Origin of the sequence: Vibrio sp. 10N.286.49.B3 (assembly GCF_002873395.1) — a bacterium.
In the GTDB taxonomy this organism is placed as follows: domain Bacteria; phylum Pseudomonadota; class Gammaproteobacteria; order Enterobacterales; family Vibrionaceae; genus Vibrio.
On the sequence record NZ_MCUV01000024.1, the window covers coordinates 1 to 57,671 of the forward strand.

Annotated in this window: 43 protein-coding genes; 15 read left to right on the plus strand and 28 right to left on the minus strand. The window is 38.4% G+C overall.

Annotated features, from left to right (window positions below):
• The 8 genes from BCU68_RS08675 to BCU68_RS08710 all read right to left on the minus strand — a co-directional run.
• The coding region (locus BCU68_RS08675) for a VCBS domain-containing protein (RefSeq protein ID WP_198591709.1) at nucleotides 1-2,963 on the minus strand (2,963 nt) is incomplete at its 3' end.
• Nucleotides 2,964-3,209: 246 nt separating this feature from the next.
• Nucleotides 3,210-4,436, minus strand: a complete 1,227-nt coding sequence (gltS, locus tag BCU68_RS08680; RefSeq protein ID WP_102564381.1) for a sodium/glutamate symporter — start codon at nucleotides 4,434-4,436, stop codon at nucleotides 3,210-3,212.
• Between the two features lie 239 nt (nucleotides 4,437-4,675).
• Nucleotides 4,676-5,032, minus strand: coding sequence for a YibL family ribosome-associated protein (locus BCU68_RS08685; protein ID WP_102564382.1), 357 nt, complete (start codon nucleotides 5,030-5,032; stop codon nucleotides 4,676-4,678).
• Nucleotides 5,033-5,118: 86 nt separating this feature from the next.
• A complete protein-coding gene (locus BCU68_RS08690) occupies nucleotides 5,119-5,871 on the minus strand; it encodes an SDR family NAD(P)-dependent oxidoreductase (RefSeq protein WP_102564383.1) in 753 nt (250 codons plus the stop codon).
• A 96-nt stretch (nucleotides 5,872-5,967) separates the two neighbouring features.
• Nucleotides 5,968-6,684 carry a YebC/PmpR family DNA-binding transcriptional regulator gene (locus BCU68_RS08695; RefSeq protein WP_102564384.1) on the minus strand — a complete coding sequence of 239 codons (717 nt, stop codon included), beginning with the start codon at nucleotides 6,682-6,684 and terminating at the stop codon, nucleotides 5,968-5,970.
• A gap of 95 nt (nucleotides 6,685-6,779) precedes the next feature.
• Nucleotides 6,780-6,989 carry a DUF3283 family protein gene (locus BCU68_RS08700; protein WP_102564385.1) on the minus strand — a complete coding sequence of 70 codons (210 nt, stop codon included), beginning with the start codon at nucleotides 6,987-6,989 and terminating at the stop codon, nucleotides 6,780-6,782.
• Between the two features lie 107 nt (nucleotides 6,990-7,096).
• Nucleotides 7,097-7,291, minus strand: coding sequence for a hypothetical protein (locus BCU68_RS08705; protein WP_102564386.1), 195 nt, complete (start codon nucleotides 7,289-7,291; stop codon nucleotides 7,097-7,099).
• 379 nt (nucleotides 7,292-7,670) lie between these two features.
• On the minus strand, nucleotides 7,671-9,647 hold the full coding sequence (locus BCU68_RS08710) for a replication initiator protein RctB domain-containing protein (protein WP_102564387.1): 1,977 nt from the start codon (nucleotides 9,645-9,647) through the stop codon (nucleotides 7,671-7,673).
• Between the two features lie 569 nt (nucleotides 9,648-10,216).
• Between BCU68_RS08710 and BCU68_RS16950 the strand changes: the two genes are divergently transcribed.
• The 5 genes from BCU68_RS16950 to BCU68_RS08730 all read left to right on the plus strand — a co-directional run bounded on the left by BCU68_RS16950 (nucleotide 10,217) and on the right by BCU68_RS08730 (nucleotide 17,107).
• Nucleotides 10,217-10,369, plus strand: coding sequence for a hypothetical protein (locus BCU68_RS16950; RefSeq protein WP_157935188.1), 153 nt, complete (start codon nucleotides 10,217-10,219; stop codon nucleotides 10,367-10,369).
• 510 nt (nucleotides 10,370-10,879) lie between these two features.
• Complete coding sequence (locus tag BCU68_RS08715; protein ID WP_102564388.1) at nucleotides 10,880-12,100, plus strand: ParA family protein; 1,221 nt, start codon at nucleotides 10,880-10,882, stop codon at nucleotides 12,098-12,100.
• A 3-nt stretch (nucleotides 12,101-12,103) separates the two neighbouring features.
• Nucleotides 12,104-13,078, plus strand: a complete 975-nt coding sequence (locus BCU68_RS08720; protein ID WP_102564389.1) for a ParB/RepB/Spo0J family partition protein — start codon at nucleotides 12,104-12,106, stop codon at nucleotides 13,076-13,078.
• A gap of 85 nt (nucleotides 13,079-13,163) precedes the next feature.
• Complete coding sequence (locus tag BCU68_RS08725; RefSeq protein ID WP_102564390.1) at nucleotides 13,164-15,272, plus strand: GNAT family N-acetyltransferase; 2,109 nt, start codon at nucleotides 13,164-13,166, stop codon at nucleotides 15,270-15,272.
• A gap of 176 nt (nucleotides 15,273-15,448) precedes the next feature.
• Nucleotides 15,449-17,107, plus strand: a complete 1,659-nt coding sequence (locus BCU68_RS08730; protein ID WP_241901320.1) for a FapA family protein — start codon at nucleotides 15,449-15,451, stop codon at nucleotides 17,105-17,107.
• 56 nt (nucleotides 17,108-17,163) lie between these two features.
• On the opposite strand, the gene BCU68_RS08735 is transcribed toward BCU68_RS08730, so the two are convergent.
• The 6 genes from BCU68_RS08735 to BCU68_RS08760 form a co-directional block, all read right to left on the minus strand.
• Nucleotides 17,164-19,278, minus strand: coding sequence for a type I secretion system permease/ATPase (locus BCU68_RS08735; protein WP_102564392.1), 2,115 nt, complete (start codon nucleotides 19,276-19,278; stop codon nucleotides 17,164-17,166).
• Nucleotides 19,279-19,293: 15 nt separating this feature from the next.
• A complete protein-coding gene (locus BCU68_RS08740) occupies nucleotides 19,294-21,204 on the minus strand; it encodes an EAL domain-containing protein (protein WP_102564393.1) in 1,911 nt (636 codons plus the stop codon).
• Nucleotides 21,205-21,209: 5 nt separating this feature from the next.
• Nucleotides 21,210-21,878 carry a transglutaminase-like cysteine peptidase gene (locus BCU68_RS08745; RefSeq protein WP_198591710.1) on the minus strand — a complete coding sequence of 223 codons (669 nt, stop codon included), beginning with the start codon at nucleotides 21,876-21,878 and terminating at the stop codon, nucleotides 21,210-21,212.
• A 48-nt stretch (nucleotides 21,879-21,926) separates the two neighbouring features.
• Nucleotides 21,927-23,312 (minus strand): HlyD family type I secretion periplasmic adaptor subunit, encoded by a 1,386-nt coding sequence (locus BCU68_RS08750; RefSeq protein WP_102564395.1) that lies wholly within the window; start codon nucleotides 23,310-23,312, stop codon nucleotides 21,927-21,929.
• Between the two features lie 118 nt (nucleotides 23,313-23,430).
• Nucleotides 23,431-24,651: a response regulator gene (locus BCU68_RS08755; RefSeq protein ID WP_102564396.1), complete on the minus strand. Its 1,221-nt coding sequence runs from the start codon at nucleotides 24,649-24,651 to the stop codon at nucleotides 23,431-23,433.
• 16 nt (nucleotides 24,652-24,667) lie between these two features.
• On the minus strand, nucleotides 24,668-26,470 hold the full coding sequence (locus BCU68_RS08760; protein ID WP_133126138.1) for an ATP-binding protein: 1,803 nt from the start codon (nucleotides 26,468-26,470) through the stop codon (nucleotides 24,668-24,670).
• Between the two features lie 211 nt (nucleotides 26,471-26,681).
• On the opposite strand from BCU68_RS08760, the gene pdxH reads away from it, so the two are divergent.
• The 5 genes from pdxH to BCU68_RS08785 all read left to right on the plus strand — a co-directional run bounded on the left by pdxH (nucleotide 26,682) and on the right by BCU68_RS08785 (nucleotide 33,712).
• The gene (gene pdxH / locus BCU68_RS08765) at nucleotides 26,682-27,317 is read left to right on the plus strand and encodes a pyridoxamine 5'-phosphate oxidase (RefSeq protein ID WP_102564398.1); all 636 of its coding nucleotides are present in this window, start codon (nucleotides 26,682-26,684) and stop codon (nucleotides 27,315-27,317) included.
• A gap of 426 nt (nucleotides 27,318-27,743) precedes the next feature.
• Nucleotides 27,744-30,890, plus strand: a complete 3,147-nt coding sequence (gene putA / locus BCU68_RS08770; protein ID WP_102564399.1) for a bifunctional proline dehydrogenase/L-glutamate gamma-semialdehyde dehydrogenase PutA — start codon at nucleotides 27,744-27,746, stop codon at nucleotides 30,888-30,890.
• An 11-nt stretch (nucleotides 30,891-30,901) separates the two neighbouring features.
• A complete protein-coding gene (locus BCU68_RS08775) occupies nucleotides 30,902-31,639 on the plus strand; it encodes a 1-pyrroline-5-carboxylate dehydrogenase (RefSeq protein WP_102564400.1) in 738 nt (245 codons plus the stop codon).
• A 46-nt stretch (nucleotides 31,640-31,685) separates the two neighbouring features.
• Entirely contained in the window at nucleotides 31,686-33,176 is a 1,491-nt protein-coding gene (putP, locus tag BCU68_RS08780) for a sodium/proline symporter PutP (protein ID WP_102564570.1), read from the plus strand.
• 260 nt (nucleotides 33,177-33,436) lie between these two features.
• On the plus strand, nucleotides 33,437-33,712 hold the full coding sequence (locus tag BCU68_RS08785) for a hypothetical protein (RefSeq protein ID WP_198591711.1): 276 nt from the start codon (nucleotides 33,437-33,439) through the stop codon (nucleotides 33,710-33,712).
• A 97-nt stretch (nucleotides 33,713-33,809) separates the two neighbouring features.
• Here BCU68_RS08785 and BCU68_RS08790 read toward each other — a convergent pair whose 3' ends face one another.
• Entirely contained in the window at nucleotides 33,810-34,514 is a 705-nt protein-coding gene (locus BCU68_RS08790; RefSeq protein WP_102564401.1) for a DUF445 domain-containing protein, read from the minus strand.
• A 367-nt stretch (nucleotides 34,515-34,881) separates the two neighbouring features.
• Here BCU68_RS08790 and BCU68_RS08795 point away from each other — a divergent pair, with 367 nt between their 5' ends.
• Together BCU68_RS08795 and BCU68_RS08800 are read left to right on the plus strand one after the other, a co-directional pair.
• On the plus strand, nucleotides 34,882-35,673 hold the full coding sequence (locus BCU68_RS08795) for a hypothetical protein (RefSeq protein WP_102564402.1): 792 nt from the start codon (nucleotides 34,882-34,884) through the stop codon (nucleotides 35,671-35,673).
• Between the two features lie 165 nt (nucleotides 35,674-35,838).
• On the plus strand, nucleotides 35,839-37,536 hold the full coding sequence (locus BCU68_RS08800) for an autotransporter assembly complex family protein (RefSeq protein ID WP_241901322.1): 1,698 nt from the start codon (nucleotides 35,839-35,841) through the stop codon (nucleotides 37,534-37,536).
• A gap of 62 nt (nucleotides 37,537-37,598) precedes the next feature.
• Here BCU68_RS08800 and BCU68_RS08805 read toward each other — a convergent pair whose 3' ends face one another.
• From BCU68_RS08805 to glgX, 8 genes are all read right to left on the minus strand, one after another.
• Nucleotides 37,599-39,080 (minus strand): phospholipase D family protein, encoded by a 1,482-nt coding sequence (locus BCU68_RS08805; RefSeq protein WP_102564572.1) that lies wholly within the window; start codon nucleotides 39,078-39,080, stop codon nucleotides 37,599-37,601.
• A gap of 105 nt (nucleotides 39,081-39,185) precedes the next feature.
• A complete protein-coding gene (locus BCU68_RS08810) occupies nucleotides 39,186-41,291 on the minus strand; it encodes a carboxylesterase family protein (protein ID WP_102564403.1) in 2,106 nt (701 codons plus the stop codon).
• A gap of 231 nt (nucleotides 41,292-41,522) precedes the next feature.
• Complete coding sequence (locus BCU68_RS08815; RefSeq protein WP_241901332.1) at nucleotides 41,523-43,115, minus strand: hypothetical protein; 1,593 nt, start codon at nucleotides 43,113-43,115, stop codon at nucleotides 41,523-41,525.
• 360 nt (nucleotides 43,116-43,475) lie between these two features.
• Nucleotides 43,476-44,828 (minus strand): FUSC family protein, encoded by a 1,353-nt coding sequence (locus BCU68_RS08820; RefSeq protein ID WP_102564405.1) that lies wholly within the window; start codon nucleotides 44,826-44,828, stop codon nucleotides 43,476-43,478.
• A gap of 23 nt (nucleotides 44,829-44,851) precedes the next feature.
• Nucleotides 44,852-45,718 (minus strand): HlyD family secretion protein, encoded by an 867-nt coding sequence (locus tag BCU68_RS08825; protein ID WP_102564406.1) that lies wholly within the window; start codon nucleotides 45,716-45,718, stop codon nucleotides 44,852-44,854.
• Nucleotides 45,719-45,729: 11 nt separating this feature from the next.
• Entirely contained in the window at nucleotides 45,730-45,942 is a 213-nt protein-coding gene (locus BCU68_RS08830; protein WP_102564407.1) for a DUF1656 domain-containing protein, read from the minus strand.
• Nucleotides 45,943-46,226: 284 nt separating this feature from the next.
• Nucleotides 46,227-46,790 (minus strand): murein L,D-transpeptidase catalytic domain family protein, encoded by a 564-nt coding sequence (locus tag BCU68_RS08835; protein ID WP_241901333.1) that lies wholly within the window; start codon nucleotides 46,788-46,790, stop codon nucleotides 46,227-46,229.
• Nucleotides 46,791-47,417: 627 nt separating this feature from the next.
• On the minus strand, nucleotides 47,418-49,400 hold the full coding sequence (gene glgX, locus BCU68_RS08840) for a glycogen debranching protein GlgX (RefSeq protein WP_102564409.1): 1,983 nt from the start codon (nucleotides 49,398-49,400) through the stop codon (nucleotides 47,418-47,420).
• Nucleotides 49,401-49,846: 446 nt separating this feature from the next.
• On the opposite strand from glgX, the gene lamB reads away from it, so the two are divergent.
• From lamB to BCU68_RS08855, 3 genes are all read left to right on the plus strand, one after another.
• Entirely contained in the window at nucleotides 49,847-51,043 is a 1,197-nt protein-coding gene (gene lamB, locus BCU68_RS08845; protein ID WP_102564410.1) for a maltoporin LamB, read from the plus strand.
• A 90-nt stretch (nucleotides 51,044-51,133) separates the two neighbouring features.
• Nucleotides 51,134-52,024: a MalM family protein gene (locus BCU68_RS08850; RefSeq protein ID WP_241901323.1), complete on the plus strand. Its 891-nt coding sequence runs from the start codon at nucleotides 51,134-51,136 to the stop codon at nucleotides 52,022-52,024.
• A gap of 191 nt (nucleotides 52,025-52,215) precedes the next feature.
• A complete protein-coding gene (locus BCU68_RS08855) occupies nucleotides 52,216-53,448 on the plus strand; it encodes a tetratricopeptide repeat protein (protein ID WP_102564412.1) in 1,233 nt (410 codons plus the stop codon).
• Between the two features lie 66 nt (nucleotides 53,449-53,514).
• Here BCU68_RS08855 and sstT read toward each other — a convergent pair whose 3' ends face one another.
• The 5 genes from sstT to BCU68_RS08880 form a co-directional block, all read right to left on the minus strand.
• The gene (gene sstT / locus BCU68_RS08860) at nucleotides 53,515-54,720 is read right to left on the minus strand and encodes a serine/threonine transporter SstT (protein WP_102564413.1); all 1,206 of its coding nucleotides are present in this window, start codon (nucleotides 54,718-54,720) and stop codon (nucleotides 53,515-53,517) included.
• Nucleotides 54,721-55,071: 351 nt separating this feature from the next.
• The gene (locus tag BCU68_RS08865) at nucleotides 55,072-55,518 is read right to left on the minus strand and encodes a copper chaperone PCu(A)C (RefSeq protein WP_102564414.1); all 447 of its coding nucleotides are present in this window, start codon (nucleotides 55,516-55,518) and stop codon (nucleotides 55,072-55,074) included.
• Nucleotides 55,519-56,118 carry an SCO family protein gene (locus BCU68_RS08870; RefSeq protein ID WP_102564415.1) on the minus strand — a complete coding sequence of 200 codons (600 nt, stop codon included), beginning with the start codon at nucleotides 56,116-56,118 and terminating at the stop codon, nucleotides 55,519-55,521.
• Nucleotides 56,115-56,561 (minus strand): hypothetical protein, encoded by a 447-nt coding sequence (locus BCU68_RS08875; RefSeq protein ID WP_102564416.1) that lies wholly within the window; start codon nucleotides 56,559-56,561, stop codon nucleotides 56,115-56,117. The genes BCU68_RS08870 and BCU68_RS08875 overlap by 4 nt, the downstream gene beginning before the upstream one ends.
• A 186-nt stretch (nucleotides 56,562-56,747) precedes the next feature.
• Nucleotides 56,748-57,668, minus strand: a complete 921-nt coding sequence (locus tag BCU68_RS08880; protein WP_102564417.1) for a DUF368 domain-containing protein — start codon at nucleotides 57,666-57,668, stop codon at nucleotides 56,748-56,750.
• Between the last annotated feature and the right edge of the window lie 3 nt (nucleotides 57,669-57,671).

A 57,671-nucleotide genomic window follows, 5' to 3' on the forward strand; every position in this document is an offset into this window, starting at 1 on the left:
TCTTGCGAAGTGATAGTGAACAGTTCGTCTTTAGTTTCACCTTCATCTAGATACTGAACTTCCGCGTTATCAACGTTATACGTCCAAGCACCGTCTTCCGTTAATGTAAGACTGCCTAGCACGCCAGTGGCAGGAACGACACTGCTTGGAACGAACACTTCTTGCAGGACACCATCGGCGTCCGTAATGGTCAACTGACCATTGTCGGTTAAGGTCGGGGTCGATTCATCTTCAACGACTTCACCAACCGCATTACCGGAGATGATTGCGGCATCATTAACCCCAGTAATGGTCACGGTAATTATATGTTCAGTACCGTCTTGCGAAGTGATGGTGAACACTTCGTCTTTGGTCTCGCCTTCATCTAAATATTGAACATCGGCATTATCAACGTTATACGTCCAAGCGCCATCTTCAGTTAACGTGAGACTACCTAGTGCATCTGCGGCAGGTACTACGCTGCTTGGATCAAAGGATTCCTGTAGCGCGCCATCGGCATCCGTAATGGTTAACTGACCGTTGTCAGTTAAGACAGGAGAAGTCTCATCCTCGGTCACGGCACCCGTATCAATACCGCCGATTTCAGCAGCATCATTAACACCAGTAATGGTCACGGTAATTATATGTTCAGTACCATCTTGCGAAGTGATAGTGAACACTTCGTCTTTGGTCTCGCCTTCATCTAAATACTGCACATCTGAGTTAATGACACTGTAATCCCACGCCCCGTCTTCGGTTAACGTCAGAGATCCTAATACATCAGCGGCAGGTACTACGCTGCTTGAAACGAACACTTCTTGCTGGACACCATCGGCGTCTGTAATGGTCAACTGACCATTGTCCGTTAAGGTCGGAGTCGATTCATCTTCAACAACTTCACCAACCGCATCGCCGGAGATGATTGCGGCATCATTAACACCCGTGACCGTCACGGTAATGGTATGTTCCGTACCGTCTTGCGAAGTAATAGTGAATACTTCGTCTTTGGTTTCACCTTCATCTAAATACTGAACATCGGCATTATCAACGTTGTACGTCCAAGCGCCGTCTTCAGATAATGTAAGACTGCCTAGCACGCCAGTGGCAGGAACGACACTGCTTGGAACGAACACTTCTTGCAGCACACCATCCGCGTCGGTAATGGTTAACTGACCACTGTCGGTTAAGGTCGGAGATGTCTCATCTTCCACTACTTCACCAACCGCATCGCCGGAGATGATTGCGGCATCATTAACCCCCGTGATCGTCACGGTAATGGTATGTTCGGTACCATCTTGCGAAGTGATAGTGAACAGTTCGTCTTTGGTTTCACCTTCATCTAAATATTGAACATCCGCATTATCAACGTTATACGTCCAAGCGCCTTCTTCGGTTAACGTCAGAGATCCTAATGCATCAACAGCAGGAACCACGCTGTTTGGATCAAATACTTCTTGCAGCACACCATCGGCATCCGTAATGGTTAACTGACCATTGTCAGTTAGAGTCGGAGAAGTTTCATCTTCAGTCACCGCACCCGTATCAATACCGCTGATCTCAGCGGCATCATTAACACCGGTGATCGTCACGGTAATGGTATGTTCCGTACCGTCTTGCGAAGTGATGGTGAACACTTCGTCTTTCATCTCGCCTTCATCTAAATATTGAACTTCCGAGTTAATGACACTGTAGTCCCACGCTCCGTCTTCGGTTAACGTCAGGGTCCCTAATGCATCAACGGCAGGAACAACACTGGTTGGATCGAAGGATTCTTGTAGCGCGCCATCGGCGTCAGTAATGGTCAACTGACCGTTGCTGCTTAAGGTCGGTGAATCATCATCTTCGGTCACCGCACCCGTATCAATACCGCTGATCTCAGCAGCATCATTAACCCCGGTAATGCTCACAGTAATGGTATGTTCAGTCCCATCTTGCGAAGTGATGGTGAACTCTTCGTCTTTGGTCTCACCTTCATCTAAATACTGAACATCGGCATTATCAACGTTATACGTCCAAGCGCCCTCTTTGGTTAACGTCAGAGTCCCTAATACATCAGCGGCAGGAACAACGCTAGTTGGATCAAATACTTCTTGCAGCACACCATCGGCGTCCGTAATGGTCAACTGACCATTGTCCGTTAAGCTCGGGGTCGATTCATCTTCAACGACCTCACCAACCGCATCGCCGGAGATGATTGCGGCATCATTAACACCCGTGATCGTCACGGTAATGGTATGCTCAGTACCATCTGCAGAAGTGATGGTGAACACTTCATCTTTGGTCTCACCTTCCGCTAAATACTGAACATCCGCATTATCAACGTCATACGTCCAAGCACCGTCTTCAGTTAACGTGAGAGTCCCTAGTGCATCAACGGCAGGTACAACACTAGTTGGATCAAAGGATTCCTGTAGCGCGCCATCGGCATCCGTAATGGTTAACTGACCACTGTCGGTTAAGGTAGGAGAAGTTTCATCTTCGGTCACGGCACCCGAATCAATACCACCGATTTCTGCCGGTATATTTTCAGTTAACGTTGGGTCACCATTTCTCAACAAAAGTGTCGCTAAACTGACACTTTGAGGTTCAGTGATAGTTGATTCTGCAGAAGCTGAAGTCTCAAAAAATGTAGCGGCAAGTTTTTCTATTTGGGTCGCTGTAATCTGATTATTATTTTCAATACTAGAACTTAGAATATCAACGCCAGCAGCGGTAGCCTGCTCATCATCTAAAGTGGGATCATCTCCACTTTCAATTTGTTCTATAATTCTCGCAACATCAGGGAGATCCGATGTCGTAGCATCACTACCAGCAAGAGCAACGTTGATTTTCTCGGCCGAATTATCAGTACCTTCACCTTCGCCAATGATTTTAATAATAATATCACCAGGTTGGAGCGCAGTTTCATCAACAATTTGAATAACTCCATCTCGGTTGATAGATATTGATCCTGAAGATTGCGCTAATAAGTTAAATACTTGCATGCTCTTGCTTCTCCCTGCGTATGAATAGCATCACTAATAATTTTGATTCTGATAACTTTACTTACGAAAACAAACACCTGTTAGATCATAAAAAAACAACAAGATAAGTTAAAATTATCAATTAAAAAATTTAATCTATAGTGTTAAGGATAGGTAATGGATTTGAAACAAGAAAGGTATGAATAGGGTATTATTTGCATAAAGTAACTAAGAATAGATACTTTATGCAATGAGGAGGAAGGTGGACTATCCGATGAACGAAATATAGCCTTGAAGAATAATTAAGTTAACAATATCAATAAAGAACGCACCTACAATAGGAACAACCATAAATGCTTGTGGTGATGGACCGTAACGATTAACTAATGAGCCCATATTCATTACTGCCGTTGGCGTTGCACCAAGACCAAAACCACAATGCCCACCAGCGATAACTGCAGCATCATAGTTTTTACCCATCACTTTAAAAGTAACAAAGTATGCAAAGATACCTAAAACACAAGCTTGAATTGCTAGTATGATTAAAAATGGAATAGCTAAATCAAAAATATTCCACAACTTTAGACTCATAAGTGCCATAGCTAAGAACAAAGATAATGAAACCGTACCCAAAATATCTACTGTCTCTGTATCAATTTTATGTACTTTTGTCACTTCCATTACGTTAGTAATAAATACACCAATAAACAGTGCATATACGAAGTCTGGAATCATTAGCCATTTAATATCAAGTGTACTAACCCAAGCTTCAAGATACTTTGCCCCTGTAACACAAATAAGCAAAATAAATAAAACTTCAATTACCTTCTTAGCGGTAACTTTATCTTCTTCATATTCATTATATGTAACAAGTTCAGGGAAGCGTTCATGGGTTTGTGTACCTGAGCCATAGTCTGACTCAAGCTGATTTTTATCAATGATTTTTTGAGCCACAGGGCTACCAATAATACCACCGATAATTAAACCAAACGTTGCTGATGCCATCGCAATTTCTAATGTATTTTGTATACCATAGCTATCAGTAAATGTCTGAGCCCAAGCAGCACCTGTCCCATGTCCACCAGATAGTGTGATAGAACCGGCTATCAAACCCATTAAAGGATCTAAGCCCATTGCTGTAGCGAGTGATACACCAACACCATTTTGAATAATGATATAAATAGATGCGATACCTAAGAAAAGAAAGACCTTTGCTCCCCCTTTCATTAGTTGAGTGTAGTTAGCCGCTAGACCTACTGTTGCAAAAAACATTAACATAAAAGTATTTTGCATCGGTAGAGAGAATTCAAGGTCAATGCCATTGAAGTGCATAAGTGTGATAATACATGCGATGATTAAACCACCCACGATCGGTTCGGGTATATTATATCGCCTTAGAGCTGGCACTTTTACATTGATAAAGTGACCTAAAAACAAGACACTTATTGCTATTAAGAAAGATTCTAGTGGCCCTACTGAAATTAAATTGTTCATATAACCTCTTTTGATTGATCACTCATCTTCCTTAATGAGATTAGTCTATAATTAAATTTTTACCTTAAATCGGTATCCTTTGCAGAGATGTAAAAAAATAGATACATCGTAAGTACTTCATCATGTGAAGTATTGTATAAAAACAACCCTCTATTAAAGAGCTATTAAGTAACTACCATGCTGATAGTTAAAAACAAAAAAGGAGCTATTAAGCTCCTTTTTTATATCTTTAGTTAGATTTAAAATGATTTAGGTGCATAACCTGTCATCACTTTTAAACCGAGTTCTTTACCAATCTTCGTCATTGGATGAACAACGATAAGACCTTTCACTGACTTCTTAAGTTTGCCCATGTCCGCTTGTTCAGACTTGGTAATTTCACGCTTAAAAGGCATCGCTAATAAACTCTTACGTTCAGTATTTAAATCAAAGCTTTGCTTGTGCTTTAACTGAGCAATTTTCTTTGTATGCTTTCTAATTTCTTCTTCAAACTGACGCACAACAGGACGATCTTCACGAGCTTTAGCCGCTGCAAGTTTGTGTTTACACTTGTCTACACGATTAGTGATTTCTTGTATTTCGTTTTTACCACTCATAAAAATTACCTACGTTTAAGCTGTCAGTACAGATTGGGTCGCGAATTATAGCATATAAGGTCTTACGGAACGAAATTTATTCTGTATTAATCTCTATCGATGGCAAATGCCGACCACGCTTGACGAGTCGGCATAACCTCAAGACGGTTAATATTGATATGATCAGGTAGCGTCGCGATATAAAACATATTCTCAGCAATATCTTCTGCACTTAATGGTGTTGTACCACGGTATAGATTATCTGACGCCTCTTGGTCCCCTTTAGTTCGAACTAGAGTAAACTCGGTTTCTGCCATACCAGGAGCGAGATCGGTAACTCTCACCCCCGTACCTTGGAGATCACAGCGCAAATTGAAGCTAAATTGTTTAACAAATGCTTTACTTGCACCATATACATGACCACCAGGATACGGCCATTCACCAGCGATTGAGCCGATGTTAATAATACTAGCCCCTGCTCCTGTTTTTATCAGGATAGGTAGTAGGGCATGAGTCACATTAACTAAGCCAGTAATATTAGTGTCAATCATTGTATGCCAATCTTTCAAATCAACACTTGGCGCCCCCTGTGGCGCAAGAGCTAAACCGGCATTATTAATCAAAGTCGTGACTGATGAAAAATCAATGGGTAGCGTATTAACGGCTTCTCGCACCGCTTCTGCATCTCTAACGTCTAATTGAATGATATGAACAGGAACATTTAACTCTTCTTTTAATGCAGTAAGCCGCTCTATACGACGACCAGATAAAACTAAAGACCATCCATCTTTTGCAAAACGATGTGCAGCAGCACGACCAAACCCTGATGTAGCACCAGTAATGAAAGCTATCTTGTTCATATCAAAATCCTTGTAAAACTATAATAAACGTAAATTAATGTATAAAAAAACCGAACACAAGGTCCGGCTTTAGCATAATAAAATTGAGTCTAAGACTTAAAGTTCAGCGTTATGATAAACCTGCTGAACATCATCACAGTCATCAAGAAGATCTAAGAATTTTTGGAATTTCTCAGCATCTTCTCCAACAATTGGTGATGTCGCTTGTGGTACAAAAGTAATCTCTTCTACATCAATCGTCAGTTCTGGGTACTCAGCTTCAAGCGCTGTTTTTACTTTAAAGAACTCAGTATTTGGTGCAAAAACAGTAATAACGCCATCTTCAAGCTCAATATCAGATACATCAACATCCTGCATCATTAGCGCTTCAAGTACCGCTTCTTCATCTGTACCTTTAAATTGAAAAACAGCCTGATGATCGAACATGTGAGCGGTTGTACCTGGGCTACCAATTTTAGCACCAGTCTTTACAAAAGCTTGACGTACATCTTGGAAAGTACGGTTTCCGTTATCTGTTAGACAGTCAACAATAACACTTGCGCCACCAGGTGCAAAACCTTCATAACGAGCGACTTGGTAATCTTCACCACCGCCACCCATAGCTTTATCTAAAGCTTTATCAATAACGTGAGCTGGTACCTGATCTTTTTTCGCTTTAGCAATAAGGTGCTTTAGCGATAAATTCATGTCTGGATCTGGGCTACCATTTTTAGCACACATGTAAATTTCTTTACCGTATTTAGAATATACTTTGATTTTTGCGCCTTGCGTTTTTGCCATTGAGGCTTTACGCACTTCAAAACTTCTTCCCATCGGGACATTCTCTCTGATTCAATTTAACAGGGCAGATTTTAGCAAAAAGCCGGAACGATTCAATTTCCGGTTTTCGAGAAAATAGCAGCGTTTCGCTATGCGACGCCCATTACTCGCTTGTATTTTTCAATCGATTGTTGAAACCACTCTTTTTGCTGTTCATCAACAATTTTACGAGATTGCTCAACGATCGCTTCAGGACCACTTTTAGCATGCTTAAGTTTCCAAACTAAAAAAGATGCCTGCTTATCCAATTCGATTCTGTTTTTTTCATCGGATGGGAGTAAAGACAAATTTACCGACATTTGATAGCCCTGAAAGTAATACTAGTGGAGCGGAATATACCATAGAGCAGAAAAAAAGGGCAGCATGACGCTCCCCTTAAAAAGAATAATAACTCGTTTATGCAATATCAATGAAGTAAACCTAACTCCCGAGCCTCTTCTAGAGTTAAACCACTTTCACGAATCTCTTTTAATGCTTCGATTCGTCTACGCGCTTCAGCCGATTTAACTTGTTTATCTGATGCTGCAGTGGTCTCGTCCGTGAGATCCCATTTATTTGCTATACCGGTCATTTCATCATGGTTGATAGAATTGATAGACATATTTTTCCTCCAAAGACACCATGTAGCGGACAGTTAATCAGTAACAAACTGGTTTAAAGTTGTTAAGACAAATCATCGAGAAATGTGACCTCCTTTGCGCAATGAATATGAGATAAAAAATAGCCTTATTTATCCTTTGCGAACGGGTAAAAGAAACAGTAATGTTGGCAAGTTAACCTACTTAAAAGCGCATGCGTGTTACCTCACACTTTCAAAATCTATTCTATCGATGAAGCTAAGATTTTACTCCATCATATTAGTCAGATTAAAAAGCAAGATAGTAAAAATATAGTTATAGACACATCAATTCGTAAAGTTACTGCCATAAAAAACGAGCCATAAAAGCTCGTTAATATTAAGTTTAGAGTGATATATGACTCTAAATACCAATTGCTACTTCATCCAAAGCTCGAAATACCATTTCATCTAGATGTCCATCAAAAATCTGCTTGCAAACTTTCTTACGTACAGCAAGACCTGAGATTAATCTCTCAATAGAAAGGTGTTTTGACTCATTCTGATTATTATAAAGTTCTATTAACTTACTTAGTGTTTCATAAGGGATAACTTGCTCCCCCACTTTTAACCAATCAAGCTTGTCCATCAACTCTATGCACTCTTCACGTATTGATGATGGTGAGTGACCAGTCATCGCAGAAAGTGCCATTATGCTGCGTTCTAGAGCTTCTGGTGAGGTATATTTAGATAATGTAATAGTAATTTCGTCAGCATTTATCTCGACTAGATGTTTTCTCTGTTTAACACGTCGACCAAGTTTACCTTTTGGCGAAGGCGCTTTGCGTTGAATTGGCTCAAACTCACCGTCAATAATTGCAGATAACTCAGCTAATTTCTGTTTTGATACCATTTCATTGCGTAGTGGGTTTGGCAAGGTTGGTGCCATATTTCGTTTGCCAGCATTCGTTGTTCTAGCACGTGAGTAGCGCAATACTTCATCGACATCACAGCGAATATCGACTTGATAATCGACATTTTTACCCTTTTCAACAAGGGCTGTAAGCGTTAAATGGTAACCCCACAAGTTAACGATAAACATTGAATCATCACCTTTCCCTTTAGATAAACGCTTTAATTCACGTATTAGATCCATAGAGAATCGTCGCCATTCTATATTTCTAGCAAGCTTTTGATTTAACTCACTAAGTAACATGCTATCACTGTGTCTACGTGCCATACGAGTTCTAAAATATGAGTATAACTGGAACACTAGAGTATGCTGGCGTAATATTTCTGGGGGAAAAAGGAAAAAATAATCACGCGTTAGTAGCTCTTCATAGAATGATGGTTCCCAAACCAATATATATAAATTTGGCTTAATACGAATTTCACCATCAGCACCTTCAGTTGGAGCTTCTTCAGAGGCCGTAATCGTTCGAGCAATAAAACGGAATCGATCACTTTTAAAGCCTTCTGGCATGTTTTCACTTAACCATCGACCTGTTAACTCATGTAGTTGAAAGTCAGTAAATTCAATACGATCAATACTATCTCGAATAGAGTCTCTTGCTGGACCACTATCTTTTTTACCACGCAAAGATAATATATCTGTGATGTAAAGAGGGGTTTTGTTCGGGGCTTGCTTAGCATCTAGTTGATAATGATCTTGATGATGATCATGGTATTGAACTGTTAATGTAAACAAAGCAAAAAGCGTCATTAGATCATCAACTGTCATAATGTTTTTAGATGATCTTGTTTCAATCACAGCACGGGTGCCTGAAATTGAAACCATTGATTTTTGGTAGTTTTTTCTTGTTCTTGGTGGTGCTAATGCTTGATCTATAATCCCAGCCCAGTTAGTTGGTGATACTATAAATTGATCAGCTTCATCTTTCATGCTTGGCGGAATATTTAAACCATGCTCATTTAAAAGGCGTTTGTTAACTTGAGTTTGAGCGAGTGCTTTTGATCTTTTTTGCTTTTCATTTTGCTTAACCGTTTCTGTTACTAAACTCGTAGCACCAAGTGCAGAAATGAGTTTATTAGGGTTAACGAAGCGGTGTAGCATCGTTTTACCTGCTAATCCTTCCTCGAATCGAACAGGAATTTGAGTAAAGAGTCCAATATTTACCGCTGCACGTAATCGTTGTTGTAAAGCAGCTCGCGTTAATTGCCCATCGGTTGCAGCAACAATATCAGTTGTTGATACATATCCGTCTTTACTAGAAAAACCTTGCAAAGAGATTAGGTTAAGGAGTTCAACAATGCTTTTTGTCACTCCTTTGAAGTGTTGATATTGCTCTATCCAATCTACGGCTGTTTCAGATACTTCAAATAAATGACCATCTTTGTGTGTTCTTGGGAACTTAATTAGTTTTTTTTCATTTGATGACATTATCTTTCCAGTTCACATTAGCCGTAATTTCGCAGTATTTCCGAATAGAATAAAGAAAATAAGATCATAAATAAAGAAAAAAATTATTCTTTTTAAAAACTGATCTTACTGTTTAATATGATCTAATTGATATAGTGATCTAATGATCCGAGAAGAAATCTTAGGATAAGCTACTGTAATTAAAGTGTTTTCCATCCCAGACTTACGGAACTATGATCATATACAGTAAGGAAGTATGATCAAAAGGCGATCGGATCTATGATCATCAACAGGCAAAAGCATGATCAATGTAATTACCAATCTATGATCAAGGGCTTTATGGAACAATGATCATCATTGAATAACAAGTTATCCACAGTTAAAAAGCGTTGATTGCTAATTTGCTGCTGATTTTTATAAATTTGATATAGATTGATGACCTAATTTAGTCTGTTTTACCTCTGGAACTATGATCATGGTTGTTCATTTTAGTTTTTGATTTCTAAATTGCTTTTAATAAGTTTTTAGTCTTTTACGAGTAATGCTAACAGGCACGGTTCAAATTACTCGTCATTATCGGAAGCATGATCATGAAAGCAACTCTTTATAGCGTGTTATTCGTATTTTTATGCTTTTCATTGCTAATTTTCTCATCAAACCTTATTCCATCAGCACTTAGCCGTAACTTACCAAGTGAAAATTATGCTTCCATTGAGCTTTCTTTCTTGATCATTGATCCATAAAAAGATCTGTAATTTATACTTTCCTTTTGAGCTTGTTGTTAATTGAGCCATCTTGATCATTCTTCCGTTAATTGCCTTATATTTATTTATGATAATATGAGGATCCTTGATCATGCTTCTAGTTAATGGGGTGTTGATAATAAAATTTTCAATTTAGATTTATATTTTATAGAAAATTCATCCTGAAATATCACTTTTTATATCGATTTTAGGTTGATTTTGATGTTTTGTATTCAAAATAACAACCTCCGTATTCTATAGGTTCTATTTATCGTTCCGAGGATGGTTTTACAGTGTAAATAAGTGACAAGGTAACATTTAATTTCTTTTAGATATATACCTCCTGTCATAGATAAAAGGAAAAATAATTTAATTTTGTTGAGTACAAGTTAAATTGATTTTTCTTCTAAAGTTTGTGATTTTAATCATTAAATGTACGTGCACCTTTTTTGTGGTAATGATACTATTTGTTGTACATTATGTTTAAACATTCAATCATGGAATTGTCCAATGAAAAGAGAACAAACGATTGAGCACCTCAACAACCTCGCTGAATTAACTAAGCAGGTACAGGCTGATCGAATAGAAATTATTTTAGAAGAGCGAAATGATGACCACTTTCCACCAATGTCTAAAGCTTTGATGGAAACACGTTCTGGCTTAACTCGAAGAAAATTAGATGATGCGATTACTAAGTTAGAGTCAGAAGGTCATCAGTTTACTAAAAACAATGCAAATCATTATTCTATTTCTCTTCAAGAAGCACATATGCTTATGGATGCTGCTGGTGTTGATAAATTTCATGAACGTAAAAAGAATGGTGATAATAAACCTTGGGTTATAAATGTTCAGAACCAAAAAGGCGGTACTGGAAAATCGATGACTGCGGTTCATTTAGCGGCTTGCCTATCATTGAATCTCGATAAACGTTATCGTATTTGTTTAATCGATTTAGATCCTCAAGGCTCATTACGACTTTTTCTAAACCCTCAAATCAGTGTCTCAGAGCATCAGAATATCTACTCTGCGGTTGATATTATGCTAGATAATGTGCCTGAAAATGAGGAAGTAGATGCTGAGTTCTTACGTAAGAATGTATTATTACCGACTCAATACCCTAATTTAAAAACAATTTCTGCATTCCCTGAAGATGCAATGTTTAATGCCGAAGCCTGGCAACATCTTTCTCAAAACCAATCTCTCGATATTGTTTGTTTATTAAAAGAAAAGCTAATTGATAAAATGGCAGATGATTTCGATATTATCATGATAGATACTGGCCCTCACGTTGACCCATTAGTGTGGAATGCTATGTACGCTTCGAATGCATTATTAATCCCTTGTGCTGCAAAGCGTTTAGATTGGGCGTCAACCGTTAACTTTTTCCAACACTTGCCAACCGTTTATGAAATGTTCCCCGATGACTGGAATGGTTTAGAATTTGTTCGTCTTATGCCTACGATGTTTGAAGATGATAATAAAAAACAAGTATCAGTATTAACGGAAATGAATTATTTATTAGGTGATCAAGTTACGATGGCAACCATTCCACGTAGCCGAGCATTTGAAACCTGTGCTGATACTTACAGTACTGTTTTTGATTTAACCGTTGGTGATTTTGAAGGTGGTAAAAAAACATTAGCAACAGCGCAAGATGCTGTTCAAAAAGGTGCTTTGGAGCTCGAACGAGTGCTTCACAGTCATTGGTCATCACTAAATCAGGGAGAATAAGCAATGGCTTTAAAAACATCTGAACTTAACGCAAAACTTTTTGGTAAAACAAACAAACGCCGTGTTGCGACACCTCAAGAAGCACAGACGGCAGCGAAAGAACAAGCACAAGTGATAGAGCTTGCTGTTGCTGGTGAAGACCTTGTTTCTTTTGAATTAGTAAAAATACCAGCAAATCAAGTCGAAGATAAGACGCTTGTTTTTGCCCAAAATGCACGTGAGCAATCATTCTTAAATGAACATGCTCTTGCAGATGTATTAGTCACTCTACGTGAACGTGGGCAACAGTACCCAGCTGTTGGACGTAAAACACAAGATGGTAAAATAGAAGTATTAGATGGTAGTCGCCGTCGTATGTCTTGTATTTTAGCTGAAAAAGATTTTTTGATTTATGTTGCTGATAACATTAATAGTGAACATGCCAAGTTTTTATCTGATGTAGCAAACGCACATAAGCCGCTTTCTTTATATGAAAAAGGCAAAGAAATGCAAGCTAAGCTAGATAGTAGCGAAGCGGTTGACCAAAAATCATTAGCTAAAATGTTTCAGTGTAGCGAAGCATTAGTTAGTGGTGCATTGAAGGCAGCAGCATTACCATTAGAGTTATTGCAGGCATACCCAAATGTAAGTGATTTAGGTCGCCCAACTATAGTGAAGTTACATAAGCAATTTAATGAGTTAGATAAAGCGAATCAAGATCAACTTATTAAGAAATGTAATGTTGAAGCGAATTCGTTATGGCAGCGTAGCAGTGCACATGGTGTAGCTCGTTTAACAAAGGATGTCTCAGAGTCAATTGAAGGTTGGATTACCGATCTTGCGCCACAAAAAGTTGTGCCTAAAATAACGAAGCAAGATCTTATTAAAGGTCGTGCAAACTATAATAGAAAGGGCAATAACTTATCACTGACTTTGAAAAAAGTTGATGATGCGACAGTTGATGAGATTTTAGAATTTATTAAATCAAAATTAAGCTAATAAGTTACCGTTACAAAAAGTCGCCTTGGGCGGCTTTTTTTTTGTCTTGTGTTAACATTAACGCAGAGATTATTAAGGTATATTTATGAAAGCAGAATGCAATTTTTTATTAGAATTATTGGCAACAGCCAAAAAATATCATATTCGCTTTGGGGTTGTTTTAAAAGGAGAGAAAACCTGGCAACTGGATCTTATCAGTTGTTACCTTTCTTTAAAGTCTGATACAGCTATTGTCCAATTGGGTGGGGTACCATTAACTCGTCAATGCCCAAACCTTCTATTAGATAATTTCACTAGTTTAAGCTTTAAAAAAGGGCAGCAATTATTAGGGCGAGAGTGTGCACATTTAGTTTGTGACTTTACTCCTCAAGACAATGAGATAAAAAATGGTATCGAGTTTGATGCAAATAGTTTTAGTGCGGCGCTAGGTTCCATTACTGGCGGTGGTTTACTCTTTATTATCGACTGTGAGAATAGACTTAATACGCCAGATAATATTTGGCTAAATAATGCCTTTGAGCAACTATATGTCATTAAGCAAAATCAAGCTCTGCCAGTCATTGATACAAATACTTTACCGAGTATTCCAAATTCGACGATTATTTATCATCAGCAGCAGCATACTATTTCTTTAGTCGAAAAGCTTTTATCTGGTCGAAGAAAAAGACCTCTTGTTATTACAGCAGATCGAGGTCGTGGAAAAAGTTCAGCTTTAGGCATGGCTTCAGCTAATCTAATGACGAGAGATAAAGCGGTTAATATTATCGTTACTGCACCGAGCATTAAAGCGGTCGAGCCCATTTTTTCATATGTATTAAAGGGCGTTGACGATATATTATCATCTTCAAAATATCATATAGAGTTAGCTTCGGGTTCTAGAATACAGTTTATTTCTCCGGATGAACTATTACGTTCATTACCTGATGCAGATCTACTTCTTGTTGATGAAGCAGCAGCCATTCCATTGCCGATGCTAACCTCAATGCTAGAGGTTTATCATCGTATGGTTTTTTCTACCACTATCCATGGTTATGAAGGTTGTGGTAGAGGCTTTAGTATTAAATTCCAAGCTTGGCTTAATGCACATAGACCGGGGTGGAAAGGTTATCATTTAAATCAACCTATTCGTTGGCAAGAAAATGATCCATTAGAGTTATGGTTATTTAAGTCTTTTCTTCTCGACTCCAGCATAGAGTCTTTCGAACCATCAAACTTAATCATTCCTTCTGCTTCACCTTTAATTAAGCTTGATAAAAAGAATCTATTAACTAATGCAAAGTTACTTTCCCAGTGCTTTGCTTTATTAGTACATGCACATTATCAGACAACACCTAATGATTTATTCCAACTTTTAAAAGACGATAATAGTGATTTATTTGCCTGGATAGTTGATGGCAAATGTTTGACATGTGTATTAGTGGTATCTGAAGGCAATCTTAAAACTGACCTTATCGAGCAAGTTCAACTTGGATTACGGCGACCAAAAGGGCACATGATCCCTCTTTCTATTGCTAATCACCTTGCCGTTTCTCAGGCAGCGACTCAACGTTGTTGTCGAATAATGAGGATAGCTGTCTCGCCTAATATGCAAGGTTTAGGTGTTGGCTCTGCAGTATTGAACTGGCTAGAAGAGTCACTTGAAAACAAGTATGACTATATAGGTTCGAGCTTCGCTGCTACGGCAGAGTTAGTTTCTTTCTGGCGTAATAATGGATATCAAAGTATTCGACTTGGCTCAACTAGAGATCAAGCCAGTGGGTGTCATTCATTGGTTGTGTGTAAGTCTTTACAGGTTGCATCAAAGCATTGGATTTTTGATGGGCATAGACAGTTTAGAAAGCAGTTCACATTTCTTTTATCTAGTACTTTTTCAGATTTGGATTTGGTGCTAATTAAAGGCTTGCTAACTACGCCATTATTAGTTTCGCAACCAGATGTTCTGAATATACACAGACGATTGCTTGATCTTTATGGGCGTGGTGGTAGTGGGGCTAATAGTGTTTCTTATGTTATTTATTCAGCTTTATCAGAACTCTCAAACTTAGATGGTGTAGATGACTTACTTTTGAAGTATTTTTTATTACAGCACTCTCCATCTGTATGTATTGAATATTTCAAAATGGCAGGAAGAAAAGAATTTGAGTCGGAACTACGTAAATCAACTTTGCGATTACTCAGTCGATTTACAGTGTAAATTACAGCTTTACACTTTCAGTGGAAATTTAAATTTCAGCCAATTTACACTGTAAATTGTTCGTGATGGAGTCCTGAAAAATGTAGCAAAGACATTTTTTTTTCACAAAATCTAGATAGTATGGTTTCATATAATAAGGACATGGATAATCTTATATGTGGGACAACTTTGTTTATATGAGTGATGAAAATACAGTAATGGCAAAGGTGCCAGACAATGTAGTAGTAGACTCATCTGTGAGTTTTGAATTAGAAGAACTTCATACACAATTAGGCATACTTGGTTGCAGCGATCTATATTTAGACTTGGAAGTTGTAAATCAATTTATAGGTCTAGCGAAAGAAAATCATGACACAGAAAATAGAGCCTTCAAAATTGCTTATTCAGTAGATGCAACTATTACGATCAATATTGCTGATGATTGTATGCTTGCTAATATGATCGTTGCTGGGAGTTATAGAGGGCAGGGTGTTAGTAGTCAGGATATAATTAAGCAGTTAAAAGATGCTGGAATCATAAAAGGAATAAATAAACAGGCGCTAAAAAAAGTGCTTCATATGAGTCATACACTATCTTCAGGTGAGCAATTTATTCAGCCAATAGCAAAAGGTCTATTTCCCGTTAATGGAAAAAATGCGCAGTTCCAGCCACTAATTAAAGATGTAAGAAAACAAGTCTTAGCACCTAAAGCTTCAAGCTCAGATTTAAATAAAATTGATTTAAAAGATTTTGGAAAAACAATCACTGTAGGAGTAGGTAATGAATTAATGAAGCGAATTCCTCCTACAAATGGCGAACCTGGCTTCACCGTCAAAGGCGAAAAACTTCTACCTAAAGAGGGGGAGTACTTAGATTTTAAACTTGTTGTTGGCAGTAAGGTTAGCTCACAGGATAGTAATCTATTAATTGCTACTCACTCTGGGATGCCAATTATATCCGAACGGGGTGTTGCCGTTGAAAATACACTTTGTTTGAAAAACGTTGGAATAGATACAGGGCATATTAAATTTAAAGGTCACATCGTTGTTCAGGGCAATATTGAAGCCGGTATGGTGGTTAAAGCCACTGAATCTATTACAGTGGGTGGTTTTATTGAATCTGCTGATGTGCAAGCTCAAGGTGATATTAGCGTTGCAAAAGGGATTATAGGGCATATCGTAACTGACGAAGAAACATATACATGCCGCGTAAAAAGTAATGGCAATATTTCGGCTAATTATGCTCAATACTCAGAGTTGCAAGCTGGTGAGAGTATTCATTTGTCTGTATACAGTTTAAATAACAAAATTCAATGTGGACAAGATTTGTTGGTTATCGATAAATCCCAAGAAAATGGCACCTTGAGTGGTGGAACTGTTAAAGTTGGCCGTCGAGTTCATTGTGTTGAACTTGGTGTTGAAGGTGACACATTAACTAAAGTTCATGCCTTTGCTCGTTACGATGCATTTAAAGATAGAATGACCAAATATAATGATTTGTATAGAGTAGCTCAAGAGCAAACGATGGAAGTGGTTAGGGCTCAAATTTCTTTTCAGAAAAAGCCGAAATCAGAAAGAGGTTCAGATGAAGAAATGCTGATTAAAAATAGAAAAGAAGAGAACAATCAGCAGCTAAAAAAAATCAAAAATGGTATTGAACAACTTAATAGTCAATTTGAATCTTGCTTTAAAGATTGTACTATCGAAGTGAAAAGTAAAGTTTATACAAGGGTTACGATTCAATTTGGTAATGAGAAGATTGTGACAAAAAGAATACATGGTCCAAGTATATTTTCCTTTAACCAATACGAGATACTTTGTGAGTCATTACTATCAAATGAAGATATTAGCGCATAAAAAAATGCCTATTATTCACAAGCAATAATAGGCAAATTAAAGGAATGTCTTTAAAATTAGCTAACCGTTCTTACTTTTCCTTTTTTAAGATCAGCGAGCACCTGCTCCTTTGGTCCATCCGCAATAATAGAACCTTTCTCCATTACAATAATACGATCAGCTATATCTAGCATAGATGTTTTATGTGTAATTAAGATAAGCGTTTCGCTCTCTGTTAAATGTGCGAGCTGATGTTTAATTAGCATCTCAGAGCGATTATCCATCGCACTAGTTGGTTCATCTAGTAGGAGCACTGGAGGGCGACCAAGAAAAGCACGAGCAATGGCAATCGCTTGACGTTGCCCACCAGATAGCATGCCTCCGCCTTCACCTACTTGACGTTCAAGACCAGCAGGATCTTGCTGAGTAAAAGCGGTCACTCCCGCTCTATTCGCAGCATCCATCACATCTCTATCATCACTGAGTGGGCGGCCTAAAGTGATATTGTCTCTAATTGAACCAAAGAATAAGTTACTATCCTGTGGTACACAGCCTATATTGCGTCGTATATCGACGTGATGTAATTGTTGAATATCGGTATCATCAATACGTACATGCCCCTCTGTAGGCTGATATAAGCCCATAATGAGACGTTCAAGAGTTGTTTTACCTGAGCCAATTCTACCTATGATTGCAACTTTTTCACCTGGATTGATAGTGATACTTAAGTTACGAATTGAGGCCATTGGTGAATCTGGGTAATGGAAAGAAACATTATCTAGTTCAATCTTACCTTGAATGATAGGACGATGAATATAGCGTTTACCAACCTCTTGTTCATCAGGCATTGCCATCACTTGTTCAATGATTGTCATCGATGATTTAGCTTGATTGTATCGTGATGACAACAATGATAATTGAACCATTGGTCCTATCGCTCGTCCACTCAACATCGTTGCAGCAATCAAACCACCCATCGTTAAGTCACCATTTGCAATCAAGTAGACACCTAGAATAATCATACCCACATTACAACTTTGTTGAACAAAGCTTGCTGAACTTTGAATGCTATCTGTAATACGACGGCTTTTTATATTCCAGTTTGCCATATGAGCAACAGCTTCTTCCCAACGGAATTGAAACTGACTTTGAGCACCAAAGAGTTTTACGGACTCTAAGCCTGCTAAGCTTTCGATTAAGTTTGCGTATTTTTGCGAGGCTAAACGAGAGCCTTCTTCAATCGCTCGTCGCAAAGGAGCTTGAATAAGCAATGAGTGAATAATTAAGATAACAACACCAGCAATAGGCACCCAAACTAATGGTCCTGCCATCAGCCAAATAATCACTAGAAATAAAATAGCAAAGGGGAGATCAATTAAAGAACTGATGGTTGCTGAAGTAAAGAACTCTCTTATTGATTCAAACTCTTGCAAGTGTCGAGCAAAAGCACCAACAGATTGTGGTTTCGATTCCATACGAATGCCAAGCACTTTACTAAATAGCTTTGAAGAAAGTAAAATATCCGATTTTTTTCCAGCAATATCGATAAAATAACTTCGCAGTATCTTGAGTAGAAAATCAAAAACAAAGACAACAAAAATACCACTGGCTAGAACCCATAGCGTTTCGAAAGCTAAATTCGGCACCACCTTATCGTAAACGAGACGAGTAAACATAGGTGCTGCAATAGCAAAAAGATTGATGAGGACCGATGCAATTAAAACATCACGGTAGATTTTTTTTGATTGCCAGATTGTGCTCCAGAACCAATGACCATCATTAGTCTTTAAAACTTCGGGAGAGCGTTCATCGTAACGAAATTGTTTTTTGACTAAGAAGTATCGACCTGCGTAAAGTTCTTCAAGCTCTTTTAAAGGTAAAATAATTGGAACTAAACCGCTCTCTTCAGTAATGATTTCTGCTTCTTGTTTGTCGAAATTAATACTATTTAATACACAAGCATCTGCTCCCTTGAGAAGTAAAACTGCTGGCAGTATTAATTCAGGAATCTTGGATAACTCCGCCCTTTTTTCTTTTGCAACTAGCCCTGCTCTTTCTGCTGAGCGAGGAAATAGAAAGGGGGTAAGTTTCCCTTCCGATAGTGGTAGTCCGTTAATCAATGCCTGTGGTGAATTCGCTAATCCATAATACCGGCTAACATAGATTAAGGAATTAAGTAGTGGATCTTGCATTAAGATGATTCCTTTCTATTTATCAACAATGAAGCCTTGGAATACTTCGACAAAATTCTCAGCTAGAACATCTAACTGCTCTTGTGTTTCTATTCGAGATGCTATCGTTACTATGCCTAAGTTGTGGGCGGTACGACAAATAGAGCTGAGAGTAAACTGATGTTGTTCATCTTCAATATTATGGCTAAAGAAGTAATCTAGCTTCACGTAGTGCGGTCTAAATTCACTGATATAATCAAGAGATTTTAAATCTCGACCATAACCGTCAACACCAAATTTAGCTTTGGTTAAGCGAATCGCATTACATAAAAGGGCACAATAATGAGGGTCTTGAATAAAGCTGTTTTCAGGGATTTCAAAATGAAGTAAAGAAGCAGCCTTCGCATTTTTAGTAAGCGTTTTTTCTAACCATCGAATGAAACTTGGTTGCGATACACTGGTCGAAGAAATATTAATCGCAATTGGTTGACTAATGTCACCATGACTTATTTTTTGTATGATAGTTTCTATTACAAATTGATCGAAGATATCTGTACTGTTTAGCTGCTCAAGTGCAAAGAGATATTGGTTAGCACTGAATTTTTCATTACCATTGTCAATCGATGAAAAAACCTCACTGTGAAATATATTACCTTGCTTATCATTGGCTATTTGGTATCTGAAGTTAACCCATTCATTACTAATGGCCTCTTCAACAAGTGACTTCCACTGCTGTTTACCTAACGTTATATGTTCCTCTTCACCACTGATAAAGCTGAATTCGAGTTCTGGAGCCGCTTTTGCTGAAGCTAAAGAGTTATCAACAAGTGCTAAAATATCACTACTATCCTTATATTGTTTGTTAGAGATAACCCCAAGAGAGATATTTTCTTTCGCCATTCCTGTTGGGTCAATATTGATTGCTTTGGTACTTGCTATGATATTTTCTGCAATCAATTTTATTTCGCTTTCATTGATATTTGGCAGGATGAAAGCAAACTCATAAGAAGATATTCGGGCAATAGTAAGCCCAGGAGACGAGATAGAGCTTTTAAGTTGGCTAGCAAGTTCTTGAATTGCTCTGTCACCACACTCATAGCCTTTTTCAGTATACTCATCACTAATGTATTGAGCTTGTAAAACCGCTACACCACCAATCGCAGACTCATTGAGCCATTGGTTTAGTTGAGCTAAGTAGAAAGCACGATTACCAAGTTGAGATACTGGATCCACATAAGCTCTAGTTCTTAATAGTTGAGCTTCTTGAGCTTGCTCTTTAAAAGACAACTCAACTTGAGCGGACATTGTGTTGATACCATTAACAACAGCAATCAGATCTTTGGTTTTTGGTGGCTTAAGGGGCTCATCAAATTGGTTATCAGCAATTTGTTCCATTTTTTTGACAATTAAAGTCAGCGGATGTAATGCGCGTTTTAGAATAAGCCCAATGGCAAGAATGCCGATAATAAAGATGCCACTAAATAAACTGAGTAAATTAGTAAATGAAAACCACATTTGTTGGTAAGCGGAACCGGTATGGCTAACGATTTCAATTTCAGCCAACTGAAGCCAACCGCTCGTTACTACGCGTTTATCATGAATAGGACTGAATAAATTAATATCAGTGAACCATGAAGGCACATTATTTGGTTGGATAGGATAGTTACGCACTATTTCTTCATTGTTATCTAAGAAAACGAGTCGCACAACAGAGTATGAACTTCCATCGAATAATGCATTTATAACCGATTCAACAGCAACAGTGTCATCATCTTTTAAGTAAGGAGCAAGCGCTAAACCGACAGTATTAATCGTATTACTAACTTCAGACTCTTGCTGCTGCTTTAAAAAATGACGGGTTGTAGTGAGTTCGATAAAAAATACTGACGTCATCAGCATTAAAAATACCGCTATCATGCCAATGGCAAGTTGTTTATATAATGTCATTCTATTTACTCATCATAATTGATTATAGGTTGATTCAGTTTGAGGGAGCGCTCTCTACTTCTTAGATCATTCCAAAGGCTTAGTCGTGATGATTTTCCAGCCAGCTTTCCCATTGAATGTTGAGATTTCATAAGCCATAGATTTGTACCATTGAAACTGTATATAGGAAGAAGATCGTTGCGCAGATCTGCTCGCTTAATCTCTTTATCTATGTTGTCTAATATTAATGGTTGTGCATTTGGGCGTGCGTAATAGGCAAGTACCATGTGAAACTGGTTATACTCGAGCGCTTTAACATAGATAAGTCGCAGTTTGGTATCTGATATACCAAGCTCTAATAATGAGAAATATTTAGCAATGGTAAAGTCTTCACAATCTCCTGCATTACTACCTAGAAATTCAAGAGGTGTCGCCCAGTAATCTTTTTTTCCCCACAAACGTATATCATCAACAAAATTTAATTGGTTAAAAAATTGATTCACCCGGTTAAGTTGTTCCGTTTCTGGTAAGTCAAAAATTAATCCCATTTCATTGCGCCACGTACGAACTCTTAACCCCGCTCTTTCTCCATAGGCGAGGCTAACTGCATCTATCCACTTTTTCTCCTGACTATTAAGTGCTATGGACGGAGCAGAAAAAAGAAATATGACTAGCAGCATATATTTAATTCTCACGGTGTATTATGCTGAAATGTAATTAGAAATTAGGCACATAAGAATTCCTTACTCTTTAAGTGCATTATTTTTTGCACCCAAGATTGGTTTCAATAAATACTCTAAAATAGTGCGCTTACCTGTGATTATGTCGACACTCACTGTCATCCCTGGGATGATAGGTAAGCCTTGCCCAAACTCCACTTGATCGGTACGGATACGAACGATATAAAAACTGTTACCTTCTTCGTCTTGTGTTGTATCAGCACTGATATGTTCTAGTTGCCCTTCTAAACCGCCATATTTGGTAAAGTCATAAGCACTAAACTTAAGAATAGCGACTAAGTCAGGGCGTAAAAATGCAATATCTTTAGGTGCAATTTTCGCTTCAACTAATAAAGTATCTTCAGTAGGAACGATTTCAACAATATCCATACCAGGTTGAATAACACCGCCAACCGTATTCACACCAAGGGTTTTTATTGTTCCTGTTACAGGAGAGATGACGGTTGTTCGATTCACTTTGTCTTCAAGACCAACTGTGGACTCAGTAATTGATGATAGACGGTCTTGAACCTCATTGAGTTTCTCTTGTTGTTCAGAACGAAAGGAGAGAGCAACATCGATTCTGCTTAACATAACTTCTTTAATTGCTGACTCTAGTACAGGGATCTTTAGCTCACTTGATGTCATTTCTCTGCGGGTATCATTAACTTGACGCTGTAGTTTTAATAATTCAATACGGGGTACAACACCCTCTTCAGCAAGTGGTCGAGTGATATCCAGTTCTTTTTTAGCAAAGTAATAGCTTTGACGTAAATTTTGAACGCGTGATTTTATTTCAACTAAATCTTGTTGTTTTTGTTTTACTTGTTGATCAAATACAGACAGTTGATTACGTAAATTATTTAGATCTTGCCGATATTCAGATTTTTGACGTTGGACGAGTTGTGGCTGTGCTTCTGAGAGTTGTGGTGGGAATGCCAGCTTTTTATAATCTAAAACGACACTTTTTTGCCATTGGCTAGCTGACACTTTTTCATTAACTATGATGCTTGAAATGGAAGCGGCAAGTTGTAAAACACTTGCTGTAAGGTTTGCTACTTGCTGTTCTCGCTCACGAAAATCAGATTTAAATCGAGTATCATCAATGAGAAGTAGTTGCTGTCCCTTCTGTACTTGTTGACCTTCTTTAACCAAAATTTGTTTAACTAATCCCCCTTCTAAGTTTTGCACTACTTGGATTTGGGAGGAGGGGACAACTTTACCTTCACCGACGGTTACTTTATCGATTTGAGCCCAAGAGGCCCATGCAATACTGATAATAAAGAACAGCACCATTATCCAAAGCATTAAGCGTGCATTTTTTGGGGTGTTTAAAAGTAAGGCTGCTGTTTTGTCATCAACATAATCGAGCTCGGTTTCGGAGAGCTTGTTATAATCCTTTTTGCTCATGTATTGTCCTTGTTTATCATGAGTGAGGCAAAAGCTTTGCTATATACGAGTATAGTTAAATGTTAAGGTATTGATGTAGTGAGTTATAAATACTTTATCTTTTTTTCTATATCTTCAATCATTTAAACTCTTTTTTATCGAGCTGATGCTTTTTCAGTTTGTCGTAGAGTGTTTTCCGTGAAATATTGCATTCAATTTGTATTTCTTTTAAAGCACCACTGTGCCTTTGTAAGGCATCGAGCAGCAATGTGTACTCAAAACTGTCCATCTTTTGATGAAAACTCAGTGGATCTTGATCAAGCATAGGAACTAACTGACCTAAAGCATCACGTTCTGGTTGCAATGCAAAGTGTTCTGCATAATGACGTAGCTGCTTTATATTTCCCTGCCATTCATATGATTCTAGTTGCTCAATGTCAATATTGGTAATTTTAGGAGGCTGCAATTGATAGCGGCTTGCTGCTCCTCTGACAAAGTGCTTGAAAAGCAATCTGATATCTTCAGTTCTTTGCTTCAGTGTTGGTAAATGAAAATGTACAAATGTATTTATTGTTGCATCTGGAAATTTCTGTGCTGATAGGATAAAACGACCTTGGGTTGATTTACAGGTGTTAATTATTTGCCATTGATTCTTGGTAAGTGCTTCAGCTGAATGGATATAGACACTACCTTGTTGTGTTTGACTTAGTAGTAAATTTAACTCTTTAATGAATTTACTATCCGAATAGCGATTTAATACATAGGCTGATCGTGGAATTAACTCCGCACAATTTATTGAGTGGATATCATGAGTATATTGTGCCGCTATTCGTTTCCCTGTTCCTGTCTCACCGGTAAATAAGATATGACTGGTCAGTGGTAATGAAATTATGTTACGCCGTAACTCATTCATTACAGGAGAATGCCCAATAAGTTTAGGGCCAACTTGTGTTTGTACTTCTAATTCTTTACGTAACCAGTAATTTTCTTGCACGAGTCTCAGCTTTTCTTGAGCTTTGCGAATTGAAGTAATTAGTTTTTCAATTGAGATTGGCTTTTCTAAAAAATCATAAGCACCAGATTTAATCGCATTAACTGCAATTTTTATATCTCCATACCCAGAAAGCACAATCACTTGAAAATGAGGGTTGTCAGCCAGTAGCTTATTCATAAAATCAAGTCCATTCATTACTGGCATATGAATATCTGTGATAATAACACTTGCTACTTTTGTATTGATGCACTGTAAGGCTTCAACAGCATTTGGAAATGTAGTTACGTCGATATTTTCCATTAATAACGCTTGTTGAATCGCATCTCTAATCGCAGGTTCATCATCAATAAAATAAACTTCTGACATTTATTCTTCCTTTGCATTAATTGCTAGATAAAGTGAGTTCAAATTTAAAGGTGCATCCCGATGGTTGACGGTTAAAAGCATTAATCGTCCCCCCATAGTTTTCTAGCATGCGCTTACAAATGGTTAACCCAAGTCCTAACCCTTCAGGCTTCGTGGTGTAGAAAGGATCAAAAAGGGTACTCGTATCACTCTCTTTAATGCCTGCCCCATTATCCCAGATACTAACTTGGCAACAGTTGCCAGATATTTGCCAATTTATTCCTAATTTTGGGTTACTTGTTTTTTCAAGAGCTTGAATAGCATTATGAATGAGGTTAATCAGAATTTGTTCTAACTGAATAGCATTAATTTTTATCGTGATATCATGTGGCAGAGGAGGGATTTTTAAAGTAATGCCTTTACGAATAATTGTTGCACTAAGTATTGCTAAACTATTATGAATTGCTTGATGTAATGATGCTTGGTCAGTTTTCTCTGTGCTTGTTTTGCGAGTAAATACTTTTAATCGAGCAATAATATGCGAAATAGTTTCATTTAGATCGTGCATTTTTTTAAGGTTGCCGGCGACGATATCGTAATTTTGGTTTTCTAATAATCGGGAGCAATTAATTGTATACACTTTTAATGCTGCAAGTGGTTGGTTTATTTCGTGGTTAATACTTGCTGATAGTTCGCCAAGTAAAGCCAGTTTTGCTGCTTGAGTCAGTTCATTTTGGGTGTTTTTTAGTAACAACTGAGATTTTTGATATTGAAATAAAGTTTGCTGTAATTGCTGGTTGCTTTTGTATAGATGCAGAGTGCGGCGGTGAACTTTTGTTTCTAAATCTAGATTCAGTTGTGTAAGGTATTTTTTAGCATTATAGGTTTGTACCCAAAACCAAATAATAGAAGTCATTAGTGAATATATTACGAGTATTAGTAGGGTTTGTTGCAAACTTTGCTGTGTGATATTCGCTCGATTATAAAGAGAAATGACTTGAAAAGATTGCTCATTAACAGGGTTGACGTAAAAGTAAGTCTCTTTTTGTTTTAAGAGTGCATCTGATTCAAAAGGGGTTTGAGAATAAATGTTACTTGGTTGATGTTGCTCTGTCCCTGTATTTGCCAAAATAACTTGAGAGCCGTATTGTTGGGTATAGTCTAATTGACGTTTTTGCTGCATAGAAAGTGGCATCAATACTTGATATAACCAAGTACGATCACTGGCTAAAAAAACAATCCCGTTACTATCTATAGCAATCCATTTGAATTCTTGATTATTAAGGTGTTGTTCTATCAGTGCTAAATTTACTTTTACCGTAATAACGCCGACGATTTGGTCTTGAGCATAAATAGGTGATGAAAAGTAATAACCACGCTGATTTGATTTTAGTCCTAGCGCAAAAAACTGCGTATTTTCCCCCTGAATAGCACGATAAAAATAGGGTCTAAAATCGAAATTTTCACCAACAAAACTGTAGTGAGAATCAAAATTACTTGCCGCGATAACTTGTCCATCACCGTTATGGATATAGATAGCATCAGCTAATGTTTGTGCTGCCCATTTCTTTGTTAGGTCGTTAAGGTTCTGTAGTGAGGATGGATGACCGAAAAAGGCGGTAACTCGTGGATCATGACTTAATAAATTGGGTATTTGTTGGAATTTTGCCATTTCAGCATGAATTTGCTGCTCGGTATAGTGAGTTGAACTCTCTAATTGAGTCGTTAGATTAGACTCATAATAATAAACAAAAAAGTAGTAGCTACATAGAGTTAGTATGCTAGCAAGGCTAAAAGCATATAAAATAAATGGCTTAATTTCTATTGTTCTATGCTTCAAATACAGCACCTCAGTCAAGGTTAATGATATGTAACAACTAAGTGGCAATATCGTATCATCTACATTGCAGCAGTAACGAGATCTAAGGCTTATTTATTTTGCTTAACAAGGATTTCATAATGAAATGGATTTAATTGGATTATGCTCTTTATAGGGGCTTGTTTTTCGTAGTACATCAGCGCAAAATCAATCAAATTTTTAAGGAGTTGATATGGAACTTACGGATATTCGTCGAGAGTACGCAAAAGGTGGTTTACGACGTAAAGACCTTGCTGCGGATCCGATCGATCAATTTAATTTATGGCTAGAGCAGGCGATCGAAGCAAAATTGACGGATCCAACGGCAATGACAGTTGCTACCGTTGATGAAAATGGTCAGCCGTTTCAACGCATTGTATTATTGAAAAATGTCGATAAAGATGGTTTTGTTTTCTATACCAACTTAGGTAGTCGTAAAGCTGAGCATATAGGGCAAAATAGTAAAATAAGCTTACATTTCCCTTGGCATCCATTGGAAAGGCAGGTGCATATTACTGGCGTTGCTGAGAAGCTTTCGGCTTTTGAAAATATGAAATACTTTTCATCTCGTCCTAAAGAGAGTCAACTAGCAGCCATTGCCAGTAAGCAAAGTAGCCGTATTTCAGCACGTGGCATACTCGAAGGTAAGTATTTAGAGCTAAAGCAGAAATTTGCTCAAGGTGAGATCCCTGTACCGAGTTTCTGGGGAGGCTTTAGAGTTAAACCTGAATCGATAGAGTTCTGGCAAGGTGGAGAGCACCGACTTCACGATCGCTTCTTATTTTCGAAACAAGATCAGCAATGGGTCATTGACCGTTTAGCTCCTTAATTGTCTCCGGCGTATAGAATTAAACTTCCGTTATTAACTATCTGATTAATATTTAATTAATTATGTTGTGAATATCGGGAGTTATACGTTTAGCATGATTTTCTTTTCGAAAGCATGATCATGGTATATCGTTGCTAAAGCTTTCAAGTTCATTGATGTATCTATTCATACTTTCCATTTCACCTCCTATCTAACAATTAAATCATCTATTTATCATGGCTTTACCTTGTTATTGGTTTGTTCTTACCTAGTGATTCAATTTAACATCAGCCGTAAGTTAGTCCTTCTTGATCATAGTTCCAGTAAGTTTGATCATCAATCATTGTCACTTCACAACTATGATCATCGTGACTAACTTTTCAGCAGATCAGTAGTAGAGTAAAAGTAGCCCCTAGGTTATTTTGCCGATAAAGCTAAGGAGATCGGATGTTTATCGCTATGGATGTGTTAAAGCCCGAGTTTAACCAACAGTCACTTGATCAGTTGTGGTCATTAATCTCACCATTATATATGGTGGATGAAAACCAATGGTTGAGAGAGCTGATTCCTTTAGCCACACCGATTGAGTGTGAAAAGCAAAGCATGACATCAAAAACGGCTGCACTTATTGAGTCGATTCGCGCAGATAAGGCATCGATTCAATTAATTGATGCGCTTTTATTGGAGTACAGTCTCGATACTCAAGAAGGCATTTTATTAATGTGTCTAGCGGAAGCGTTAATGCGGATACCTGATGTAGCCACGGCTGATGCATTGATCCGCGATAAGTTGACCGTTGCAGATTGGAAGTCTCACCTTAAGAACTCTGATTCCATTTTCGTCAATGCTTCAACCTGGGGATTAATGATCACTGGCAAGGTCGTGGGCTTACCTGAAAAGTCATCACATAGTGCTATTCATGCTATAAATCAGCTAGTTAATAAAATGTCAGAGCCGATTATTCGTCAAGCTATGCAGCAAGCAATGAAAGTAATGGGGCATCAATTTGTTTTAGGACAAACCATCACAGAAGCTCAGAGTAATGGCTTAGCTATGCGTGCTAAAGGTTACACTTATTCCTTTGATATGTTAGGAGAAGCTGCGCTGACGAAGAAAGATGCTCAGCAATACTTTACTGCATATTTAAATGCGATAGAGGAGGTTGGTCATTATGAAGCGCTTTATCGCCAACAAAACTCAACGAAGGACAATAACCCTTCTTCTGTCTCAATTAAGCTTTCAGCACTACACCCTCGTTATGACGTCGCTAATAAAGAGAGGGTATTAAAAGAACTATATGAAAGCGTTAGCCAATTGCTATTACGGGCTCGCGAGCTAGATGTTGCTATTACGATAGATGCAGAAGAAGCTGATCGTCTTGAGCTATCTTTGCTCTTATTTGAGAAATTATTTTGTAGTCAGTGGGCTGCCGGTTGGGGAAAATTTGGCTTAGTCGTGCAAGCTTATTCTAAACGAGCGCTACCAACCTTAGTATGGCTAAATAAACTCGCCAAAGAACAAGGTGATATTATTCCATTACGCTTGGTTAAAGGCGCTTATTGGGATAGTGAAATAAAATGGTCTCAGCAAGGTGGTTACGCAAATTATCCAGTTTATACTCGTAAAGAATCCACCGATATTGCCTATCTAGCCTGTGCTCGCTATCTGCTTAGTAGTGAGGTAAAAGGTCATATATTTCCTCAGTTTGCTAGCCATAATGCACATACAATCAGTGCGATATCGGTTATGGCATCGCATAAAGAATTTGAATTTCAGCGTCTTTATGGCATGGGTGATGCGCTATACCAATATGCCACACAAGCTTACCAGCAAACAGTACGAATATACGCACCGGTTGGTCATCATCAAGATTTACTTCCTTATTTAGTTCGCCGCTTACTAGAAAATGGGGCGAATAGCTCTTTTGTGCATCGCTTAGTTGATGCTCGCTGCCCAATTGAAACGTTAACGGAGCACCCTTTAGATAAATTACTTTCATATCAAACCCTTCACAATGCACAAATACCTTTACCCGTTGATATCTTTGCCACACGTAAAAACTCTTTAGGTATCAACGTCGATATAGAAAGTGAACGCTTACCCTTTGAGCACGAAGTTTCAGTATGGATGAGACATTGTTGGCAAATGGGACCAATAATTAATGGAGAATCCTGCCTCGAAAGCATGATCAAGGCAGATCAAGCGCTAAATAGAATTAGTGCACCTTATGACCGGCGGATAAAAGTGGGAGATGTTGCTTTTTCCCACCTTGATCATGTTTCCGAAGCGATGCAAGGTGCAAGGCGTGCATTTACGCAATGGGAAAGTGTTAACTATAAGATAAAAAGCGAGTTATTAAGAGAGCTAGCTTTTCAGTTGGAATTAAACTTTGCCGAATTTGTGGCTTTATGTCACCAAGAGGCAGGAAAAACTATTCACGATAGTATTGATGAGATCCGAGAGGCTGTTGATTTTTGCCGCTATTACGCCGATCAAGTAGAGCAATTGAATGTTGGCAATATTGAAAGTTTTGATGGCGTTTCGAGAAAAGTACACTATAAAGCAAGAGGGGTGTTTGTGTGCATTAGCCCATGGAATTTCCCCTTGGCTATATTTCTTGGTCAAATAACAGCAGCATTAGTGACAGGTAATACCGTAGTGGCAAAACCGGCAGAGCAAACCAGTTTAATTGCTTTACGCGCTGTTGAGCTAATGCATATAGCAGGATTCCCTCAAGGCGTCATTCAATGCTTACCAGGTCATGGCACTGAAATTGGTGATGCTTTGATCTCTCACCCCTTAGTGGCAGGTGTTGCTTTTACTGGTTCGACAGCCACAGCACAAAAGATCAACCTTACGCTTGCACAAAGAGGGTTACCACCCGTTCCATTTATTGCTGAAACAGGTGGGCAAAATGCGATGATTGTCGATAGTAGCGCGTTACCAGAACAAGTGGTACGCGATGTTATTCGCTCAGCTTTTGCATCAGCGGGGCAGCGATGCTCAGCATTAAGAGTGTTATTTGTTCAAGAAGATATCGCTGAACATATTATTCACTTAATCAAAGGTGCTATGGATGAGCTAAAAGTGGGATTACCGTATTTACATCAAGTTGATGTTGGTCCAGTGATTGATCGTTCAGCAAAAGATAAGTTACTCAAGCACATCCAAAGTATGAAACAAAACCATAGAAAAGTTGCTGAATTGCCACTTGACGATGTATGTCAGCATGGTGACTTTGTGGCGCCTTGTGCCTTTGAAATTACAGATATAGCACAATTGAAAGAAGAGAACTTTGGTCCGATTTTACATATTATTCGTTTTAAAGCCAGTGAGTTAGCCAAGGTTGTAGCACAAATTAATGCAACAGGGTTTGGTTTAACACTTGGGATTCATAGTCGAAATGAAACCACTTATCGTTGGATCGAAAGGCATGTTCAAGTGGGAAATAGTTATATTAATCGCGATCAAGTCGGTGCTGTGGTTGGCGTACAGCCCTTTGGTGGGCAAGGCCTCTCAGGAACGGGTCCTAAAGCGGGTGGTCCACATTATTTATATCGATTTACACAATTTGATATGGAAGAGCGGATATAAGGGGAAGGTTTATGGTTCATCAGATCACGAGTTTTACGGATTCAGTCGATGCCTGGAAACAATGGAGTTTAGTCGATTTTACATTTAGAAGTGAGTGTTTACTTTCGTTGTGTGAGCAGGTTCATCATATCCCAGAGTTTGAGTCAGCGTTATTAACTGATGTTATTCGCTACCACATTCAACACAGTGCGCGTTTGGTTGAAAATCCTCATGAATTACTTGGGCCGACAGGTGAAAGTAATCAGCTATATTGTATGGGGAGAGGTGTTAGCTTACTTATTTTTGATGACTCTGCACATGAATCCGTTGATAGAACTCAGAAATATTCGGCCTATCAAGCCTTTATCGCATTGCTCAGTACGAGTATTTTAGCGGGTAATGCTGTAGTTATTTGTTGTAATAATGAAGACCTAAATCGGACCCTTGCTAGCGCTTTGCATGTGGCAAGCTTTCCAATTAACTTGATTCAGATAAGACCATTAGAAGATTCATTTTCGTTTGCTCAAGAAGATATTGCTAGTGTTGGCTATATTGGTAATAGTGTAGTAGAACAGAGGCTTAATATACATTTAGCTCAGCGTAAGGGAGCAATCATTAACTTAGTTTCTGAGACCTGTTGGGATCGACCGCTGATTTGTTATGATCCCAATTTAGCGTTGCATTTTATGACTGAGCGAACATGCACAATTAACACAACTGCGGTGGGAGGAAATACCACGTTACTGGAGTTAGGCGCCGCTGAAGATTAATTAGGGATTTAGATAGTATCAATTTAATAAAAAGGATTTTTATATGATAGAGAATAGTTTTGCTATTACAGCAACGTTTATAGCGTATTTGTTTATGATGTTAGCTATAGGCGTGATAGCTTATCGACGCACTGTTAATTCGACTGACTATTTTTTAGGTGGTCGTTCATTGGGGCCATGGCCTGCTGCGTTATCGGCAGGCGCTTCTGATATGAGTGGTTGGTTATTACTGGGTTTGCCGGGCTACGCTTATGCTGCTGGTGTCGAAGCATTTTGGCTCGCTGGTGGGCTCTTATTAGGTACTTGGCTAAACTGGTTAATTAATGCCAAACGATTACGGACATACAGTATCGTGACCGATGCTTTAACCCTTCCTGAGTATTTATCTCGCCGATTTAATGACAATTCAAAATTGATCCAAACCATATCGGCTTTATTTATCTTGCTCTTTTTCCTTTTCTATACCAGTTCTGGCCTTGTTGCAGGGGGAAAATTGTTTGAAACCGTCTTTGGGTTAAATTATACAACAGCAGTGATGATAGGGGCTTTTTGCGTTGTCTCTTATACACTATTTGGTGGCTTTTTAGCGGTAGCATGGACAGATTTAGTCCAAGGCTTACTGATGTCAGCTGCACTATTAATTGTCCCAATTGCCGCGATGCAAGGCGGTTTTAGCCAGCTTAATCAAGATTTATCAGCGATTAATCCGGAGTTATTAACCCTATGGAATGATACAAAAGGGCAGCCACTTTCTGCTATTGCGATCATCTCTTTAGCGGCATGGGGGCTGGGTTATTTTGGCCAACCACATATTTTGGCCAGATTTAAAGCATCGCGCAGCAATCGAGAGTTAACCACGGCTCGTAGAATTGCGGTTGTATGGACTGCGCTGTCTATGGCTGGTGCTATGTTAGTTGGGCTAGTTGGCTTAGTTTATGTCACTAACTCTGATATGGGAACACTCGCTGATGGAGAGAAAATCTTTATGTTGCTAGTCAATGCTATCTTCCACCCAGTGATTGCCGGCATTCTATTAGCTGCTATTTTAGCGGCAATTATGAGTACTGCAGATTCACAACTATTAGTCTCCTCTTCGGCCTTAGCTGAGGATCTTTATAAGCAAATAATCAATAAAGAGGCGAGCTCTCAACAGGTAGTGATGATTGGTCGACTCGGTGTGATCATTATTTCACTCGCGGCTTTATTTTTAGCCATGTCCCCTGACAGTTCAGTGTTAGGCCTTGTTTCCTACGCTTGGGCTGGTTTTGGTGCTGCGTTTGGACCTGTTGTTGTATTGAGCTTATATTGGTCTCGAATGAATAAAGCAGGAGCTTTAGCTGGTATTTTAGCCGGCGGTATTACTATCGTGATTTGGAAGCAATTGAGTGGTGGTTTATTTGATATCTATGAGATTGTACCTGGCGTTTTATTATCAACCGTTATGGTTATTGTCGTGAGCTTGCTAACCAACAAGCCAGATCAAATGACTGAAAAACAGTATCAAAAATTTAAGCAACAACTGATAGAGCTAGATTAAACCTAGTCATTATCGTTATCTTTTTAAAGAGCTTGCATTCTTTCTATTTCGTAGAGAGAGCAGGCTTTTTTACGTTATGTCAATATTATTTTGTCACTTACTGATGTCAAAAAAACGACACAAAGAGAATGGATTTCTAGAGGCAGGGCACACTTTTTAAGATTTCTATTATTAATGTGGAACAAATTTGAACAAAATGTGTCAATACGATTAATGTTCGTATATTTTGTATTATTTTTTTAAATGCCTTGGAGTTAGTTATGCCCGATACTTATTGCTCATCATGCAAAAAGACAACCGCCCATAAAGCGATCATGCGTCGCTGTAAAGATGAGCAAGAGGAAACAATATTACGTAGTTTTCAGCATTTGATGTCACAGTTTATCAATGCTGGGCAGCATTATAAAATGGAAGAGGTTTTACTCTGCCGTTATTGTAATCAGCAAAATGTGAATTTACATATAGTTCAGCAGGATCATGCAATCGAAGAGTTAGGTACTGCAGTTGAAGAAGAAAAGCGTCAAGTGAATGCATGATAAAGTGAGAGTACGTAGATTTCTGATGGACAGATAGAAATGGAAACGTCTGACTGACTTCCATTTCTATCTTAAACTTAGGGATTATTAGCTTTACTTAGACAAGTAGTGAAGAAATAAGACCGATAGATCCACCAAAGACCCCACCCCAAACGACTAACCAACCTAAGTGGGTTTTAATCATCGTTTGTACCATCTCTTTGACTAACTTTGGCGTTAACTCATTTAAACGCTGATCGATGATATTTTCCACATTTTCTTTTATCTCTTCCATCATTGCCGGTGATTCTAGCTGCGTTTTGATCGCCCCTTTTACAGAGTCAGTTTGGCTAATTTCAATGATAGAAGATTGCATTTTTTCGATGAAAGGTTGCTTAAGCGGTTCTAAGGCTTCTGTACCACCAAACATTGCGATCATTCCTCCAAATGATGACTGAGAGATCACATCAACTAACGAGTCAAATACCGGATTGAAATCTACTTTTTCCATTACTGGTTTTAAATCGAGTAACTGATTACTGCCTATCTCCTTGCTTAGGAAGCGGTCGATATTTGCATCGGTAAAAAACTGCTCCATCATGAGTTGTTTGATGGCGATTTTAAACTCTTCAAAGCGTGCAGGGATCACGCCTGACCCATAAAGTCCTGGAACCTTTTCAAATAGCATATGAATAGCAAGCCAGTTGGTTAATGCGCCTGAGAAAGCAAAGAGACCAATATACATAATAGTGTTGTGATTAAGTGCGTAGCCAATCACGAGAAGCGAAAGTGAAAGAAGGTTAGTTAACAAGCTTTTGTTCATAGTTATTCTCATTAAATAGGGTTAAGTGCAATTTAATGAAAAATTTCTTGAAGTGCAAAGTCTAATTTGAACTAATTAAATTCAAATAATGCGATCTAGATCTCTTCTTTTTTATGATGATACCTGTGTTACATTTTTGTGAAATACGATTAAGTTTGAGCTATTTGTAAGAGTAACGATGATACAAGGTTAATTTTTTTCTTACATTATAATTAGCTGCAATTAATTGCTTTAAAGCATGCCTTAAACAAAGCAAAAGTTAATATTATGAAGGGTTGGATCCTGCATAAGAGAGGGTTGGCTAATCACTTTTTATCGTAGAGTAGCGCTCAATTATTAAATAATACCATTCCAATTGAGGGCTATTATGAACCTTTTTAAAACTAGTGCACTAAGTTCAGCACTATTAGCTATTATGTCAACGTCTGCTTACGCTGAAGATAGTGTAGTAGAAATTGAATCTATTGAAGTCGCAGCACAAGAGCAAGAGCTTGACCCTTCTGATATGACGCGTGCAAATACATCTATGTATGTGGCACTGAGTAATGAAGGTGCGGTAAAAGCATCAGGTTCTTTATCGTACACTTACCAAAATGGTCAGATGTCGATGGTGACACTGGAAGGTTCAATGGACAGTGAAGGTGAGTATTCAGATAGCCGTCTTCAATACTTCCACGTATTCAACACAGGTAACAGCATTAGCCCACGTGTCGCTGCTTCTCTTGACATTATTGATAACGACTCTTTTACAACAGCAGCAGTTGGCGCAATCTCTATTTTTAGAACTCCAAATGAAAACCTAACCTTCTTTGGTCGTGTAGGCGCTCTTGCAGGTGAGTACTCTGATAGCTTTGCTTCAGATCGTAAGATTTCAGATAAAAGCATTGTCGGTGGTATGGCAGCAGCGTATGCAGTACTAAAAACGGGTAACGATGGTACTTATCTTGCACTTTACCCAGAGTATACATACCTACATGGTGATGTGGAGATGTCGACAGTTAAGACGACCTTTTTGGCAGCAACACCAATGTCAGAAGATAAAACGCGTTGGGGTCAATTTAAGTTAGAAAGTTCATCAACCTCTATGACTCAAGATAATCAATCAATTGATCTTCCTACAGAAACAGTTGCTTGGTTCCAATACAAAGTATTCTTCTAAGATCGCAGCGCTATAGCGTATCGGTTATATGATCACTTTGCAGGGACGCAAAGTGAGTGATTATTATTTTACTCTCTCTTATTTGTTTAACTCCGCTTTAATATCCCACCTTTCTGCTATTTTTGCTAAACTCATAATGCTTGTTCTACCGTTCTAGGGTTCATTTTGATTCGACATTTTCATTTAATCAGTATTTTTAGCTTATTGATTGGCACGGCTCCCACTGCATTTGCATCGATAAACGTAAAAGGGCTATCTGATACTCTGCAAGATAACCTTAATTATTATATTGATTTAAATGATGAACAGGTAATGAAAAAATGGAGTGACGCAAAGTGGAATAAGTTAGTTAATAATGCTTTGAATCCTTTAGGTTACTACCATCCACATATTTTGATAGATAAAACGGATAAAAATCTCATTCTTACCATTGATGCAGGCGTAGCAATGCGAATTATTGAATCAGATGTTGTTATTTCAGGTGAAGCTCAATTCGATCAAGACTTTCAGCAGGCGGTTATACAAGCTAATCTTAAAGTAGGTCAGCGATTACATCATGGACGCTATGATGAATTAAAGAAAAAAATACAAACCTTAGCGACCATAAAAGGTTATTTTAGTAGTCAGTTTATTACCCATCAGTTAAAGGTTTCACCAGAGGCAAATGAAGCATCTATCCATCTTCATTTTAATAGCGGTCCTCGTTATTATTTTGGTGAAACTCTGATTAACAATAGCCAAATAGAGTTAGATCGCTTAGCAACTTTAGAGCCATACAACATTGGAGATGAGTTTGATACACGACTATTAGGCTTATACCACTCACAATTATCCCAAACAGGTTGGTTTAATAGTGTGTTGATTGAACCAAATATAAATTTAGCCAATGAAAACCATGAAATACCAATTAATGTTAATTTGGAACCACATCATAAAAATGTAGTACAAGTTGGCGGTGGGGTTGTGACGGATATTGGTTTGCGCGCTTCATTACGTTGGACTCAGCCATGGTACAACACTCGTGGTCATAGTTTTGAAAGTGAAGCAAAACTGTCAAAACCAGAGCAATCTTTACAATTAGGCTATAAAATTCCAACGCTTGATGTACTTAATGATTATTACGCAGTTCAATTTACCTCTTCCCATGTTGACTATTTAGATACTCGTAGTTTTTCGTCCAATTTATCTTTTGAGAAGCATTGGATTTTAACCAGCCACTGGGAAAGTAGTGTCTATCTCCAATACCTTTATGAAAATTATACTCAGGCTTCTGATGAAGATATCACACAGCTTTTAATGCCAGGGATCTCTTTTACTTATACAAGTGGAAAAGAGGAGAGTAAGCGTTTAAAACATAAGCACCAACTATCAATTGAATACTCCAACGATCATGTTATCTCCGATATACAATTATTGCGCTTACAAAATGATTCTATTGTTGCTAGAAATTTTGGTAATAAGCAAAAAATACAATTTAGGACGACGATAGGCATTAATATAACCGATGAATTATCAGAACTGCCTTCTTCATTACGCTACTTTGCTGGTGGTGATAATAATTTACGAGGCTATGACTATAATTCTATATCACCAGTTGATGAGAGTGGTGAGTTGACGGGGGCATTGTATCTTTTTAATAGTGGCTTAGATTATCAATATAATATATACGGTGCCTTTTGGTTAGGTGCCTTTATTGATTATGGTGATGCCTTTGACAGCAAGCCAGATCTGAAAAAAGGGACAGGGGTTAGCATTGAACGATATTCAGAGATAATACCAATAAAGTTAGATTTTGCATGGGGAGAGGGGGCTTCAGGGAAGGATAAATTTAAGCTACATTTTTCTTTAGGTGCTCAATTTTAAGCTCGATTTTATTTGGCATCCATGCCTAGCTATGCGGTGACACCTGAACAAATTTCGTATACTTATAACTCAGATTCACCATCCATTTTTCTTATCACCCAATCTGGAAAGGCATGCCAATGACTATAATTAGGGTTAGAGTCATAAATGTGATCTTCAGATAACCATAAAGTATTATTCTCACTGTCTCGAGTTACTTGCCAGTAAAGACTATCCCTTTCTTTAAATAGATAGTGATGTAACTGAGTCGCAAAATCTTCACTGTAAACAATGAGACCAAGCTCAAGATTTAAAAAATCAGATCGAGGATCAAAATTAGATGAGCCAATATACGACACTTTATTATCTAAAATAATCGTTTTATTGTGATAATAGGTATCGGTATGATAGTAATGATCACTATTTCTCGCTTGATCTTTATACTCAAAAATATTGATGCCCATACTTAATAATGTTTCCCGATGTTTTTCATAATAAGCAGGAATAAATCCAGAGTCATTTGATGCCGAAGAGTTAGTCACAACTTGAACATTTGCTCCTTGGTTTGTTAGCTGTTCTAATATCTCAAACTTTCCATTTGTTGGTACCATATAAGGAGATGAAATGGTAGCATGCTGAGCATTATCTAACTCTGCTTTAATCAAATGTTTAACACGAGAACGAAAGTAAGGTTTATTGTCGTCTAGTTTTTTTATTGAATCAAAAACAGGTGTGACAGTTACAGGCAAATAATTAATATCTGTTAAATGCTCTAAATGATATAAAATGTCAGCAATGATATCAGTATCATAATATAGTGAGTGTTCATATTCTTTATTAAAATGAGAGTAATTACCTGGTTCTTTAATCATAATAAGCTGAGAAATAGGTATTAGGTTCCCACTTTGCCATAACGATTCATAATTATCAGCAAAGGCGTTAATGACATTACCTTTGAATATAACATCTAAATCATAAAAGTTTGCTTTTTGGCTGTAACCGAAATACTCGTTACCGATGTTTCTACCCCCTAATAGCAGAGTGTGGTGATCAACATTAAAATACTTCTCATGTAGGCGGTTATCGAGTTTATCTTGGTTCAATTGAAAGTCAGTGGCTCGCCCCAACCAGCCCATTTTTCTTGAGTTAAATGGATTGAAAATTCGAATTTGAATGTTGTGGTGAGCATCAATATCTGCCAACCACTGTTCATTAAATACTAATAGATCATCAAGTGCGAGACGAACTTGAACCCCTCGATCTGCGGCTTTTTTAAGCTCGTTAAGCAGTATGAGACCTAATGCATCTTTGTCCCAAGAGAAGTAGGTTATATCAATGGATGTTTCAGCATTGCGTATAAGATCAACACGACGTACAAAAGCTTCTGGCGCTGATGGAATTAAATACGCTTTTGCAGAATAGTGTTTTGTTGCCCAGTTTGCTTCAAAGTCCTCAGAAACTTCGGGACTTGGCGTAGCGCAACCTGTAAGTGTAACTATAAGCAAAAGCATTATAGCAGATGAGACATTGCGATAAGTTGTTCTCAAATAGTCAGATGATGGCATGAATGTCATAGGTGACCTTTAAATAAGTGATAACTAAAAGCATAGATGATAAACAGAAAAAACGGCCAATAAAGATTGACCGTTTAGGTTTATATTAAATGTTGTTTAGAAATAGCCTAAAGTCAGTTGATTTTCATCTAACCAATTCAAACGACCAGAGTTAACCGTTTCATCCTGAGTTTCTTGGTAGTCATTGTCCCAATTATTAACAGGGTTAATATCACCATCTTCATTAATCAGTAGTACATTGTCATATTCAGTACGGTAAATGTATTGTGGGCTAAATAGCGCTTCACTAAACCAGAAACGAGACATTTCATTCATTAATGCTTTGTCTTTTGTTGATGGGTGAACTTCAGTGCTATCTCTTCTTAATGATTTATTAAAAACAAAAGGCAGTTCTGAACCATGACAAGCGCCGCTAATACAACCAATGGTCTTAATAAATTCAATAATATCCATATCAGAAGCCAACTCTTCATCTAGGAAGTTAAAGCTTGGGTTGTAATCAAAATGATAGAAAGTCGCCGTAATCGGGGTGCCATTCTCATCTATGTTATTGTTATCTGAAGTTTCAGCTGCAATAAGGCGTGCAGGGCCAGCGAACAGCATATCGTTAAGTAAGGTTTTAAAATTACCCATGTTCTCGATAGAACCGAGTAAGCCTTCCTTAGGTGCATAATCTTCTAACGTGAGTAGTTGATTATTTATCTCACTATTGCCTAGGCCAAAAAATAACTTAACTACAGCCTCATATGCAGTATCTGGCAATGTCACTTGTTCGCCAATACAAGCCACTATTTCTTCGGTGCTATCTAACGTAAGACAAGCGATAATTTCAGAAAGGCCATTAATACTTGGTTGTGTTAATGCTTGTTCGAGTTGTTGTTGGTTGTCTTTACTATTCAACCATGCTGCTAGGTTTTCAATGGTTTTATCCGCATCTTCTGGATCAATAACCTCGGGTGCTAACTCTGTAATTATTTCAATCACAGTTGGAATTAAAAAAGTTAAACTTGGCAACATACCAAAGCTGTTTGATTCGGAATTATTTGAGCCCAGTACGGTTGGGACGGTAAATTCAGCTTGCGATGGCTGAGAAATAAAATGGTAACCGTAGGCTGAAGAGAATAAAGGCTTCTTATATTCGTTATAAGGCGCAAAGGGCATCATAGTAGCCATTGGTGTATTATCAGCGCTAACGGGTATCAAGGAGCTTAGGCTGCTTAGTGATTTTAGTAGCCAATCGACGATACGTTCACCTGGTTCTGTTAGATCTTTTTGCTTTACCATCAAATCATCTAATGGCGCAGTTTTTAGTGCGTCTATATCAAGGTCACTCGTTAAGTTTTTAGCAACATCATAACTTTGATATTCAAAACCATATGGGTTACTTTGCATAATTGCACGTTGGAAATAGTCGCCTGTAACCACTTCCTTGTTATCATCTTGCTGGAGAATACCAACCGACATTGCCCCAGAACCTTGCCCCATTAAAGTGACGTTACTTGCATCGCCACCGAAATTAGCAATGTTAGTATGCACCCATTCTAACGCTCGCTTTTGATCTCCCAGACCAAAGTTACCACCTTCTGGATTCGCTTTGCCATCAACCCACATACTGCCTAGTAATCCTAAACGGTAGTTGAACGTTACGGCAATAAAGGGTTGGTTATCAGATGCACCCTGTGCCACAACGGTATCAGCGTGTATGAGTGGCTCTGAGCCTGCGCCATATTCAAAGTCACCACCGTGAATAAAGACATAAACGGGTAACTCTTCATTGCCTTCCAAGCCTGCTGGACGCCAAATATTAAGGTTTAAACACGCTTCTGATTGTGCTTGTGTCGTTGCTTTGAGCTGTGGACAAGCATCCTGAAATACTGTCGCATCAAGACCACCACCAATCATGGCTTCATCATTTAAATTATTAATGATCTGGCTATGTTCAAAACGAGCGGCTTGTGCGTATGGAATACCTTTAAAGGCTTCAATAGAGACACGTTCTTCATCACCATCAAGAGTAGTAATAACAACCGATTCTTCGAGAGCATTAATAGTGGTTTCACCAATAGAAAGAGAGACTTCTTTTGGGTCGAGAGGTTGCAGAGGATCGGGTGTTGATGGTCGGCTGGTATTGTCGTCACTGCCACAAGCAGCTAATGCTAAAGAAAGGGTGACAGCAAGAGTTGAGCGATTAAATACAGTCATGAGTTATCCACATTTATGGCACTTTTCGAGTGCTTGTAATTGTCATCAAAACGGGCCATTCCTGCGCATTACTTCCCCTTCAATGGGGTTTGATGTTTACGTTGTTTTGTTTATAGCGAGATAATAAAGGAGTTTCGCTAATGGTTGTAATCTTATATGAAGGACGACGCCCATCCAGTGTTATGGGTTAAGCTCTAGTCATCACACTAGAGCTTTTAAAAAAATGGGTATCTAGAAGCGATAACCTAAGTTTAATGTCATTGCGTTGCGACTTTCCCCTTTATTATATAAAAAGGAGAGATTGTAATGTTTTCCCATTTGTTTATTGAAACCAATCAAATAAGCCCATTTATTAATATCAGTACCCACATTATAATGAAATACCTCACCGCCAATTTCCACACTGTCGACCTTGCCATTCATGTAAGGCTTTAAACCTTGGTATTCAGCACCGATAAATATTTGTGCACGATAATCAGGTAATTGATAACCTAGCATTGGCTGTACAGTTAAGACACCATCGCCCCATTCATTAGCATCAGTCAATTTTGTTAATGAGTATGTCCCTGTCACTGATGCAAAAAGCTGACGGTAGCCTACAGAGAGTGTTGTACCGACACCAACGACATCATACTCAAGGTGTAATGGAACACGTAAAGTTGAACGATTACATAATACAGATAACTCTTTGCAAAAAGCATTACCTAAGCCAGGTAGTTTATTGTTGAGTTGTTCTTGTAAACCTTCACCAATAGCGCCGGTATATTGAGCATCAACATTGGCATCAACATTTACCTTTCCAACTAATCCATAGACATTCCAAAAAGGAAAAATATTAACATCACCACGGATAGAAAGACTTTCAGCTTTTACTGTACCGATTGACTCTTCTGGATCAAATAAGTCATTAAAGTCGATTCCCATTACATTAAAATCAGTAAAGCCAATGTTCATATCTTGATTACGGTACGCGACTGAAACTCCATATGGGAGTGGCACATCAATACCTTGACGACGGATCATATCCCCCATCAGTGGAAAGACTCGGTCAAGTTTTACACTGGCTTCATGAATACGAGGATCTGAAACTTGCGATAACAATTCCTCATTTAAAACAGAGATGCCAGAGTCATTATAATAAGCAACGGGCTTAATCGTCATAACTAACTTGACGGGTTTATATTTTTTTGTAACACCATGGCTAGTGATGGTTTTATCTGCAATAACAACTTTACCGTTATCTAATATGTTGAAATTAATCTTTTGATGGTATGAATCAATTTTATATTTGTCAAAAGTAAAAGGTTTTGAATTAGAAATAATCATGCTAGTTGGTTTGTTATTTTTAATATTAATCTCAACGTTCATGAATCTAAAGTAGGCAATATCTTGTGGTAGACCAAACTTTGAGTAATTAAATGTGATAACCGCATCACCATTACCTAAATCAGTGGCTTTCACAGATTTGGAATCATAACTTTGTGCATATTTACGTAATAAGTACTCTTTACGTGTATTACTTTCTATTTCTTCAATTATATTTTCATTTTTTGCTAATTGTTCAAGATTATACTTAATACGTAAATCGATATTACCTTTAGCATCGGTATCTTGAACGAGAAAAACTTCTGAATGTTTAACGTTATCACCAACTTCAATGGAGCGAGTAACATGCTCAACTAAATGCTCACCTTGAATAAGAGAGCTTAAGCCTAGTTTAGGTAAATTTTCATCAATACCATAACGTTGAAAAATCTCTTTACCATTATTACGAATATCTTCTGATGTAATAATATCATCACTTGCAAAAGAGGTTGCAGACATACCGGTTAATACCATAGCGCCTGCGATTAAGACTGAGCGAATTGAAGTGGTTTTTGTTAAAGACTTAGTTATTATCATTGCTTCATCACCATACTGAATGTCAATCCTATGAGCATTTCAGTGAAAGTATTTTATCAGCTGCCCGCACCTTGTTCAGCTAGGTTACATCAATACCCCTACTGCTGTGGTTAATGAGTATTTGATGTTTTGTTGATGGGGAGATTATTACTCAATATAGCGGATGGAGTTAATCGCTTATGATGGATAAGACCCTCAGATCGTACCCAACGACTTTTATTCTTTAACTTAATTAGAAAATAGCCTCATGTTAGTGATGACGGCATGAGGCTACGATTAAAATTAAATTGACAGATTGGGGTTATATAATTTGGTATAAAAACTGGCAACGCCTAAACAAACAAAAACCAGTGATAGCATTAATAATGGCGTTTCTATCGAATAACTTGGTGTGCTTTGTAGGGCACTCATCGTTAACACAACGGATAAATTACCGCCAAGTACTTTTTGTATCGCCATTTTTGGAGAAGCACAAACCTTCCAGATAAAGAAACCATTAGCAAAAAATAATCCAGCTAACTGCCATGCCTCAGTGAGGGTTGGCATAATAAAAATATATTGAGCAAGAAAAAACACCCCCCAAACAATAGAACCTATTCCCGCATGCTTAATCGCATTGTTAGGCAGAGTGACAAGAACATTGGCAAAGATAGCAGAGATCATTGGCATAATGTAGCCACCAGGTACCGGTATATATATCCACATGAGTAAGCAGGTCACTAAAATACTAACAGCAGTGATCACTTTGCGTAAACGCTCTGATGCAGGAATAGCAAAAGAACTTTGTGGTAATGGCGTTGTTAAATAGTCAGTTTCTGTCTTATCGATCCATTTTTTAAGTTTATCTTGATTGCTTTTTAAAGAAGATAAGCTGCAGATGATAAGATGTATACCTTGCTTCTTGTGGCGAGCAATATCACTCGGTACCCCAGATAGTGTTTCGAGCTTGATCATCGCATCAATAATGATTTTCCAACGATTTTTTTCATTAAGTAGTCGTGAACTGCCATTAAGAGGAAGCGCCAATATCTCTTGTAGCTTAGTAAGTCGACGAATCTGTTCATCATTATTTTTACTAATATTTGTGCCATTGTTAACTAAGCATAACTTAATGTGATAGATACTCTCTTTGAGTAAAGTAAAAAAGGTACTCTCTGTTTTTACTGGCCAAATAAAGCGAAATACAAGACTAAAAGCAATAATGCCTAAGACGTTTTCTTTCATCCGTAATATGGCAATATTGAAGGTGGTTGCACTATCAAAACCACCAACAGTTGAAATGATAGTGCATACAACAAAACCGATCGTAAATGCATAACCGAATCGCTTATGTGATGACATAGCCACACATAGAGCGAGAAAGAGCACGTAGAAAGTAATGAATAATAATCGTTCTTGGGCAAAGAAAGCCAATAAGAAAGTGGCATAACAAGCGCCTAGCAGTGTTCCTAAGAGGCGATTTTGACCTTTTCTTATCGCATGGGAATAGGTTTCATTAGCTGCAACAATAAATACGGTGATAGCAGCCCAATAAGGCTTGTCCCACCCTAGCGATAAAGGCAGCAAAATAGAGATAGCAACGGCAATCCCTACTTTGATTGCTTCTTTGGTGTTATGACTTAAATGACTTAGCATATTGAAGCCCTCCTATTGAACCACTATTCGCCTTTGATTATTTTCACTGAAGCTGTCATACCAACACGTAATTGCAAATCTTCAGGGATGTTAGTGAGTTTAATTTTTACTGGGATACGTTGTGCTAAACGGATCCATTGAAAGTTTGGGTTCACTGTTGGTAGTAAGTTTGTGCTTGTGCTGCCATCAGATTTAGCAATGCCATAGCCAATACTTTCAATTTTACCTTCAAGGTTGTATTTATTGTGCATGAGTAATGTGATGTAGGCTTTGTCTTGTGGATCAACACCGTTTAAGTCCGTTTCTTTAAAGAAGCCTTCCACCCAAAAACTATCCTTATCAATAAGTGCAACGACAGGGGTATTCGCAACCACTTGAGAGCCTTCACGTAAATTAAAATTTGTGATGTAGCCATCTGTTGGAGCGTATACTTTAGTAAAAGATAAATTGAGTTTAGCATCATCAACACTGGCTCGAGCTACGTCACGATTTGCTTCAGCGGTTTCTATCGCATTAGTTAAATTATTCAGGGTTAAAACAGGCACAGCCCCTGGGGTAATTTTAACTAGTTCGAATGAACGCTTAGCCTCATTTTTAGCTTTCTTAACGAGCGCTTCGCTTTGCTTGAGTGCTGCTTGTGCTTTTTTGAGGTTGACCTGATAGATACTGTCATCTATTTCAAATAAAAGATCACCTTTGTTAACCAGGACGTTATCGTTTATTTCTATATTGGTTACTTGACCTGTAACACGTGGCGTGACTTGAATGACATAAGCACGTACTTGTCCATCACGAGTCCACGGGTTAGCGGTGTAAATACAGTATTGAGTGTAGCCAATATAACCTGCGATTAAAGCTAGGGTAACAGTAATAAAATATCGTTTTAGCATGGTATAGCCCTCTAAATTATAGCGATAAAGTGGCTAATCAAGCCGGTAAAAATAATGACCATGCTTAACTCTACAATTGCTGGTTGTGCAATGTATTTGTAAATGCCAGTTTTGGTCGCAATGATGCTTATTACACTAGTCAGTAGGTAAGCGATAACAATAACTAGTAGCAGTGGAGGAAGATAAACTTCACCAAGTACTAGTTCGTGGGGCATAAGATTCATAGGTTACTTACCTGCTTAATTAGAGTAAGCAGGAACTATAAAGTCAAAAATGAGTAAAGCTGAATCACTTATGTAGGATGCAACCCATCATCGGGTCTTATTATCAGCGCTATTACCAACAAGTCTTGTCACGTTTTCGGGAATAGTATTAGCAGGGGTGATGATGAAAGCTTTGTGGGGTAAGAGACCGAATAAATCACTGGGGGATAAATGCAGTTAGTTGCGTTGGGTTGTATAAAAGCCAGCTCATTAATAATGAAGCTGGCTTTATTTTTAGCTGTATATTAAGCGCTTGCGTAAATAACGCTACCACCCTTAATGAGATCAATGATCTCTTTTGATACATTTTCAGGTAAAGCAGGGCAACCCCAACTACGTCCTAAATAACCATTTTGCTTGATAAAGGATTCATTCGCATATTTAGCACCATGAACAACAATGTAGCGCTGACGAGCATTATCATTAAGGCCACTGGTTAAACCATCAAGTTTTAGAGAGTAGCCATTAGAGCCAAAGTAGGTAGTATCGGTTAAGAAAGTTCCTAATGATGTTTTGCGAGAGTCAACTGTATTTGAAAACTTCACCGCTTGTTTGCCACCACTATTTACACCATGAGAAACGAACGTGTTATAGATTAACTTCTTCTTTTCTAAGTCAATAACATAGAAGCGCTTTTCTGTTGATGGCTTACTGTAATCAATAATGGTTAACAGTGGCTTTTTTCTACCATCGGTTTTATCGAAGGCGATATAAGCTTCTTTAAATAGCTGAAAATCAATCACACCATCGAGCTTTGCTGCTTGGTACTGCTTTTCAATGTTCTTATCTGTTGCTGGTAGAGTAGCCATCGCTACTGATATTGATGAGATAAAACACACCAAAAATAAAATAATCTTTTTCATTAATACAACTTTATCAATATTAAATAGGGCTTGTAGGTATATTGATTTAAATTCAATACCTTATAAGACTTTGCTAAATATATCTATTGCACATAATCTCGCCATGTAAAAAAATTACATAGTAAGTAAAGTGCCAAGTTTACTTTTAATAAGTAATTGAAAGTAAAGCAAATAGATTTATTATTAAACTCGTCACTGGTTAAGAATTGATCATATCGTATAAAAAAACACATTTCAACTTAGGTTATTATCGATTGATTACTTATTCTATTTTGTAATATTTGAATTAAATACTTGTTTTTATAGGGCAGTTGCTTGTTTTTAAATAATTAGGAAACAGTAAATATATTCAGTCAATGAAAAAAAATTACGATAAAAAAAGAGAGAACTACGTGAAAAATAAAGGATAAATATTGAACAGGAAAATAAATGCGCCATTAATTGAAGAAAATGTAACAAAGTGAGATTTAGATCGTATTTATCATCATTATGCGTAGTTTTTTCATAAAAGAAGAAGCTCAGAGCCAACCTAATGAGGAAGCATCTGAGCTTTCGGGTTGCAGTTGTATCCAGCTAGTTGCAGAGGGTTAATTGAGTCCCTTTTGATTTAAAGTGGAAAATAGCCATTGAAGATGGAGATAGCATAAATTCGCCTTCAGCGTGGCCTAACGGGACTTTACTCAAGTGAGTATCACAAATCATCTTCCACTCTTGGTTCTTATCACGAGGTAGCTTAAATCGAGCAGGAGCTTGAGTTTGATTGATAAGGTAGATTAATTCATCACCGTGAGTGTTGATACCAAGATGAAGTGCAACAGAACTTAGACGGTTCCAATCATCATGTTCCATTAATGTGCCATCGATACGTCGCCAGAAGATACGGTTATTATTACGCTTTTTACCACTAAAGGCTTTAATAAAGGGCACCATGTAAAATTGGCGTGCTGTGATCATTTCTGCCAACCAAGTTTGGAAAGAGCGCTTTGCATCAGTAGGTTGCCAGTTTAGCCAGCTTAACCCGTTATCTTGGCAGTAAGCATTATTATTACCGTGCTGACTGTGCGATAGAACATCAGCAGTTAAAATATGTGGGATACCAAATGCAAATAGTAAGCTGGCCATAAAATTACGTTTTTGTTTTTCACGTCGAGCTAAGATTATTTTGTTGTCCGTCTCACCCTCAATACCGAAGTTATGCGATCGATTATCACCATGTCCGTCACGGTTATCTTCGCCATTGAGTTCGTTATGCTTATTTTTATAAGAGACTAAATCTTGCATCGTGAAACCATCATGGTAAGTGATGTAGTTGACGGTCAGTTTATAAGGCCAGTTCGCAGCACTATAAATGTCACGAGATCCCATTAAGCGGGTCGCAAACTCTTTTAGATACCCTTGATCGCCTCGCCAGAAGCTACGAGTTATATCTCGCAGTTTATCGTTACATTCATTCCAACCAAATGGGAACTGCCCAACTTGATAACCATTAGGTCCAATATCCCAAGGTTCGGCAATCAGTTTGGTCTCTTTTAAGATAGGATCTTGAGCAACGGCTTTAAAGAAAGCCGCTTGAGGATTGAAGCTATCACCTTGACGACCAAGCGTTGCTGCTAAGTCAAAACGAAAGCCATCAACTTTAAATTCACTGACCCAATAACGTAGTGTGTCCATAACGAGATTTAAGGCAGGCTGGTGGGTTAGATCAACAGTATTACCACACCCTGTGAAGTTAGCAAAATGACCATTGTGTTGTAAGTAAGTTTGCTGATCTAGTGCTTTAAGGTTAAAGACGGTATCGCCTTCTCCTCCTTCAGCTGTATGGTTATATACCACGTCTAAAATAACTTCAATACCATGACGATGAAGCTCTCTGATGGCTGTTTTTAGTTCGGTTACCGCATCTTTGCTGGCGTATCTTGGGTCGGGAGCCATGAAGAGGTAGGGATTATAGCCCCAATAGTTTACTTTACTCATATTGAGTAAGTGAGTTTCATGCATGCAGGCTGCAATAGGGAGTAGTTGTAAACTGGTAATATTCTGCTTTTTATAAAACTCAATCATGGTTGGAGAAATTAAACCAAGATACGTTCCCTTTATATTGTTGGGTAACTCTGGGTTCTGTTTTGTTAATCCTTTTACATGCGTTTCAAATAAAACCATTTCTTCGCGAGGAATGTGAGGATGATCAACATTCTGCCAATCAAAGGTATTATTAACAACAACACTTTTAGGCATGGAAAAACTTTTTTTAGCATTATATGGTGGCTGATAATAGAGTTCTTTATCAATAGCCTTAGCATAAGGATCAGAAAGAAGTAAGGGACCGTCAGCAGTTTTAGTAATAAATCCATACTTCTGACCTGCTTTTACATTAGGAATAAATATGTGTTTTACCCCTGCGTATTCTTCTTTTAAATCAAATATTTGAGATATTTCTTCGTCATCAAAAAGGGCAAGGCATAGCGATTCACAGTCAGGGCTGTAAATAGAAAAGTTACAACCTTCAGAATAAAGTGTTGCCCCTAATGGATGTGGTCGAGATTGTATTTTGTTCATTATATTAATTCTTTTACTTCTTTCAGAATCGAATAGAACTATTAGTTAAATCGTTTGTTTGCCTAACGTCAAGCATCTAATTTTCAAAAGTGTGATTGTAATAAAATTACATTTTAAGACACTATTCTGACGAATTTATGACGTGGTTATCATTTTGCAGTGCTTAATATCACGTGCCTATGTAAATCTCATCCCTAAATAGGTGATCTAACTCTTAAAAAGTCTTGAAACTAATTTTTCTACTCCCTTCTCATCCCCCCTAATTTTAATTTAGGTGGAGGACGTAAGCCTTCTCATCCTTACTTATGATTGATTCCGTTGAAACAAACTAGGGCCTAGCCCATAACATTATCTCTTTTAGGCTTGCTTGGTTTACTGCCTTTAGCCAGCAAGCCCAAAGAGAGACTAAAAAAATAAATAATAAATCGTCCTTAATGGAGTTAAGAATGAAGAAAATAAGTGTAATAGCTGCTGCTGTCGCTGCAACGTTGTCTGCTGGTGCATTCGCGAGTGTTGATTTTCACGGTTATGCTCGTGCTGGTGTTGGTCTAAGTGGTGAGAATGGTCAAAACTTAGGTGTTGATAAAAGCAAAGTAGGTCGTTTGGGTAATGAAAATGACTTGTATGCAGAAATTGGACTTGGTAAAGAGCTTTATGCTGAAGGTGATGTTAGTTTTTACCTTGATTCACTAGTTGCTTATGGTGCTGATGGTAACAACAACTGGGAAGGTCAATCACCAGCTCTACGCCAGATGAATGTACAAGCAAAGGGTTTAATCTCGGGTGATAAAGATGCTGTTCTATGGGCAGGTCAACGTTATTACCAGCGTAAAGATATCCACATTACCGATTTTTACTTCCTAGATACCTCTGGTGGTGCCGGTGCAGGTATTGAAAATCTGTCAGTTGGTGGCAGTAAGTTTTCTTTAGCTTTAATGCACGATGATGGTAGTGAGGATGGTACTAAAGTAAATGGTTACACATTAGATGCTCGTTTTGCTGGTATTGATTTGGGTGAAAAAACCAACTTAGAATTAGCACTTGCTTATGATTTTGCGAATGCTAGACAAGATCAAACGGTCAAAGCCGATGATGGTGTACTTTTTACTGCTGTTTTAGGTCACGGTCTATCAAATGGCTTTAACCAAACTGTATTCCAATATGGTACTAACTCATACGGTCACCAAATGGGAACTTATGGTGGCGGCGGTTGGTATGATCGTTCAGGTGATAATAACGATGCAGATGGCTTCCGTATTATCAACTGGGGTGTGACAGGCTTTGGTGATGCATGGGAAATGGGTCATACGGTAATGTTTGCATCTGCATCTGATACAAAAGATGGTGATATTACAGCATATAACGCAGTTATCCGTCCAATGTATAAGTGGAATGATAATATGCGTACTATCTTAGAGGCTGGCTACCATTCAGACGAATTTAAGGAAGCAGGTAAAACGACTGACAAAGCAGCATCTAAACTGACGCTTGCACAGGCATGGTCAGCTGGCTCTAGCTTCTGGGCTCGTCCAGAAATTCGTGTATATGGTTCATACTTCATGGATCATGAAAATGATGATGCATACGGTACTGGCAAAGATACTGAATTCAGTGTTGGTGTACAAATGGAAGCTTGGTGGTAAGCTAACCACTTAATTTTATAAGTCCATAAATTCAAAGCCGGCTTATTGTCGGCTTTTTTTGTTTAACACGGAGTGGTTATGAAGCGGGTATTGTTAAGTAGTGTATTAGGTTTATTACTTATAGGCTGTACAACAACGGAGAGTGTTGTTTTTAACCACGGTCATTCAGAACAGGTAGTTAGTCATTATTCAGATATCAACTGGGTATCTGTTGAGCCAACGAAGAAAATTAATTTTACCATTTCATCACAAAACCAGCAGTTTTTGATGCCTAATGGACAAAGTGCGATTGCGGCTTTTAACATAGGTACTGAAGGTAAAGAGTTAGCGCTTCGTATAACCAGTCATTTTAAAAAGACAGTGTTTTACCCTAATGCTTACCTTTTAAATGAACAAAATCAAGTAATTAAAGTTTTCACAAATGATGATTTTGAATACAAACACGCTTATGGGTTAGATGGAGACCGTTTAGAAATAAATGTTAAAATTCAACCGACTGATAAGCAAAGAGTCAAATTGCTTATTTTTACAACACCGGAGCTAGTTGCTGGAAAGTCAGAGGTGATTCACCCTATAAAGCTCGATGCCATGGCGCGTGGTAACTATCCACCAGATGTTCCTAACCCTATGATTCCTCACTCCAGTTATGGAGAATTAAGCCTTTATATCAAAGTAGATGATGCCGTTATACTTGATACTCCTGTTGAGTTAAGTAGTACGGATGTAGTTCAGCAAGAATTTCAAAAAGATTTGAAAGCCCAAGATTTAACAAAAATGGGTGCTGCCACTGAAACGATGACAATTAGCGGTACTCAAACACAACTCGATGAGAAACAAACTCAGTATTATCTAAATAGCATAAAAAGTGCAGTAGATGCAGGTTTGTTAGATAAAGCTCTCACATTACTCGATGAAGCGAAAGAGCTCGGTATTGAAGATGCTCAGAAAGTGTTTGTGAATGCCGTAAACGCTAAACAATAACTATCATACGTTTTTAAATCCAAAATTTACCCATAAAAACGCAGCCCCAGAGTTGCGTTTTTATCTTAATGGCACACCTCATTTCCTTCCTGTTACGCCTGGTAACAATCTTATCGTTTAATTCATGGTAAACTAATCACAACACTCAGAATGACTTCTTTTCCTTTCGTATATTAATCAAAAGAATAGATATGAATACATTAACTATCGGCATTGGTGCAGTAGGGTTCACTTTACTTTTATTATGTTTTTGGCTTATTTCACTTTCATTACGCAAGCAACGTCTCGAAGCTGAGCGTAAATCACGAGCAATTGCGTACCGTAAAGCCATCGAAAAAGCTCGCCAGCAAGAGAAGAAAGAGCGTTTATTTAAAGCAGAAACTGGTCACGTACCTACTATGTTGTATCTAGCGAAAGAAGCGGAACGTAGCAATATGAAAGAGGCACTCCATTGGTACAGTAAAGCGGCGCAAGACGACAATATTAACGGTATGTATGGTGTGGTAAGGATGAGTAACCTTGCTAAAGATGACATGATTCTAAAAGAACAGGCGAAATACTGGAAACTGGCTATTGCGGCCCTTGATGGTGATTTTAAAGCCAAGTTTGCAATGGGGCAGGCTTTAATTCGAGGTCGTGGTGTTGAACAAAATACAACCAAGGGCTATGCCGTCATTAATGAAGCCGCCGAACAAGGCTATATTGATGCCATGCTTTTTATGGGAGATTGGTGCCTAGACAGTGACAATGATCAACCTTCAGCAATACAAGCCACAACATGGTACGGCAGAGCAGCCAGTGAAAATGACGTGACTGGAATGATCAAGCTCGGCCTACATTACTATAAAGGGATAGGGATAAGCCAAAGCCACGTTAAGGCCAGTTACTGGTTGGAAAGAGCTTCAGAGCTAGGCAGTGCTGAGGCGATGTGTTACGCCGGAGACATTTGGCAAAGCGATCAAGAAGGGCGCAATTCATTGGCTTATATTTGGCTATTTCTATCGGCACACTTTGGTCATGATGCTGCCCATTACTTGAGAGATGAGGTTGGAGCATTAATTGGCGTTGATACGGTTGTTGGTTTACAGTCATTAGCAAAGCCGGTTATGAAGAAAATCAGCGATCAAACAGTAGTTAAACACTCCATTATTAAAGCTTTTAACAAATTATATAAACGAGAGACCTATTTCCCACCTGTCGATTTACCTGTTATTGATGATATTTTGCAAGACATAGAGTTGGTCAATCAGCAACAAGGTGCTAGCCATCACTTAGCTTTCAATAGTAGCGATGAACAGGTTAGCGTCAACTCCGAGCCTGAAAATAGTCAATCTTCATGGGGGAGTGCGCAACAGCCTAATTTTGACTTTGTGCAAAGTTTAGTTGAGCCTGCAGCCAGCTACTCACCAAACCATAAAAGGTAGTTGGCAGAAAAAGAGCGGTAAGATCTCAGATCTTACCGCTCTTTTTATATTAATTAAGAGAAGTGATTATTTTTGTGACTGACAAACCGCAGCAGTAAATACAACATCTGTTGAGCTGTTTAACGCCGTTTCAGCCGAATCTTGGATCACACCAATAATAAAGCCAACCGCAACAACCTGCATAGCGACGTCATTATCGATACCAAATAAGCCACATGCTAATGGAATAAGCAATAATGACCCACCAGCAACACCAGATGCACCACATGCAGAAACCGCTGCAACTAAGCTAAGTAGTAGTGCAGTGAAGAGATCAATTTCAATACCCATCGTGTTAACTGCAGCAAGTGTTAGTACTGTAATCGTAATCGCAGCCCCTGCCATATTGATCGTCGCACCAAGAGGGATAGAGACTGAATAGGTATCTTCATCTAACTCTAGCTTTTTACATAAGTTCATATTCACTGGAATGTTGGCAGCACTTGAACGAGTAAAGAAAGCCGTTACGCCACTTTCACGTAAACACTGAAGCACAAGTGGGTAAGGATTCTGCTTTGTTTTTACGTAAACAATAATAGGGTTTACCACAAGAGCAATAAACAGCATTGCACTGAGTAGAACAAACAGTAAGTGCAGGTAGCCAGCTAAAGCAGAGAAGCCTGTCGTTGCGAAAGTAGCAGAAACTAGACCAAAGATACCTAAAGGAGCTAGGCGAATAATAAAGCGAACAATCTGAGATACGCCTTGGCTAAGATCTTCAAATACCGATTTTGTGGTTGCAGAAGCGTGGTGGAGAGCTAAGCCTAAACCAACAGCCCAAGCTAGAATACCAATGTAGTTCGCGTTCACTAATGCGTTAACTGGGTTATCGACAAGTTTAAATAGCAGTGTATGTAAAACCTCGATGATCCCTTGAGGTGGTGTCGCACCTTCAGCACCTGCTACTAGTGTAAGCGTTACTGGGAATAGAAAGCTGAGCAATACCGCTGTTAACGCTGCCGAAAATGTGCCGATAAGATACAACACAATAATTGGGCGCATATGCGTATGCTGGTTAGGCTTTTGATTGGCAATAGAAGCGGCGACAAGGATAAAGACAAGGATAGGGGCAACGGCTTTTAGTGCACCAACAAAAAGCTCACCAAGTAGACCTGCACTTTGCGCATAGCTTGGTGATAATGTCGCTAATATGATCCCTAGAAATATCCCGGCGATGATTTGTAAGATGAGGTTGCCACTTGCAATGCGAGCGAGGAAATGTTTGTTTTGCATGTTAATCCCTAATGTTGTGATTATAAGATACCTAGAGGTATACGTATTATTAACAGCTACTATCCTAATAGCTGTGATGTTATTTCTTTGTGTATGAAATAAGCGCCTATATAGTAACTTGAAAGAATTTCGTGTCTATAAATAAATCGTAAATAGTTAATGTGTATGGCATTTATAGGGATTAATAGCGGGATATGTTTATTTTAATGGACTGGTTGCAAAATTTGTTCTGAGGTACTAAGGCTTTGGTAGGTACCATCGATGTAGGTAAAAAGTGGCAGGTTAATATAACGAGGTTGGCATCCATTAGCATCTGGATGCCTATTTTAGTTGCTTGCTGATTAGTGCTGATTAGTGCTGATGTTGCATACCATGCATGACTTTCTTCACTGGTACCTCAAGTGTTTGAGTTTCCCCATTGGCAAATAAGAGCGTCAACTGGGTGGTACTACCTTCGGTAAGGGGCGCTTGAAGATCAAATAACATAATATGCAATCCACCAGGTTGTAAGTGAAGCGTACTATTGGCAGGGATCAACATATCTTCGATTTGACGCATTTTCATAATATCCCCATCGTGAATCACATCATGTAACTCAACGGTACCTGCGATCGGTGTTTTAGCGCCAATCAATCGACGTTCTACATTACTTGAGTTACTTAGCTTGGCAAAAATAGCGCTGTTGATTGCCGTTGGTGGTGTTGCTCGAATATAAGGTGAACCGATGGTTATATTGCTGCTTGCTTGGCAAAATGAGCTCAGTGTAAGCGTCGTGATAAAAAGCGTTTTTAATAACATTTATTGCATTCCCTCAGCAGAAAGTATGGTTGATATTTCATGAATAATAGGTGAAGGGTTTAATGTGTGAGGGACTTTACTAATGAGCTCCCCATTGGGTTTAAGAAAGTAAAAATAGGAATTATGATCAACAGTATAGCCAAGCTGGGAGTCTGCTAATTCTTTATTTTGAAATATCACGCCATAACGCTTTGCCAACATTGATATCGTAGCAAGATCGCCTGATGCCCCTTCTATCATGGGATGAAAATATTGAGCATAGGTGTGTGTATCTGATGCACTATCGCGCGCAGGATCAATGGAGATGAATATGGGCCATAAATGCTGCTTATCTTCGTCACTAATTTGGTTTAAGGCGCCCGTTAACATCGCCAATGAAGTCGGGCAAACATCTGGGCAGCGAGTAAAGCCAAAATACACCACTCGTATTCTTGAATCATTGGTATCAAAAAGCGTTAGATCACTGTCTGTTTTTCCAGAGGATAAATTGATAGTCGCTTGCTGCTGAGTATCAGCTGGTGGATTGGGAGCCATATAACTTTGTAATACGAAGCCTAAGCCAAATGCTACAGCGAGAACTAAAATCCATCTTCTTTTCATCGTGCCATCCTTAATGCGGGAAATACGCTTTGATTACCGTCGGTTAACGTTCCTACCCAAGTCATTTCATCGAGTGTACACACAGGTAAAATGATATCGGCACCATAGCGACCATTGCCTTGAGAGTGCAATACATACTTTGCCGTCCCCATCGACATTTCTAAACCTTCAAGTTCGAGCTCCAAATGTGCTGCTGAATTATCATGCCACTGTACAGTAATGGTTGTCGGTATGAGAGGCTGTGACTTATCTTTATCAACACTCATTGTAACGCCTTGCTGAGTACACGGTTGAGTTGATAGGAAGCAATAGTCTTCAATGGAAAGAGAGTGGGTAGTGCTGGTGGCAGTCGTGACACTTTTCAACCCGCTAACTAGTGCTGGTGCGTAAAAGCCAGCAATACTAGCGAGCAGGATAGCTATTATTTTGATGGCAATATGCATGAGTGACCTATTGTGACGAATATGAGGTGAAAATGTTATCACGCATAACAATCAGGAGGGAAGTTTGGGAGAAGAAAAGTGTGCTATCGACTTCTTTTTAATAGCCGGGGATAGGTAAATGGTAGAGCTAGTATAAATCAATGGGCATGAGAGCCCATTGATAAAGGAGGCATAACTTACTAATATTTAGTGTGGTTTATGTTTTGAATATGCCTCTAAACCGAGTACAGCGATGATGGCAACCAACATCATGCCAATAGCTAGCAGCATTTGTGAGGGCTGAGATGTTATTGCTTCAAAGTTCCAAGGCAGAAGGTTTTGCTGCAAGAAAGGCACACTCTCACCTTGTGAGTTAGTACGCCAAGTTAACGTTTCTTTCCATGGCCAAATTTTAGGTAATGTCCCAATCATCAAACCGGTTAAAAAAGTTAAAGTGAAGTCACGGAATGATTTAAGTAGCCAAGATAATACATGTGAGAAGGTTAATAGACCAATAACGCAACCTGATAGAAAGAGCGCTAATGTTTCGATATGAAAGCCTTTTACAGCAGCAAGTATCGGAGCGTACATGCCAAGCAGTAGTAGAATAAAACTGCCAGAGATACCCGGTAAAATCATCGCACAAATGGCAATGGCACCAGCCAATAGCAAGTTTACGTTGGTTGGTTCTAAATGTAACGGGTTCAAAATAGTAATAAAGTAAGCGACACCACCGCCCAAGATCAAGAATGCTAAGCGAGAGAGGGTTCGTTGTTCTACTTGTTTCAGTATGTGGTAGACAGAAACTAAAATCAGACCGAAGAAAAACGACCATAAAGGAATCGGGTGGGTGACAAGCAACCATGAAATTAATTTAGCAAGCGTGGCAATACTTGTAAAAACACCACTAAAAAGTGCAATTAAAAAGAAACCATTAATGTGGAAAAAAGCGGCTTTAGTGCCTTTTTCTTTCCAGATGCCAAAGAGGCTTGGATTAATCCTACGGATGCTTTCTAAGAGAGTGTCGTAGATACCTGTGATGAAAGCGATAGTTCCGCCTGAAACGCCAGGTACAACATCAGCGGCACCCATTGCCATGCCTTTTAAAAAAGTACTGAAGTAATTCATTGA

Coding starts and splice junctions, on each gene's coding strand:
- BCU68_RS08700 (WP_102564385.1), bottom strand. CDS start 6,989: ATGTCGGTAAATTTGTCTTTACTCCCATCCGATGAAAAAAACAGAATC.
- BCU68_RS08830 (WP_102564407.1), bottom strand. CDS start 45,942: ATGAATCTTATGCCCCACGAACTAGTACTTGGTGAAGTTTATCTTCCT.
- glgX (WP_102564409.1), bottom strand. CDS start 49,400: ATGAACAAAATACAATCTCGACCACATCCATTAGGGGCAACACTTTAT.
- BCU68_RS08775 (WP_102564400.1), top strand. CDS start 30,902: ATGGTTCATCAGATCACGAGTTTTACGGATTCAGTCGATGCCTGGAAA.
- BCU68_RS08720 (WP_102564389.1), top strand. CDS start 12,104: ATGGCTTTAAAAACATCTGAACTTAACGCAAAACTTTTTGGTAAAACA.
- pdxH (WP_102564398.1), top strand. CDS start 26,682: ATGGAACTTACGGATATTCGTCGAGAGTACGCAAAAGGTGGTTTACGA.
- BCU68_RS08790 (WP_102564401.1), bottom strand. CDS start 34,514: ATGAACAAAAGCTTGTTAACTAACCTTCTTTCACTTTCGCTTCTCGTG.
- BCU68_RS08705 (WP_102564386.1), bottom strand. CDS start 7,291: ATGTCTATCAATTCTATCAACCATGATGAAATGACCGGTATAGCAAAT.
- BCU68_RS08835 (WP_241901333.1), bottom strand. CDS start 46,790: ATGGCTACTCTACCAGCAACAGATAAGAACATTGAAAAGCAGTACCAA.
- BCU68_RS08695 (WP_102564384.1), bottom strand. CDS start 6,684: ATGGGAAGAAGTTTTGAAGTGCGTAAAGCCTCAATGGCAAAAACGCAA.
- BCU68_RS08855 (WP_102564412.1), top strand. CDS start 52,216: ATGAATACATTAACTATCGGCATTGGTGCAGTAGGGTTCACTTTACTT.
- putA (WP_102564399.1), top strand. CDS start 27,744: ATGTTTATCGCTATGGATGTGTTAAAGCCCGAGTTTAACCAACAGTCA.
- BCU68_RS08865 (WP_102564414.1), bottom strand. CDS start 55,518: ATGTTATTAAAAACGCTTTTTATCACGACGCTTACACTGAGCTCATTT.
- BCU68_RS08730 (WP_241901320.1), top strand. CDS start 15,449: ATGAGTGATGAAAATACAGTAATGGCAAAGGTGCCAGACAATGTAGTA.
- BCU68_RS08710 (WP_102564387.1), bottom strand. CDS start 9,647: ATGTCATCAAATGAAAAAAAACTAATTAAGTTCCCAAGAACACACAAA.
- BCU68_RS08715 (WP_102564388.1), top strand. CDS start 10,880: ATGAAAAGAGAACAAACGATTGAGCACCTCAACAACCTCGCTGAATTA.
- sstT (WP_102564413.1), bottom strand. CDS start 54,720: ATGCAAAACAAACATTTCCTCGCTCGCATTGCAAGTGGCAACCTCATC.
- gltS (WP_102564381.1), bottom strand. CDS start 4,436: ATGAACAATTTAATTTCAGTAGGGCCACTAGAATCTTTCTTAATAGCA.
- lamB (WP_102564410.1), top strand. CDS start 49,847: ATGAAGAAAATAAGTGTAATAGCTGCTGCTGTCGCTGCAACGTTGTCT.
- BCU68_RS08740 (WP_102564393.1), bottom strand. CDS start 21,204: ATGACATTATATAAACAACTTGCCATTGGCATGATAGCGGTATTTTTA.
- BCU68_RS08785 (WP_198591711.1), top strand. CDS start 33,437: ATGCCCGATACTTATTGCTCATCATGCAAAAAGACAACCGCCCATAAA.
- BCU68_RS08795 (WP_102564402.1), top strand. CDS start 34,882: ATGAACCTTTTTAAAACTAGTGCACTAAGTTCAGCACTATTAGCTATT.
- BCU68_RS08815 (WP_241901332.1), bottom strand. CDS start 43,115: ATGTCTGCAACCTCTTTTGCAAGTGATGATATTATTACATCAGAAGAT.
- BCU68_RS08735 (WP_102564392.1), bottom strand. CDS start 19,278: ATGCAAGATCCACTACTTAATTCCTTAATCTATGTTAGCCGGTATTAT.
- BCU68_RS08870 (WP_102564415.1), bottom strand. CDS start 56,118: ATGAAAAGAAGATGGATTTTAGTTCTCGCTGTAGCATTTGGCTTAGGC.
- BCU68_RS08805 (WP_102564572.1), bottom strand. CDS start 39,080: ATGCCATCATCTGACTATTTGAGAACAACTTATCGCAATGTCTCATCT.
- BCU68_RS16950 (WP_157935188.1), top strand. CDS start 10,217: ATGAAAGCAACTCTTTATAGCGTGTTATTCGTATTTTTATGCTTTTCA.
- BCU68_RS08875 (WP_102564416.1), bottom strand. CDS start 56,561: ATGCATATTGCCATCAAAATAATAGCTATCCTGCTCGCTAGTATTGCT.
- BCU68_RS08825 (WP_102564406.1), bottom strand. CDS start 45,718: ATGCTAAAACGATATTTTATTACTGTTACCCTAGCTTTAATCGCAGGT.
- BCU68_RS08810 (WP_102564403.1), bottom strand. CDS start 41,291: ATGACTGTATTTAATCGCTCAACTCTTGCTGTCACCCTTTCTTTAGCA.
- BCU68_RS08820 (WP_102564405.1), bottom strand. CDS start 44,828: ATGCTAAGTCATTTAAGTCATAACACCAAAGAAGCAATCAAAGTAGGG.
- BCU68_RS08725 (WP_102564390.1), top strand. CDS start 13,164: ATGAAAGCAGAATGCAATTTTTTATTAGAATTATTGGCAACAGCCAAA.
- BCU68_RS08880 (WP_102564417.1), bottom strand. CDS start 57,668: ATGAATTACTTCAGTACTTTTTTAAAAGGCATGGCAATGGGTGCCGCT.
- BCU68_RS08685 (WP_102564382.1), bottom strand. CDS start 5,032: ATGAGTGGTAAAAACGAAATACAAGAAATCACTAATCGTGTAGACAAG.
- BCU68_RS08750 (WP_102564395.1), bottom strand. CDS start 23,312: ATGAGCAAAAAGGATTATAACAAGCTCTCCGAAACCGAGCTCGATTAT.
- BCU68_RS08690 (WP_102564383.1), bottom strand. CDS start 5,871: ATGAACAAGATAGCTTTCATTACTGGTGCTACATCAGGGTTTGGTCGT.
- BCU68_RS08755 (WP_102564396.1), bottom strand. CDS start 24,651: ATGTCAGAAGTTTATTTTATTGATGATGAACCTGCGATTAGAGATGCG.